The following is a 55,661-nucleotide window of genomic DNA, read 5'->3' as shown; positions in this document are numbered from 1 at the left end:
ATGCGGTCTTCATCGCATCGGGAGAACCCGCCCCGTTCGGAATGCTGAGTTCCTGACCGATGCGGATCGAACCGGCGCCGAGGTTGTTGGCGGCCTTGAGTTCATCGATGCTGCTGCCCGTCGCCTTGGCAATCTTGGCAAGGGAGTCACCGGGCTTGACGACGTAGGTGCCACCGGCGCCCTTCGGGCCCTTGCCGGCAGTCATTTTGCCGGTCGGATCGGCGCTCGCGACCGACTTGTCACGAGCGGAATTGGCGCCCGGCATGACCGCGACGTTCTGCTCCTGCGACTTGCCAGGCTGCGGCGCCTGACCGCCCTTGGAGAGATCTGCCGCCTGAGCAGCGGCCTTCGCGGCGCCGCCATTGTAGGTCGGAATGAGAATGATCTGGCCGGGCTTTGCGGCAGATGCAGTCTTCAGGCCGTTGGCGCGCAGGATTTCCTTTTCCGGCACGCCGTAGCGCCTTGCCAGCGTCGCGACGTTCTCGCCGGGGCGAAGAGTGACGGATGGTGCGTTGGTCGCCGACCAACCGGAAACCTTCGGCGTGGTGCCGGTAACGATCGAATCCGTGTCGGCCTTCGGCGGAACGATTACCGGCGCCGACCTCTTCGGAGCGACGGCAGCGGGGAAAGGCTGAGCGAGAGCAACCTGCTTTTCGTGGGCAGGAGCGACGGCACCCGGCGCCGACAATTCGGACCGCTGGACGGAGACCGGAGCGGACGCCATGCGAGCGCTGGAGCCGTAAGCGGGCTGCGCGGCCGGGTATGGCTGGTTCATCGCCTGGTTTTGCGTGGAATAGTCGGGCTGCATCGCGCCACCCTGAAGGTCGGCACGCGGAACCGGATCACCCTGGAGGCCGCTCATATTTCTGCGCGGTATGGAATTGGTCGTCATCTGGTCCTGACCGGACGAAGAGAACAGACCGCCGAAACGTGTCACATCGGAACTACATCCCGTTGCGGCACTCGCCAGAAAAGCCGCCATCAGAACATTACCGGCAGACTTCCCGAACTTAGGCGAAAGACTGAAACGCATGACTCGACCCACACTGAATAACGCAACCATTTGTGGGTATGATTAAAGCGCGTTAGTATTACCACCCGGTTAAAGCGCCGGAATCAGTGCGAATTTTTTGAGAAATTGCTAACCATAGGACGCGCCGCCAGCTCAGAGCTGGGATGCGATGCGCGGCACGATCGGCAGATAGGGAGAGTTGAAAAGCTCTTCGCGCTCGAAACGACTGCCGGTCTTCGTCAACCGCACAAGGCGACATTCGGTCTCGGAAATAATCAGCGGCGCGATCATGGAACCGCCCGAGACCAGCTGGTCGGCATAGAAGCGCGGCATCGAATTGAAGGCTGCCGTAACGAGAATGCGGTCGAAAGTCCCCTCGCCCGGCAAGCCTGCGCTTCCGTCGGCCTGGCGGACGATGACATTGCGGATTCCAAGTGATTCAATCCGCTTCTGCGCGTTGGTCGTCAATGTCTTGTAGCGGTCTATCGTCAGCACCCGCTCAGCCAATCGCGCGATAACGGCTGTCATGAAGCCGCTGCCGGTTCCCACTTCCAGAACACGCTGGCCAGGCTTGACCCGCAGCGAATGCAGGGTTCGGACAGCGAGATCGATACCTTCGACGAAGGAGCCGCATTCAATCGGGATGGTGCGGCTGGAATAGGCCTGCTCCGCAAACTGCGGCGGCACGAACAACGAACGCGGCGTTTGCTCGACAGCGGTCAGCAGGTCGATATCGGACACGCCTTCTGCCCGCAGCCTCAAAACGAGCGCCGCAAAGCCTTCCTTCTCCACCAGACGTGCCGTCAAAGCGATTTACTCCGTACCCGAAAGCGCCCGCGCCACGCGGTCCTGTACGGAATAATCAGTCAGATCCAGTTTCAAAGGCGTTACCGAAATCTTGCGATGCTTGAGAGCGTGAATATCCGTTCCCTCTTCAAAGGCGCCGGCACGCTCACCGAACTTCAGCCAGTAGTAGGGAAAACCGCGGCCATCGGCGCGGGCGTCCACCTGCAGGTTGAAGGCGAGCTTGCCCTGTGCGGTCACCTCGACACCCTCGACCTGTTCAGGCTGGCAATTCGGAAAATTAAGATTGAGGAACGTTCCCTCTGGGAGCTCGAGCGATATCAGCCGATCGAGCAAGGCGGGCGCATGCGCTTCACAGACGTCCCACGGAACCGTGCGTACCCCATCGGCGTGCATATAGGCCTGGCTGAGCGCGAAGGAACGGACGCCCTGCATCGTGCCCTCGATCGCACCCGCGATGGTGCCCGAATAAGTCACGTCGTCGGCAACGTTCGAGCCGGAGTTGACGCCGGAGAGCACGAGGTCCGGCTTGATATCCATGACCTGCTTGATGCCCATGATGACACAATCGGTCGGCGTGCCGCGCAGTGCGAAATGCTTGTCCGAGATCTTGCGCAAGCGCAAAGGCTCAGAGAGGCTCAGCGAATGCGCAAGCCCGCTCTGATCCGTTTCGGGCGCAACGATCCAGACGTCGTCGGAGAGTGTTCGCGCAATCCGCTCCAGCGCCGCAAGGCCTTCTGCGTGAATGCCGTCGTCGTTGGTGAGCAGAATGCGCATGAACTCAGGCCGCCCGTTCGATCTTCGTAAGACCACCCATGTAGGGCACCAGAACGTCAGGAACAGTCACCGAACCGTCCTCGTTCAGGTAGTTTTCGAGCACGGCGATCAGGCAGCGCCCAACGGCAGTGCCGGAACCGTTCAGCGTGTGGACAAACTTCGTCGCCTTGTCTTCCTTGCCACGGTAGCGAGCATTCATTCGGCGTGCCTGGAAATCACCACAGACCGAGCAGGAGGAGATTTCGCGATAGGTGTTCTGTCCCGGCAGCCAGACCTCTAGATCGTAGGTCTTGCGCGATCCGAAGCCCATGTCGCCGGTGCAGAGTGTCAGCGTCCGGAAATGCAGGCCGAGGCGCTTCAGCACCTCTTCGGCGCAGGCCGTCATACGCTCATGTTCGGCAATCGAGCTCTCCGCGTCGGTGATCGAAACGAGCTCGCACTTCCAGAACTGATGCTGACGCAGCATCCCGCGCGTATCGCGCCCTGCCGAACCCGCTTCCGAGCGGAACGACGGCGTCAATGCCGTGAAGCGAAGCGGCAGTTTCTCCTGGTCGAGAATTTCCTCGCGCACCAGATTGGTCAGCGTCACCTCTGCCGTCGGGATCATGTAGCGATCGTCGGTCGTCTTGAAGAGGTCTTCTTCAAACTTCGGCAGGTTGCCGGTACCGAACAGGGCTTCGGCGCGCACCAGCAACGGCGAACTGACTTCCGTATAGCCGTGCTCGCGGGTGTGCAGGTCGATCATGAACAAACCAAGCGCGCGCTCCAGGCGAGCGAGCGGTCCGGTCAGGACCGTGAAGCGCGATCCGGACAGTTTGGTGGCGCGCTCGAAATCCATGTAGCCGAGCTCTTCGCCTATTTCGAAGTGCTCCTTGGCAGGATGGTTCCAACGCGGCTTCTCGCCGGTGACGCGGGCAACCACGTTGTCGTGCTCGTCCTTGCCGACTGGCACATCGTCATGCGGGACGTTCGGAATACGCGACAGGGCGTCGTTCAACTCGTCGGAGAAGCGGCGGTCATCCTCTTCGGCTGCCGGAAGCAGGACCTTGAGGTCGGCGACTTCAGCCTTCAGCTTTTCCGCGAGCTCGTTGTTCTTCTGCGCCATGGCCGCGCCGATCTCCTTGGAGGCGGCATTGCGGCGGGACTGCATGTCCTGCACCTTCTGGACCGCGGAGCGGCGCTTCTCGTCAAGTGCGATCAGGCTTTGCGCAAGTGGCTCTGCCCCACGCTTGGCCAGTGCTGCGTCGAGCGCTTCGGGATTCTCACGGATCCATTTGATATCGAGCATCGTCGTTCCAGGTCGTTGCAAAAGGGATAACCCGGCCAAAGCCTGACCGGGCTTCGACCGGATGTTCGGAAGCGCTCATTGAGAGTGTTCGGTGATCGCTCAGACGTTGTCCGTCTTGGCAACGTCCGCAGATCCGTCAGACTCTTCGACCGCCTCGCGGGCACGCTGGCGTTCCACGAGTCGCGCCGCGTAGATGGAAATCTCGTAGAGAATGATGGTCGGCAGTGCAAGGCCGATCTGGGACATCGGATCCGGCGGCGTCAGCACCGCGGCCACGACAAAGGCGAGCACGATCGCAAACTTACGCTTCTCGCGAAGCCATTCCGAGGTCAGCAGCCCGACGCGAGCCAGCAGCGTCGTGATGACCGGCAGCTGGAACACCAGGCCGAACGAGAAGACCAGCGTCATGATGAGGCTAAGATACTCGGAGACCTTCGGCAGCAGCGAAATTGCAACATCACCTTCCCCAGGCGCCTGCTGCATGGTCAGGAAGAACCACATAACCATCGGCGTGAAGAAGAAATAGACGAGCGACGCGCCCATCAGGAACAGCAGCGGCGACGCGATCAGAAACGGCAGAAACGCCGCGCGTTCGTTCTTGTAGAGGCCAGGCGCCACGAACTTGTAGATCTGCGCGGCGATGATCGGGAATGCGATCACGAGGCCGCCGAACATGGCTACCTTCACCTGGGTGAAGAAGAACTCCTGCGGCGCCGTATAGATCAGCTGGGCTTTGGACACATCGAGATGCGCCCAGATCACAGCCCACTTGTAGGGAAAGACCAGAGCATTGAAGAGGTGCTTGGCAAAGATGAAGCAGATGATGAACGCAACGAAGAACGCGCCGATCGACCAGATCAGCCGCGTCCGCAGCTCCATCAGGTGTTCGATCAACGGCTGCGGCTTGTCTTCGATATCACCGCTCATGCATCACCCTTCTTTTTCCTTGTTGCCGTCTTCTTCGGAGCGGCTGTGGTATCAGCGGCGACCACCGCAGGCTTCTTCGCGGTAGCAGTCTTTGCCGCGGCAGGTTTGGCCGCAGCAGCCTTCGCCGGTGCCCGCTTGGGCTTTTCAGCAGGCGCGACTGCGACGGGTGCGACCGCGATGGCAGCAACGGCATCCGCCTTGTCCGCGACCTTGGCGCGCGGCTTGCGAACAGCCTTCGGCTTTGCTGCTTCAGCAACGCTGGGCATCTCGGCCGAGGCAGCGGGCTGCGGCGTCGGTGCTGGCATGACTGGCGGCGTTTCCGGCAGACTCATCGCCGGCTCCGGAGTGGCCATCACGCTCGGAGGCACTTCGGTCTTGTTGTCGACCGTCGTTGCCTTCTGCAGGTCGGCCTTGATCTCGTTGCCCATCTGCCGAAGCGGGTTCATGGCTTCGCGCAGGCTGTTGACGGGGTTGAGCTTCTGAGCGTCGCTCAGCGTCTTTCGCACGTCATCGAGATCGGCTTCGCGCAGCGCTTCGTCGAACTGGGCGCGAAACTCACCGGCGACCTTTCGGGCTTTCTGCGTCATTTTGCCGAACGCACGAAGCATCGGCGGCAGATCCTTGGGACCAACCACCACAATCAGTACGACCGCGATGACAAGCAGCTCGGTCCAGCCAATATCGAACATTCAAGGCTCCTGGGCGGGAAACGCGGGGGCGGCGTTTGCCCGGACGTGATTACTTCGTTTCGTCGGCCTTGTGATCGACTGTCTTGCCAGTCGTTTCCGGCGTCTCGTCGTCGTTCATGCCCTTCTTGAAGCTCTTGATGCCCTTGGCAACATCGCCCATCAGTTCGGGAATCTTGCCACGACCGAACAACAACAGCACGATGACCAGAACGATCAGCCAGTGCCACATGCTAAAAGAACCCATTACTCTAACTCCCTGTTGCGATGTCTGTTGATGTAAGAATTTCCAACACCAAAACCAACATCAAAATTCCCCTAGGATGACGCTTAATGTCACGGGATCGCCCTTGGTGACAAGCCATCTGTCATTCGAAAAGTTTTGATAAGCATTGTTTTCGCCATGCGTGGCAAAACAAAGACGGACCGAACTATTCCTCAGATGAGCCCCCGGGTGCCAGGAGGCCGAGCTCCTCAAGATCCAGCTGCGTAATCGGATCTTCATCTTCAGTCAGTTCATCACTCATGGAAGGAGACGGTATATTAAAGTTCGCGGGGATGCGGCCTGAAAGCAGCCCGGCCCCCTTCAACTCTTCGAGACCGGGAAGATCGCGCAGTTCCTCAAGACCGAAGTGATCGAGAAACTCCCGCGTCGTGCCGAGCGTGACCGGCCTGCCCGGCGTACGTCGCCGACCACGGAAGCGAACCCAGCCCGCCTCCATCAGAACGTCAAGCGTGCCTCGCGACGTCTGAACGCCTCTGATATCTTCGATTTCAGCGCGCGTCACCGGCTGGTGATATCCAATAATCGCAAGCACTTCCAGCGCTGCACGCGAGAGCTTCTTGACCTCATTGTCGTCGCGACGAATGACGAAGGACAGATCCGCTGCCGTGCGAAAGGCCCAGGCATCGTCCACCTGCACAAGATTGACGCCGCGGTGCGCATATTGCTCCTTGAGCTTCAGCATGATGCTGCGAACATTCAGGGCGCGCGGCAGGCGGTCGGCGATGAAACCCTCCGAGACCGGCTGCGCCGAAGCAAAAACCAATGCCTCGGCTATGCGCTCAGCTTCCGCGTAGGCGCGGTCATCGCTTTCCGAGCCACGGCTGTCTTCACTCTCGATTTCCTGGTCTTCCAGATCGGTCAAGCCGGTCGCTCCTGTTCAACGACCTGCAGTGTCGCATGTTTCGGTCCGCGTCGCATGTAGATCGGCTCGAAAGCGCCCTCCTGGCGGATTTCGAGCTTGCCTTCGCGTACGAGTTCGAGCGAGGCCGCGAAGGCGCTGGCGATGGCTGTTACCCTGTCTTCCGGCGACACCATGTATCGCAGCAGGTGCTGTTCCAGTGCGGTCCAATCGACGACTTCGCCAATCAGGCGGGTCAGCAACTCACGGGCGTCGGTCAGTGACCAGACGTTGCGGCGTGCGATCGTAACCTGTGTCACGGCCTGTCGCTGACGCAACGACGCATAGGCCGTCAGAAGGTCATAGAGGCTCGCGTCGTAAGCGGACTGCTGGCGATCCGGAATATGCTCCGGCGCCCCGCGCGCGAAGAAGTCACGGCCAAGGCGATTGCGGTTGATGAGACCGCTTGCGGCCTCTCGCATCGCTTCCAAACGCTTGAGGCGAAAGGCGAGCGCTGCGGCCATCTCCTCGCCGGAGGGCCCCTCGTCCTTCACTTGCTGCGGGATCAGCAAGCGGGACTTCAGGTAAGCCAGCCACGCCGCCATGACCAGGTAATCCGCAGCCAGTTCGATGCGGATGCGCCGGGCGCTCTCGATGAACTGCAGGTACTGTTCGGCGAGCGCCAGGACCGAGATGCGCGACAGATCGACTTTCTGGTTGCGGGCCAGATAAAGCAGGAGGTCTAGCGGACCTTCGAAGCCGGCGACGTCGATCAGCAGCGCGGGATCGTTGGACGCACGCTCGGCGCCGTTGTCCTGCCACAGCTTGTCCATCGGCGTTGCCGCTGCGCTCGGCCGTTCAGGCCCCTTTGTCGCGTTCACCCCGCCCTGCTCCTTTCGCGATCAGACTGTCGCAAACATGGCATCGAATTCGGCTCGGATAGCAGCTTCATCGGCAGCTTCCGCTATCGGGAACCCTTTCTCCACCGCCTGGGCACGCGCCAGCGGCTTGCCTTGCAGCGGCGGCACGTTTGCGACCACCTGCTGCATCTCGTCCATGTGACCGTTGCAATGCAGCACGATATCGCATCCGCCTGCAATGATATTCGCCGCTCGCTCGCCGATCGTGCCGGCAAGCGCGTTCATCGACGTATCATCGGAAAGCAACAGCCCGTTGAAACCGATGCGCTCGCGAATGACGCCGTCGATGACTTTCTTAGAGGTCGTCGCCGGATTGTCGGCGTCGATCGCGGCGAAGACGACGTGGCAGGTCATCGCCATCAGCTCGTCCTTCATGGCGATGAAGGGCGGAAAGTCGTGTGCTTCGAGCTCGTCACGCGAAACGTCAACGACCGGCAATTCGTGGTGGGAGTCTGCAAAACCGCGACCATGGCCCGGCATATGCTTCATCACCGGCAACAACCCGCCGGCCTTCATGCCGTTGGCTGCCGCCATACCCATCTCGGTCACAGTTGTCGGATCGTCACCATAGGCACGGTTGCCGATGACGTTGCTGCTGCCTTCGACGGGAACGTCGAGGACAGGCAAGCAATCGACATTGATGCCGAATTTCGAAAGATCAAAGGCATGCAGGCGCGACATCAACCAGGCGGCGCGCTTCCCCTTTTCCTTGTCCTTGCGATAGAGATCGCCGAGCTGCTGCCCGGAAGGATAATGCTGCAGGATCGGCGGACGGATGCGCTGCACGCGGCCACCTTCCTGATCGATCAGGACCGGCGCGTGCCAGCCGACGCTATCCCGCATTTCGGCGACAAGGTCGCTGATCTGGTTCGGTTCGGAGATATTCCGTCCGAAGAGGATGAAGCCCCAGGGGCGCTCGGCCTTGTAGAAGGCCTTCTCATCTTGAGTGAGGGAAAGGCCGCTGCAGCCCAGGATCATTGCTTTTGATTCGGTCATACCCGAATCATAAAGCTGCCCGCAGGAATTGCGAGCAGCGTCAACCGTCATTCACAAAAAAAGCGGCGGACAATTGCCCGCCGCTTTTTACTGGGTCTCTTCGAACGTTACTTCGAGATCAGGCAGGAGCCGCCTGCGGCACGATACTTTTCGCAGATCGCTGCGGCTTCGTCCTTCGAGCTTGCCGGGATGCGAACGCGATAGAATGTGCCCTTGCCTGCAATCTCAGCCTTGCGGATTTCGTAGCTGCGACCGCTAAGCACGCTCGCGAACTTCTTCGACAGGCTGGCATAGGACTTCTTTGCCTCTTCCTCGGAAGGAAGCGACGCGATCTGCACACCGTAGGCGCCAGACGCTGTTGCGGCCGGCTTCGGTTGGGTTGCCGCAGGAGAAACCGCGGCGACATCCTTTGGCTTCTCAGCAGCGGGAGCGGCCTCGGCTACAGGAGCAGCGGCAACAGGAGCTGCCGGTGCCGCTGCGGCAGCGACGGGACGTGCTGCCGGAACCGGTGCCGTGTCGGTAGCCGGCTTGCTCGTGACGGCGCGGACCGGTGGGTCAACGTTCTCAGGCGTGGCAGCGGCAGCCTTTGCCAATACGTTTTCAGAAGGCGCCTGCGCCGCGGACGGCGTGGTCTTCTCTACCGGCGTCGAGCGAATGTCAGCCGATGCGAGCTGGCTCGATGCAGGGAAGTCTGCAGCCGTACCGCTGGCGGAATTGCCTGCCGGAATCTTCTGCGTCTGCACTGTCGTTGGCTTCGGCAGAGCCGGTTCCGTCGGCGCAGGAGCAGGCTCATCGCGGGCAACAAGCGTACCGTCAGGCTTGACGATCATTGTGCGGACCTTGCGCGCGGAAACAGCAGGCGCCTTGTCGGCATCTGAGTCGTCGACAGCCGCGGTATCCGTCGCGTCATGCGTCGGCAGCAAGCGTGGATCCTGCGTTTCGCCGACTGGCGTCGCCATCGGCGGCAGAGCCGTGTCGCTGTCATTGTCTTCAGGCAACGTTTCTGGTGTCAGCGTACGCTGGACCACATCGACCGGCTGTTCATCGCTGGAGACGAGCGCCTTCTGCTTCGGGGCTTCCGCCGCCGCACCGCCAACGCTGTCGTAGACTGCCTTGTCCTGGTTCGGAACGGTCTTGCCGCCCGGGTTCTCAGGCACGACCTTTACCGGTTCCTTGTCCGCCGCAATAACGCGCGGTTCGCCGGAAGAAATGCCGAGGGCGCCATCGCGTGCCAGGAACGAATAGCCGGCATAGGCAGCACCACCGAAGACGACGATGACGGCAGCGGCCGCCAGCATGCGCTTCATGGAGCGTGCACGGGTCATATCCTCGGCGTCACTTGCCGACTGGATCTGAACCTCGGAGATATTCTCGCGACGCTGCTGCACCGGCTCGTTGACGCTGCGGCGGAAGTCTTCTTCCAGCGCCCGCTCGAATTCGTCGAAGCCCTGCATTTGAGCCGGCTGACCGGAGGCCGGTGCGGCTGCAGGCGCAACCGAAACATTGGCGCGGGGACGCCATTCCGGCGCAGCCGCTTTCACCGGCATTTCGGCGTGCTTTGCAGGAGCGAGCAGGTTGGCGATTTCGGCATCGACGTCAAAATCGAAATCGGAAGTAGTGGCCACCGGCTCATGTTTTTCGACAGGCGGCAGTGCCGGAACGTGCATCTCTTCGACGGTTTCCGGATGATACTCGGCATCGGCGATCATCGAAGGATCGAACGGCAGTTCATCGGCCGCGTCGGAAGAGAAGGCGGGGGCAACCGGCGTGACCGGAGCGGGCGCAGGTGCGCGATAAGCGGGCGCAGGCGCCTGATAGGCTGGCGCGGGTGCCTGATAGGCCGCTGGCGCCTGATAGGCGGGCGCCGGCATCGCGACAGCAGGCGTCGGAATCGGTGCCGGTCGCGGCTCGAATGCAGCTATCGGCGCAACGGGTTGCGGCTTAGGCTGCTCGACTTCGCGTGCGACAACAGGCTCGACGAAATCGAGGTCGGCCAGTTCGAGTTCGATACCTTCGAGGTCGAGCTCGAAGTCATGACCGGCAAAAGGATCTTCCGCTTCTGGTTCAGCCTTGGCAGCAACGACTTCTAGCTCAGGCATCCGAGCAGGCGGCGTCGGCAGCGTGATGGCGGCCGGCGGCGGCACAAAGGCGGGAGCAACGGCTTGCTGCTGCTCAGCCGCAACCTGGCGCTCGGGAACCGGATAGTGAGATACATCCGCAAGGAGATCATCGATATCGAAGACGATGTCATCGACTTCGACCGGTTCCGCTTCCGTCAGAGCGGCGTCCGCCTGAACTTCGCCGTCACGAGCGGCGGCAGCCAGATCGAAAGCGGCATGATCCACGACCGGTTCTTCAACCGGTGCTTCGACAACAGCCTCAATGACTTCGTGAGCCTCAAAGGCTTCGTGGCGATCGATCTCGGCAGGAAAGCCTGCAGCGGCCGGGATTTCGAATTCGGCGGCCGGAGAAACAGCGACCGGCTCAGCAGCCGCAACAGGCGCCGGCGGAGCTACAGGCACGGCGACCGGAGCGGCCTGCTCTTCGCGGCGTGCCGGATGGAAGTTGGCAAGCGGCAAGCGAATGCTGGCAGCTGACCACTGCGGAGCCTTGGCGGGCTGAACCGGCGAAGGCGCAGCGCCAATCGACAGTTCCAGCTCTTCGATCAGATCCCGAGCACCACCGGAAATGGGTTCGGCCCGCGGCACGCCCGACGTCCAATCGGCGGACGAAAGAACGGAGCGCGCCTCAGGCTGCGCATAAACCGCGTGTTCCACTTCCTCGGACGCAACCGGGACTTCGAACGCTGGCTCAACATGGGACACAACCTCTGCGAATTCGACCTCAGCAGGGGTATCGATTACCGCGGGCGCATGGGGAGCGTCATAACGCTCGAATTCGCGCAGCAATTCGTCCTCTAGGTTGAAGGCAGGCTCCAACCTAGGCTCGTCGGCGACAGTATTGGCCGCCACTCGAGGCTCGAAGCCGACGATACGGGCAAGTTCTGCCAAGGGATCGTCGTCGGCAAAGAGGTCCGTATTCTTACGCGTGTCATACGCCCGCTGTTTATCTGCCATACTCATCCACTCGCAAATGCAAAGGTTTCGTGCCAGCGCATTGTGGGTAAATGGTGACGCTACCGCATCTCTTCCGGCGCAGCGGTCCCTGCGATTGCAAGTCCCGACTTCAAAACCGACGCAACGGCGTACACCAGTCCAAGTCTGGCTATACTCGATTCTCGGCTCTTATCGTTAATAAATCGTAAGTCTACCTGATCCTTGCCTTTGTTCCAATGCGCATGGAAAGAACTGGCGAGATCATAGAGGTAGAATACGACGCGATGCGGCTCCTGCGACTGGGCCGCGGACTCGACCAATCTCGGGAACTCCGCAATCTTCGCAACCAGCTGCAATTCCGCGGGATCAGAGATACCGGACACGGCTTTTGCCAGCACTTCCGGAGACGTGTCGAGATCAGGAAATGCCTCCTTCGCCTGCCGGAAGACCGACATGCAGCGAGCATGCGCATACTGTACGTAAAAGACCGGATTATCTTTCGACTGCTCCGTTACTTTGGCGAAATCGAAGTCTAACGGCTCGGAACTCTTCCGGTACAGCATCATGAAGCGCACCGAATCGCGACCGACTTCTTCCACCACGTCGCGCAGTGTCACGAAGTCGCCAGAGCGCTTCGACATCTTTACAGGCTCTCCATCGCGGAACAGCTTGACCAGCTGGCACAGCAACACCGTGAGCTTGGCCTTGCCTTCCGAGACGCCCCGAGCAACCGCTTCCAGGCGCTTGACGTAGCCGCCATGGTCGGCGCCGAGAACGTAGATCATCTCGTTGAAGCCACGGTCGAACTTGTTCTTGAAATAAGCAACGTCCGCCGCGAAGTACGTATAGGAACCGTCCGACTTGATGAGCGGGCGATCCATGTCATCCCCCACCTCCGTCGAACGGAACAGTGTCTGCTCGCGATCTTCCCAATCCTCCGGCAGCTGGCCCTTCGGCGGCGGCAGCGTGCCCTTGTAGACATGCCCCTTGAACGTCAGGTCGTTGATCGCGGTACGAATCGCGGCTGCGCCGTGGGCGTGCAGCGTGCGTTCGGAGAAGAAGACGTCATGGTGGACATTGAGCGCCGCCAGATCTTCACGGATCATCACCATCATCGCGTCGATCGTGCGATCCTTGACGATCGGCATCCATTGATCTTCGGGCATGTTGTGCAGCTTTACGCCGTAGTCACGCGCCAGTGACTCGCCGACCGGCACCAGATAGTCGCCCGGATAGAGGCCAGACGGGATCTCGCCGATCTTCTCGCCAAGTGCTTCGCGATACCGCAGGAAGACCGACCGCGCCAGCACGTCGATCTGCGAGCCCGCGTCGTTGATGTAATACTCCTTCACGACGTCAAAGCCGGCGAAGGAGAGCAGATTTGCCAGCGCGTCGCCGACAACGGCGCCACGGCAATGGCCCACATGCATCGGCCCTGTCGGGTTGGCGGAGACGTATTCGACGTTGACGCTCCTCCCGGCGCCGAGCGTCGAACGGCCATAATCGGTACCTGCCTCGATCATCGACGCCAGCAGCCGCTGCCAGTAGCCGACGGCAAGCTTGATGTTGATGAAACCAGGGCCTGCAACCGAAACGTCGGCGACGTCGGCGTCTTCCTTCAACTTGGCGGTGATGATTTCCGCCAGAGCGCGCGGATTGCTGCCCAGCGGCTTTGCCAGGACCATCGCGGCATTGGTTGCGACGTCGCCGTGGCTCGCGTCGCGAGGCGGCTCGACGGTGATACGGCCGAAATCCAGCTCGGATCGCTTTTCCTTGACCAGATCGATCTGTTCAAGGGCGGTTTTAATCCTGGCTTCGAAATCGGTAAAAAGGTTCATCGCACTCTTCCATGCATAGGCTGAGCCACAAGGCATTTGCCCGACTTTTGCCGGGCGACCGCTGCCTATCGCAAATCCGGAGTATGGTCAAACAATCGCCTGTGGGCACTGATGGCATAAGTATCTGTCATCCCCGCCAGATAGTCGCCGACATGGCGCGCCTTCGGCGCTTCCGCAAGACCGGCGATGTGATCGACCCAGTAGTGGCTCTGCATCTCCTTGGGATTGGCCATGTAGGCACCGAAGAGGTCGGTCACGATCTGCGCCGCACCGGCGCGAATGCGCATGATCTCCGGGTGCCGGTAGATGCGCTTGAACAGCATCGCCTTGATCTGTTTGTCCGTTTCAGCCATCCCGACCGAGAATGTCGCGATCACCTGGCTTGCCTGGCGGACATCGTCGGCGCTCTGCGGGTTCACTTCGACAAGGCGCTGCTGGGCGACCGAGATCACATCCTCGACCATGCGGGTGATCTGGCGGCGCATGATCTCGTGCGTGAATCGATTGGGCTCCAGATTGGGATAGCGGTCCCTCACCTCGGCCATGAGGCCTGCGAGGAAGGGAATCTCTTCCAGCATCTCGAACGTCAGATAGCCGGAGCGCAGACCATCGTCGATGTCGTGGGTGTTATAGGCAATATCGTCGGCAATCGCGGCGGCCTGCGCCTCGAGGCTGGCAAAGGTAGCGAGCTCGAGATCGTGGATCTCGCAATAGTCCAGGATCGGCTGCGGCACCGGCCCGCGCGTTCCCACACCATCCTTGGTCAGGAGCGGACCATTGTGCTTGACGAGCCCTTCGAGGCTTTCCCAAGTCAGATTGATGCCGTCGAAATCGGCGTAGCGGCGCTCGAGCTTGGTGACGATCCGCAACGACTGCGCGTTGTGATCGAAGCCTCCGTACGGCAACAGCACCTCGTGCAAGGCATCCTCGCCAGTGTGGCCAAATGGCGTGTGGCCGAAGTCGTGGACGAGCGCCACGCCCTCGGCCAGATCCTCGTCCAGTTTCAGCGCCCGCGCCAATGCACGCGCGATCTGCGCGACTTCAATCGTGTGTGTAAGACGGGTCCTGTAGTGATCGCCATCCTGGGCAATGAAGACCTGTGTCTTGTGCTTCAGGCGGCGAAAAGCCGTCGTGTGGACGATGCGGTCGCGGTCGCGCTGGAAGTCGGATCGGGTGGGGCTCGAACTCTCCGGATAAAGTCGCCCGCGCGTCTTCCATGGGTCGGCCGCAAAGACTGCCCTGTCGCTACCGCCGAAACCTAAAGCACCCCTGTCGATCGTCATTCTTCACCGTCACTCGTCATCTTGCAGCACCCGCCCATTGACGCCGCTTTCCGCCCTTCATACCTATAGAGAGCATAAACGGCAAAGAGGCCCTTTCTTCGCCGCTTTGCCGGAAGCGGCACTTTCGTGATATAAAGCGCAAGTGCCTTTGAAAACAGCCATTTGAACGTTGGCTGAAACGCTATTCTCTCCGGATCTTGACCCCGGCAGGAGCAGATATGACTGATGCAAGTGTAACGCTTTCCGAAGCGGCGGCAAAACGAATCGCAGCGATCGTCGGCACAGAGCCCGGCAAGAGCGCATTGCGGGTTTCTGTCGAAGGCGGCGGTTGTTCGGGCTTTTCCTACAAGTTCGATCTGGCCGACAACGTCCAGGACGACGATATCATCGTCGAAAGAAACAACGCCAAGGTGCTGATCGACAGCCTTTCGCTCGTCTATATGGCGGGATCGGAGATCGATTTCGTCGACAACCTGCTTGGCCAATCCTTCCAGATCAAGAACCCGAATGCTGTCGCCAGCTGCGGCTGCGGGACCAGCTTCTCCATCTGATCCATTGCTCTATCCACATCGAACCGGCCGAAGAACGCCTTCCGGCCGGTTTATCATGTTGTGGTTTGTCCAAGGAGCGCGATAGAAGAAAGCCTCAACGCTGAACAGGACACCCCATGAAGATCGCGACCTGGAACATCAACGGCGTCAAGGCGCGCATCGACAATCTCACGCAGTGGCTGCGGGATTCTAATCCCGATATCGTTTGCCTGCAGGAGATAAAGACGATCGACGAAGGATTTCCGAGGCTTGAGATCGAGGCCCTGGGCTACCACGTCGAGACGCACGGCCAGAAAGGCTTCAACGGCGTCGCCATTCTTTCCAAATCAAAGCCCGACGAAGTGAGCCGGGGTCTTCCCGGCGATCCGCTGGATGAGCAATCGCGCTTTATCGAGGCCGTATTCTCGCTTCCCGGCAACCGCGTGGCACGCGTCTGCTGCCTGTATCTGCCGAACGGCAATCCTGTAGAGACCGAGAAATACACCTACAAGCTGGCGTGGATGGAGCGGTTGCACAAATTTGCCAGCGAACGCCTCGCCTATGAAGAGATCCTGATTTTCGCTGGCGACTATAACGTCATCCCCGAGCCGCACGACTGCTTCGACCCGAAAGTGTGGGAGAACGACGCCTTGTTCCTGCCCCAGACGCGGGAAGCGTTCCGCAAATTCCAAGGCCTCGGTCTGGTCGACGCCGTGCGCGCGACCACGGACGCTGTTCCCGCCTATACTTTCTGGGATTATCAGGCTGGCGCCTGGCAGAAGAACAACGGCATCCGCATCGACCATCTGATGCTGTCGCCCGAAGCGGCGGACCGGATGACGTCGACGGCTATCGAGAAGCACGTACGCGCCTGGGAGAAACCCTCGGATCACGTGCCCGTCGCCGCTTATTTCGATTTCGCTGATTAAGCTATCTTTCAGCAGCGCTGTACGCGCGCTGAGCTATTCTGTCGTTGTCGCGATCTTGTGCGACAACGAGATGGCTGTACGGCGATCGCTTTCGGTTGCCACCGAGAAGGCCTGCTCCTGCAGCGATTCCATCCAGCCGCAATCCTTGGGCTTGCAGCGATCGAGCGCCGCCGTCATCAGGGCGAGGCCATTGGCGGTCTGGCCTTCCTGGAAGAGAATGTTGCCGAAGACCGACATGGCGCCGGGGTGACCGCTCTTGCGCGCCTGGTTGAGCCATTTCTTGGCCTGCTGGGTGCTGGTGCTGCCGCCCTCGCCCGCAAGCATCATCTGCGCGAGCTGGAACTGCGCCTCAGGCACGCCGAACGTCGAGGCGACCTGGAAATAGAGCTGACGCGCCTGGCTCAGATCCGTCTTGACGGGGCTTCCCGGAATACCGTGCTTGTAGTAGCCGGCGAGCGAGAGCAAGGCGTTGACGAAGAAGCCTGTGTCCTCGGAACCGGGTTCGACGCCCTGCTGCGCGATTTCGCTGTAGATCTTGAAGGCCTCGAAATCGTTCTGCGCCACACCATCGCCGTCGGCATACATGTTGGCGAGCGCCCAGCGCGAGCCGGTATGTCCTTTTTCGGCGGCGTATTTGTACGCTTCTACCGCCTCTTCCTTCTGACCATTCTTATAGGCCTTGAAGCCGAACTTGAAGAGATCGAAGGGACCGGATTCTTTCGTGACACCCGACTTGATGTCGAATGCACTCGCCGGACAGGCCACCGCCGCGAAACAGGCGACGGAAAGCCCCGCAAGCACCACTCTGAGAGATCTGAACTCAAACGTCAGCATGTCACTCGGTTTCTTTCGCTTCCATTCCGCAGGCTCGTCGAGCCACGGACGTATTCCTCCCGGCGAGCGATCCCGCGGCGGGTTCGAAGACCCCTTTGCCCGCGTCGCATCCAGCCCTGCTCCATTGCTGGAGCCGCAATTTTCTGCGCATCGCCCTCATCCGTCCGTTCCCCGGCGCGGCATTCTTGCGATGCCAACAAGCTCATTTTCGTGGCGTCGCTGTGCGACCTGCCGCCTTCAAAACATAGGTAGTCACCAATTGTGACAAAACCTGAGTCGTTGTTACCGGAAGCCGATTCCGGCGCCGGCAACATCCCGGAAAATGGATAGGAGGAAAGACTGGAACGCGGTGCGCACGAGCGAAGTTTTTTGGCCGGATTGTCCTGCCGCAAAAGCAATGCGACAGCGGCGGCATCAACTTTACCGCACTTCCCGCCTGCCTTGCCTGCACTGAATGAAAACCGACCCATCTTACTCTTTACGCGCACCTTATGCCTGTCATTCCCTCGCCCGAGCTTACCGCTGCGCCTCGTTTGTGGCGGGAAATGGACAATTTGCCCCGAAGCGCATCTTACGCGAATGGTGGTAAAAAACTGTTGCTGAATCGTCACAAAATGAGACGCGGAAACACCATGCTTAACAGTCCATACACAAAGAAAAAGCCCGGCGATTTGCCGGGCTGATCTTGAGGTCATCTTCGAGGTTCAGAACTTGACCTTGATGCTGGTCGAGACAGCAGCAATCAAATCGTTGCCGAAGGAGTAAGACACGTCATCACCATAGGTGATCCCGTTCTGGGTGATGGCGCCCGACGAGCCGCTGGTGAGGATACCAAGCGCACCGGCGAACCGCCACTCGATGTTCTCCGTGGGGCTGTAGGCCGCTCCGACGCCGACAGTCCAGCTGTCGGTTTGCGCGCCGTAACCATGACTGGTCCCGCGATCCCACGTCAGGCTTACCGCACCGCTCCACTGATCATTGAATTTATGACCAACACCGCCTGTGACTGTCCATCCGTCGCGATAGAGGAGGTCGAGCGAGGTGAGCTCGGTTGCGCCTCCGGGCGTGCACTTGATGCTTCTGGTCGAGGTCGGGCACAACGCGATCGACTGAAGCACGCTCCAGTTTGTCCACTTGACCGAGCCAAAGGCTAGCCAGTCAGGCGCGATACCGCTTTGCAGCTTCAGTTCGAGCGAATCCGGCGCCTCGGCGGCCCCAAACACATTCGTTACCGTGCCATAAGGCGCCGTGTTGTATGGTGCTACCGCTCCGGTGACCTGTGTCAGATCAACCGTACCAGTCAGGTTGTCGTATTTGACGCGGCTGTTATAGACCAAGCTGGCGCGAAGCGCATATTCCGGAATTTCGTATGCTACGCCTGCGCGCCAGCCCCAGCCCTGATCCTCCAGATCTAGTCGACCGATACCTGTACCAGTGCCACCCAGCAAAGCGGGATTGACGACGTAGCGCTCCTTGAAACCTTCAACTTCCTGATAGAAGGTGCCGCCGATGACCCGCAGCTGGCCCGGACCGACATCAAATTTATACGAACAGGTCGCAGCGTAGTTGCGTGTCTTTATTTCTGTTTCGATATTGTTCTGGGCGCCGACCCAATTTGCACCTGGATTGGTGTGCGCTCCAAACGGTTCCGAATAGTCGAGCAAGCAATCGACGTCGCCATAACCGCCCTTGATCCCGCCGTACGGAATGGCAAAGTTCTCGGTATCATCAGCAGTGGTCGATCCGGCACCGAACCCATTACTGCCTGATCCGTCCGCCGGGTTGGTATCCTTCGCATCCTTCAGCTTGCGCTGCGGCATGATATAGATCACGCCCGACTGAATCGAGAACTGCGACGCATCGAACAATTGATCGATATTGTAGCCACCACGATCCAGTCCGCCCGCGAAGGACGGCTGAACCAGAGTTGAAAATAGAGCAAGCGACAGAACGCTTGCTGAAGCCATACGCGATGCCAATGTGTCTCCCCCACTGAGGCAATTTTTGATGGCAGACTGTGCAAGCGATTGCCGAAGATGGCAACTTCGTGATCGGACGCGATTGGAAAGTGAGCTAATGGATCATTTACGTAATCAATTGACGGGCACGTCAAATATTTGATCATTTAGAAAAAAAATCTACCAATGTTCAAAATTGCACACAATCGGCGGACAAACGTTCCACGCTGGGGCATATCTGTAACCTGCAAACAACACTCAGATTTTTCGCCGGCGGACCGTGGAAAACGCACAAAATCAAGCAAAAATGGCGCTTTGAGCCCCTGATCCCCACCAGGTGACATGCAGAACCAGTCCAGCGAAACAAAAAGGCGCCCGATTCTGTATCGGGCGCCTTAGAATTTCATACTACCGTGCGTTGACTTTACGATGCCTCAGCTACACGTGAGAGTGCAGTCCGCAGGCTGGCCACCTGGCCCTGCAACTCCTCCAGACGATCGCGCTCGGCGGCAACGACTTCGGGATTGGCATTGGCCACAAACTTCTCATTCGAGAGCTTGCCGTTGATGCGTGCCATCTCTCCGTCGGCCTTGGCGATTGCCTTCTCCAACCGCGCCTTCTCGGCGCCGAGATCGATCAGCGTACCGAGAGGCAGGCAGACCGTCGCTTCGCCAACGATGATCTGTGCAGCACCCTTCGGTGCTTCGTGGGTGAGCGAGATGCCATCGACGCGGGCCAGCCGCTTGATCGCAGCGTCGTGTCGAGCCAGGCGTTCGCGGGTCAGACTGTTGGCGTTGACAACCACCAGTGGCGCAATCGCCGAAGGCGGCACGTTCATTTCCGCGCGAACAGAACGGAGACCGGACACTAGGTCGATCAACCAGTTGATATCGTCGGCTGCCGCATCATCCGCGTAGGACGGCGCCGGCCACTCGGTTTGGCAGATCAAGTTGTCACGCTCGACACCCTCGCCCGCCGTGTGGGCCCAAAGCTCCTCGGTCATGAACGGCATGAAGGGATGCAGCAGCTTGTAGATCTCTTCGAGAATGTAAGCGCTGCACGCCTGTGCTTCCTTCTTGGCGCCTTCGTCCGTGCCGCTGAAAACCGGCTTCAGCAGTTCAAGGTACCAGTCACAAACCTGGTTCCAGACGAAGCGATAGAGCGCGCCAGCCGCATCATTGAAGCGGTAGGCCTCCAGCGCTTCTGTCACATCGCGCTCTGTGCGGGCCAGTTCCGTTAGTATCCAGCGGTTGATCGTCAGCTCCGCCGCCTCGGGAACGAAGTGCGGATCGCTCTTGGCGCCGTTCATCTCGGCAAAGCGGGTGGCGTTCCAGAGTTTGGTGCCGAAGTTGCGGTATCCGGCGATGCGGGCCGGATCGAGCTTCACGTCGCGCCCCTGGGCGGCCATGATCGCCAGCGTGAAGCGCAGCGCGTCGGCGCCGTACTCGTCGATCAGTTCCAGCGGATCGATGACGTTGCCCTTCGACTTCGACATCTTCTGACCGTTCTTGTCGCGAACCAGCGCGTGAACGTAGACGGTGTTGAAAGGCTCGACCGGAACGCCGTCCTCATCCTTCATGAAGTGAAGGCCCATCATCATCATGCGGGCGACCCAGAAGAAGATGATGTCGAAGCCGGTGACAAGGACGTTGGTCGGGTAGTAACGCGCCAGTTCCGGCGTCTGCTCGGGCCAGCCGAGCGTCGAGAATGGCCAAAGCGCCGACGAGAACCAAGTGTCGAGCACATCTTCGTCGCGCGTCAGGATTTCGCCGGGCTTGAAGTTTTCAAGCAGGTCCTCGACGTAGGCCTTCATCGGACCTTCGTGCGAGAGATAGTGCTGGATCGCGGCCTGCAAGGCTTCTTCTTCGGTCTTCTCGACGAAGACCTGTCCGTCGGGACCATACCACGCCGGGATCTGATGTCCCCACCAGAGCTGGCGGGAGATGCACCACGGCTGAATGTTTTCCATCCACTCGTAGTAGGTCTTGTCCCAGTTCTTCGGCACGAAGTTGGTGCGGCCATCGCGGACGGAGGCGATCGCAGGCTCCGCCAGCGTTTGGGCGTCGACATACCACTGCTCGGTCAGCCGCGGCTCGATCGGCACGCCGCCACGGTCGCCATGAGGGACCATGTGCTTGTGCGGCTCGATCTTGTCCAGCAGGCCCGCTTCCTCGAAGATCTCGACGATGAACTTGCGCGCCGTAAAGCGATCCTGACCTTCCAGTCGATCCCACGCACCGTGCAGCGCCGCCGGATTGTCGAGGCCTTCCAGGAAGTCCTCGTTTTCCTTGATCGTGATGGTGCCATCGATGTTCAGGATATTGATGGCGCGCAGCCCCGCACGCTTGCCGACGTCGAAGTCATTGAAGTCGTGGGCGGGCGTGAGCTTGACCGCGCCCGTGCCGGTCGTCGGATCTGCATAAGCGTCGGCGACGATCGGTATCCTGCGGCCAACGATCGGCAGGATGACGTGCTTGCCGATGATGCCCTTGTAGCGCTCATCCTCGGGATTGACGGCAACACCGGTGTCGCCGAGCATCGTTTCAGGACGCGTTGTGGCGACAACCAGATAGTCGCGGGTTTCCCATTCGGTCGGCTGACCGTCTTCGTTGAAGGCGACCGGATGCTCGTAGGTGACGCCGGGTTCAAGCGGATAGCGCAGGTGCCAGAGGTTTCCCTTCACCTCGACCTGCTCGACCTCGAGATCGGAGATGGCCGTCAGCAGCTTCGGATCCCAGTTGACGAGACGCTTGTCCTTGTAGATCAGACCCTGCTTGTAGAGCGTGACGAAGACTTCCAAAACAGCCTCTGAGAGGCCCTCGTCCATGGTGAAGCGTTCGCGGGACCAGTCACACGAGGCGCCAAGGCGCTTCAACTGATTGAAGATCAGACCGCCCGACTCGTTCTTCCACTCCCAAACCTTTTCGATGAAAGCTTCGCGGCCCATTTCGCGGCGGCTGGGAAGCTGCTGCTCCATCAGCTTGCGCTCGACGACCATCTGCGTGGCGATGCCGGCGTGGTCCATGCCAGGCTGCCACAGCACGTCCTTGCCGCGCATGCGCTCGAAACGGACCATGATGTCCTGCAGCGTATTGTTCAGCGCATGGCCCATGTGCAGCGAACCGGTAACGTTCGGCGGGGGGATGACGATCGTGAAGGTATCAGCGCCCGGCTTGGCATTCGCGCCCGCGCGGAAAGCGTCCGCTTCATCCCATTTCGCAGCGATTTTGGGTTCAACGGCGGCGGAATCGTAGGTCTTATCGAGCATTTGGGGACCAGATCTGGAGAGGTTCTATGATGCGGGTTGTAAATAGGATGGTTGCGGGCAAGTCAATAAAAAAGCCGCCCCGGTTACCGGAGCGGCTCTTCAGAGAAAGACTGGTCCGCTCAGCGGCGGGGACCGCGCGCCACCCGCTCGATTTCTTCGCGCACGAGGCGTTCGACCAAGGTCGGCAGATTGTCGTCCAGCCAGTCGCGCAGCATGGGACGCAGCATGTCCTCGGCGATCTCATCAAGCGAACGGCGCTCTGCGCCATCGATAGCGGCTGCAAGCTCTTCAAACGAACGGGCGATCTGCAAACCGGCATCCTGTGAAAGCAGCGACTGCTGCGTCTCTTCGACGATGCTGGGAAGCAGGCGTTCCGACATCGGAGCTGCAATAGAAACGGCCGGCGTCGGCTCGACAGCTTCGGCGAATGCCGGCTGCGGGGAAACGACCGGGGCCGGCACTTCAGCAGGCGCCTCCACGATCTGCGGCAATGGCGCCGGTTCGATAACAGCCTCAACAGGACGGTTCGTTTCGACGGCAGCCTGGGGCGGCTCGAACATATGCACAGGCGCCTCGGCCCGCACTTCAGGCTGGCGGAATGCCGGCGGCACTTCGCGAAGCTGCGCGGCGTTTCGCTCGGAAGCAGCGCGGACACGTGCGGCAACATCGGCAAGCGACATTGCGCGTGCCGGTGCGTCAGGAACCGGCGCCGATCCCGCGGAATTCGCAGCGACGAAGCGCGGGTCAGGCTGCGGCACGGTTTCGGGGAACTCGACGCCCGCGTATGCCTGGTCGACCGTCAGATGGATGTCAGAGTCGCGCTCGTCATCGTTGCCGTAAACCGGCGGCAGCGAAGCCGAAAGTGCCCGACCGGCACCCGGCTCATTGCTCTCGATGATCTGGCGGATCGACGCCAGAATCTCTTCCATGGACGGTTCACGCGCTACGCTTGGCTGAGCCATATCTATCCCCGTTATTCAGAAACAACGACCGGATTGCGTGGAGTGGGCATCCGAATCACCCAGACTGTAGGATAGCCGAATGGGGAAAAAAATCATCGCGAATCAAATGAATGCCGCAATGCACAGTTTTCTCCGCCGTTACAGATCAATGCGCACCGGCGGCAGAAATAAAAACGGGCACCCAAGGTGCCCGCGTTCAATTGCCTGCTTCAATCAAGCTCAGAATACGAATTCGCGAGCCTTGGCGAAACCGGGGAGCGGCTTCACGGAAGCATTGAAAAAGACGTTCTCGGACACCGCGCCGCGTTCGCTGGTGAAAACCTTGGCGCGTGCCGAACCGCCGTATCCCTGAACGGTCACGAGACGACCGCCGTCGCGAAGCTGCGAGAGCAACGTGGCCGGAACCTCTTCGACCGAACCGTTGACGAAGATCAGATCATAGGGGGCGCCAGAGGTGTTGCCCTTGGCGAGGGGGCCCGCAACCACGGAGACGTTCGCATAGGAAGCAAGGTTTGCCTTGGCGGCTTCGGCTAGCGCCTCATCCTCTTCAACGGCAACGACCGATCCAGCGAGCAGAGCCAGAAGAGCCGAAACATACCCCGTGCCACAGCCGACATCGAGAACGACATCGTCCTTGCCGATTGCGGCAAGCTGCAGGAGCTTGGCAAGCGGCGATGGCTGCATCAGAAAGCGAGCAGGCTGGCCGCCTGCTGCCGGACAGATTTCAACATCGTTGTCGAGATAGGCAAGCGCCTTCGACTTTTCCGGTACGAATGCTTCGCGCGGCACCGCGAGAAAAGCCGTCAGCACGGAATGCGAGGTGACGTCCGTCGTACGGATCTGGTTGTCGACCATGTTTGCGCGTGCCGTTTCGAAATTCATCATGCCCTCTCGCCCAGTGAAAAGCGGTTTTGTCTGCTCGTCTCTTAATCTCAGGGGAACAGGCTTTCAAGGCTTCCTGACCGGCTGCGGCAAGAATTCGGGTAATAGGTCTCTTCCGCGCAACGGCGAAGGCGTAACCGATGGAACAAAGGCCCGCGATGTGGTATTATTGCAACCGGAGGAACTAGGAGGAGAATACCATGTCAACCGTCGTTGAATATTTCTCATTGTTCGATTTCTTCATCTTGGCAACGCTCATCGCCATTGTTTTTGGCGGGCTTTGGGGTCGCGAGCACGGCTGAACAGCCGGAGTGACAGCTCGATACCCTTCCACAAGCGACCGACGCCGCTAGGCGCGCGGTCGCCATGCGCGCATATTTTCCTTCGGGCAATCCAGAGGCGTCCATTCAGGCGCTTGTCAGCATTTAAGGCGATGATTCAGGCTCATTGATAAAGTGATCGGTGGTCATAATTGAACAGAGCTAATGTGTTGGGCGGTTTTTTCATTTTCGCGCTGCTGGTGATCGTGCTCCTGATTCCATTGGTGAGCATTGGAGCGCCGAATGTCGTGATGAACGGCATTTCGCCAATGGGACTGGTGCGAACAGCCAACTAAAGGCCACCGAGCGGCCCCTTCCCGGGCATTTTGCTTTGTGGAGCCTGCCTCCAATCCAAAATCCTTGGCGGAATTTCAACAACCCTCTTGCACTCGATTTCTATTCATTCTAAATGCCCGCCAACGCTTGAACAAACCAAGTGTCGTGAGGCCTCGTGGCGGAGTGGTGACGCAGAGGACTGCAAATCCTTGTACCCCGGTTCAATTCCGGGCGAGGCCTCCAACAACTTTCACCAATTAAATCAATGATTTGCCTGCGGATCACTTTGACTGCCAGGCAATTGCGTATCGCATCTTTCCTGCACGCGCTTTGATTTTCAAAGGCATGCGGCGACGCCGTCAAACACGGAACGCAGGACGCAAGAGGATTTCGGACATGATTGAACTGACCCCATCCCAGATTGCTGGACTGAAACTCGCTCGGGATGGAGATTTGTATCCTCAGCCTGCAAGCAAGTGGACACACGAGAACGCGACGGTGACCTACGCCAAGTCCGATCGCTGGAAAGAGCGTCCGCAAAAGATCAAGACCGTCACCGCGAAAACCCTGGTCGAACTTGTAGAACCAGGTCTGCTGGAACGGCGGCATGTGAGCGACGACGGCCTGACTGATGTTTACGGGATATCGATGGCTGGAAAGATCTGGCTGCTTCAGAACAAGTGACCTGAAGCGAGCCTTCCGCAATGGGAAGCGCCGATGCTGTGGCATCTGCCCAGCCTGCCCTTGCCGCCAGCGCCGATCGTAGCTGGCGGCCAAACCGCCCAAGAACTCAGCCAACGGGCCTGAAATGAATCCTGTCTTTCCCCAGGATTGAGAGTACACTACCGATATCGGCCCCAATGCGAATGGTAGAGGCCGCTTGGGAGTTGCTAAGTGCTCTTGCCGTCGAACGGAGGAGCAGCCAAATGTTGCAATCCCTTATTTCCCTATCCGACCAAAAAATCGAACTCGTGATTGACGCTGTCCGCGAATGGTGTGCGAAACATGGATTCGATATCGACAGCGGCCAAGGTCGCCGCGCGCTGACCGTTGCGATCGATCTCGTGCAGTCCCGGCGACGCGACACGTCGATCGCGAGCGAGATGGAGCAAAACCTCGCTGATTGCCTTGAATGAGGGTTCGGCACTCTGAAGCGAGGTCTTCGTTCGACAGAAAACGCTCGGGGATTAGTGATATGCGGGGTAGCGATTTCCGCGGCGGTCCAACGGTCGCCGCCTTCCGGCCGGCTTTTTGGAATCTGGTGGAACAAGCACCCTCCCTAACAGTTGAGGTTATGATCGCTGGGTCAGCCACCTGCGGTCAACTCCTGGGATAGCGGCGGACGAACGCACGCACATCCTTCGTTCGCCGTGCTCCAAAGTGCCGGCGTCCCTGCCGGGCCTGCACCCAGAACACAGGTTCGGCGGGGCGTTCTAGGATCCCAGCGCAACAAAGGCCCGTTTAGATGTGGCTCGCAGACGCAATGATGAACAGGATGTCGGAGCAACTGGCGTGGGCCGATATTCTGCTACGGATCCTGCTGACCGTGATTGCGGCATCCCTCATCGGAATCAATCGAGAACAGGGCGGCCATGCGGCCGGCTTTAGAACGACTGTCCTCGTTGGACTGGCCGCGTGTTTGGCCATGCTCCAGGCCAATGCCTAGCTGATCGTCGAGGGAACGGAGCATTCCGGCTTTCGCGCGCATGGAGGTCTTGCGTTTCGCTCTGGGCGTTCTGACCGGTGTTGGTTTCATCGGCGGCGGTGCGGTTCTTCACCGCGGCAATCTGGTCACCGGCGTCACCACCGCGGCGACTATCTGGGCCATGACAGCGATTGGCCTTTGCTTCGGTGGAGGACAGATCGACATCGTAGGCACGGCGGTCGCGTTCGTTTTCCTATCCCCATTGAAAGCGCTGGAAGATTGGTTGCCGAGGCGACATCGGGCGAAAGTCGAAGTTCTGACAGCGACAGATCTTGCTGCGGATAGCCTTGCGAAGGCGCTGGCTCAATACAATTGCGAGGTTCGGTTTACAGCGACCAGACAGGGAGCGGACGATCGCAGGATTTTCACATTCGATTTGCGATGGCGAAGTCACAGACCGGTGATGACGGAAGCGCTAGCCGGAAACTTACGAGAAAGCTTCGATGTGCTTCGTTTCGTTCTGTACGAGCACGACGTGTGAGGCCGGCCACGCAGGCTCAAATTCGGTCGCCTGCGCGCCCATGCCTCCAATCACGGCGACACACACTGGCGACGCGGGCCGTAATACGGCTGATAGGTGTTATCGTAAGCCCGATACGAGCGATAGCGGCTGTAGCACCAGTCGACGTGCGGGTTCCCGCTCGAACGAGCGTAAGGCTGCGAAGCGATCAGGCCACCGAGCAGTGCGCCGGCAGCGAGGCCGCCGATGATCGCGCCAGTATTGTCGTAGTCATGGTTGTAATGCCGACCGTAGTAGCGGTTGCCATAGTATCGGTTGTTATAGTACCGATTGTTGTAGCCGTGCCGATATCGTCCACCGCACCGATAAATGTTGCAGCCATTCGAACGATGATTGTCGACGCCTGAATCGCCAAATGTGCCGCGGCTCTGCACCGACTGCTCGTCCCGGGAGTTCTCAGCGAATGCCGGCGAGACGCCTGAAAAGGCCGTCGCCATAGCCAAAACGATTGTCGCAAGCCGTTTCATTTTCCTAGCCTTTCAACGCGATGCGAAACGATAGCGCTGTTGCGCCTATCATTTCAACGCGTTGCGGCTCTGCATGTTCCATGTCGGATCCCGCTTGTGGCTTGAAAGCAACCGCAGGCAACAAACAGAAAAAGAATCGCTCTGGTCCAATTGTGACACTTTTATTGCATGTCACGCTATTTTATGACGGGCCTCTAAAAATTAGCACACGGATGGATAGTATGCTCAGCTGGTTTCGTAAACTTCTGCCGCGAGAGGACCGGTTTTTCGACCTCTTCGCCCAACACTCGCGCACGATTGTTGGCGCGGCCGAAGCATTGAACGAATTGCTGTCGGGCAAAGACACGGAGCGTCACTGCGAACGCATCGTCGCGCTCGAGAACGAGGCAGACGACATTACCCGCGAAGTCCTGCAGGCAGTCCGCCGCAGCTTCATCACGCCGTTCGACCGGGTCGACATCAAGGATCTGATCCAGTCGATGGACGACGCCATCGACATGATGCACAAGACCGTCAAGACGATACGCCTGTTCGAGCAGAAGGAGTTCGACCCGCGCATGCAGGAAATGGGAAGCGCCATCGTCAAGGCTGCGCACCTCGTTGCCGAAGCGATCCCGCTTCTCGACCGGATCAACGCCAATGCGCCGCGCCTCACGGCGATCGCCGAAGAGGTCACGCGGGTCGAAGGTCATTCCGATGATCTGCACGACCGCGGGCTGAAGGAGCTTTTCCTCCGCCACGGCAGCTCCAATCCCATGGCCTACATCATCGGCAGCGAGATTTACGGCGAACTGGAGAAGGTCGTCGACCGGTTCGAAGACGTTGCCAACGAAATCAGCGGCATCGTGATCGAGAACGTCTGATGGATGCCACCCTCGCCTTCCCGCTGCTCGCCGGCCTGATCGCGGTTGCGTTGTTCTTCGATTTCCTGAACGGTCTTCACGACGCGGCAAACTCGATCGCCACGATCGTTTCGACGCGGGTGCTTCGCCCGCAATACGCGGTCCTGTGGGCAGCCTTCTTCAATTTCATCGCATTCCTGTTCTTCGGGCTGCATGTCGCCGAGACGCTGGGCACCGGCATCATCGACCCGGCCATTGTCTCGCCGCTCGTGATCTTTGCCGCGCTGATGGGTGCGATCGTGTGGAACATCGTCACCTGGGTCTTCGGCATCCCGTCCAGTTCCTCGCATGCGTTGGTCGGCGGCCTTGTCGGTGCAGGACTTGCCAAGGTCGGCTTCAGCTCCATCGTGTGGAGCGGCCTGCTGAAAACCGCCGGCGCGATCGTCATGTCGCCGATGATCGGTTTCCTGCTGGCGCTCTTCCTGGTGCTTGTAGTTTCCTGGATCTTTGTTCGACAGACGCCATTCGCCGTCGACCGAACCTTCCGCATCCTTCAGTTCGTGTCCGCGTCGCTCTATTCGCTCGGACACGGCGGCAACGATGCGCAGAAGACGATGGGTATCATCGCCATCCTGCTCTATTCGCAAGGATATCTTGGCGGCAGCTTCCATGTGCCTCTCTGGGTCGTGCTCTCCTGCCAGTCGGCAATGGCGCTCGGCACGCTCTTCGGAGGGTGGCGAATCGTCCATACGATGGGTTCCAAGATCACCCGGCTCAATCCGATGCAGGGCTTTTGCGCTGAAACGGGCGGCGCGCTGACGCTGTTTGGTGCGACGTGGCTCGGTATCCCCGTCTCGACCACCCATACCATCACCGGTGCGATCATCGGCGTGGGTGCTGCACGGCGCGTGTCGGCCGTACGCTGGGGCCTGGCGGGCAACATCGTGGTCGCCTGGGTCGTGACCCTTCCTGCTGCAGCGCTCATTGCTGCGGCCTTCTATTGGGCTGCGGGCCTCTTTGCCTGATCAGAGGCGGGACTTCCGCCTCTTTTCCCACCACACGGAGAAGCGCCGCCTCATCCGACGGGCGGCGTGCAGGTCGTGCGACAAGACGACGAATCCAAGTGGAATCATCCAGAAGCCGAGAATCGGCAAAAACCCCAGACATCCCCCAATAACGAGCAAACCGCCGATCGACATGCGGGCAGCGCGCGATCGTGGCAGCGGGATGCGTGTTGGACCCATAACGATGTGGCCGGTGGAATGATCGATGCCAAAGCGCCTGGCGCCTTGTTTTCCGGGGTTCGTGCGTTGGTCAGTCATCCACAGGAGATGGGGATAACCAAACTGAATACAAGCGAATGTCATTTTTTTGAAAAAACTGCTTGGCAAATCGGCCAAGCATTTGTATTAGCCCACTCACACCGCGGCGAGCGGTGATCCCTGGTAGCTCAGCGGTAGAGCATTCGACTGTTAATCGACAGGTCGCCGGTTCGAATCCGGCCCGGGGAGCCAGTTTCAAAAGGTCTGCATTGAAAAATGCAGACCTTTTTTATTTCCTGAAATCAAATGGATACGAAAGCGCGCCATCGGCGGCGCGCCCATCCTCAGTTCAGCGCAGTCGGCTCAGTCATCGCTTTTGCGATCACCGAAGCGAGCTGTGCCTGGGTGAATGGCTTTGCCAACCGCAGCAGCTTCTCGTCTCCGCCAGGGGGCAATTCCGCATAACCGGTGGCGAGCACCATTTTCATATCTGGCTGCAGCTTCCTGATTTCGGCTGCCAGCTGCGATCCGGTCATGCCGGGCATCGCGTGGTCGGTGATGATGAGATCGAACGGACCGCTGCTCTGGAAAACGTCGAGCGCCTTGCGCGCCGAGTGGGCCTCGACCACGGTGTATCCTAGGTCCTCCAGCATGAGTACGGTGTTCATCAGCACCAGAGCATCGTCGTCGACCGCAAGCACCGTCAGGGCTTGGTCTACGCTCGTCGTCGGGGCGTCACTTGGTGCTGGCTCCTTCTCCTGGCCGTCCTCGGCCACTGGAAGCCACAGCTCTGCGACCGTCCCCCTCCCAACAAAGGACCGCAGGACGAGTTTGCCGCCGGATTGTCCCATCAGGCCCTGCACCATGGAGAGGCCGAGCCCCGTCCCCTTGCCCACGCCCTTCGTCGTAAAGAATGGCGTGGTGGAGTTCTGAAGCGTCTCAGCGTCCATTCCCTGCCCCGAGTCCTCTATCGACAGGCAGACATACCCTCCGGGATTCAGCTGGGAGGCATCATTTGGACCCACCTTGACCGGGCGCGCGGATAGAACAAGGGCACCTCCATCTGGCATCGCGTCGCGCGCGTTCACGACAAGATTCAGGATGGCACTCTCAAGCTGGTTGGGGTCGGACGTTACCAACGGCAGCGCGGCGGCGAATCGGCTCTCGATCGAGATCGTGGGGCCGATCGAGCGCTGTAGCATGTCCATCATGCCCTGAATGAGATCGATGACGTCTACGGCGACCAGCTTGAGCTCCTGCCGCCGTGAGAAGGCCAGCATCCGCTGCGTGAGGCTGGCGCCGCGCTGCGCGCCCTGGATCGCATTGTCGAGCAGCGGCGTGATGTCCTGGCCGTCGGCGGCACGCTTGCGGGCGATCTCCAGGCTCCCCAGCACTGCGGTCAGCAAGTTGTTGAAGTCGTGCGCGATACCGCCGGTGAGCTGACCCACCGCTTCCATCTTCTGGGCGTGAAAAAGTTCCTCGCGCGCGCGCTCCAGCGCATTCTGCGCATTCAGCTTTTCCGTGATGTCGCGCGTTATCTTGGCGTAGCCCAGAAGGCGCCCGTCGCCGTCGCGAATGGCGTCGATGACGACACTGGCCCAGAACCGCGAGCCATCCTTGCGGACCCGCCACCCTTCCTTCTCAAACCGGCCGACGTCGGACGCTGTCTGCAGGGCCTTGCCAGGCATGTTAGCGGCCCGATCCTCTTCCGTGTAGAAGGTCGAAAAGTGTTTTCCGACGATCTCGCAGTCGGTGTAACCCTTGATGCGTTCGGCTCCCGAGTTCCAGCTCGAAACATGGCCACCGGGATCGAGCATATAGATTGCGTAGTCGGTGACGCCTTGGACCAGCAGCTGAAATTGCTTCTCGCTCTGCTGAAGCTCCGATTGAGCCGTCTTGCGTTCCGAGAGATCCTGGGTGAGGACCGCGAAACCGAGGATATCGCCCGACGCGCCCCAGACGGCGTCAATAATCGCACTCGCCCAATAGCGCGTGCCGTCCTGCCTCAGACGCCAGCCTTCGCTTTGCGAGCGACCATCGAGCCGGGCGGTGGCCAGCGCCCGCTCAGGGAGCCCCACAGCACGGTCTTCGGGTGAGTAAAAGCACAGGAAACTGCGGCCGATGATTTCGCTCTTGGAATATCCGTTCGCCCGTTCAGCGGCGGCATCCCAGCTGCTGACGCTGCCTGCGGCATCCAGGAAATAGATCGTATAGTCCGCCAGTCCCCCTACGTTATGGCGATATCGCTCATCGTAGGCGGACGCGATCGTCGCAGTCGAAGCCGTCGCTGACATGTTTCCCTCAAGGTGTTTAGCCGGTGATAACTCGGCGCTTGAAGAAAAGTTCCGCGCACCCGAAAACAAATGTGCCGCAAGGCAGGCGGAAAGCCACCTTCTGCTTGGCCAGCGAGGCTTCGGATTAGCCTTGCAATGTCTTGACCTTACGAAGATCGGGGAACAGTCTCGCCCACAAGAGCACCACAACGATTGTGCCGACGCCGCCGATCACACCGGCTGCAACCGGACCCATGATGCCCGCGAGCATGCCGGATTCGAATTCACCAAGCTGGTTGGACGTCCCGATGAAGAGCGAATTGACGGCATTGACACGGCCGCGCATCTCGTCCGGGGTCAGCAGCTGCACAAGGGAGCTGCGCACGACAACGCTGACCGTGTCGGACGCACCGACCACCAGCAAGGCGGCGATCGACAGCGCGATATTCGTCGACAGCGCGAAAACCACCGTCGCGACGCCAAACACCGCGACGGCCGAGAGCATCTTGGCACCGACCTTGCTGGTCAGCGGACGCCGCGCCAGAACGATGGACATGCCCAGCGCCCCAATCGCAGGCGCGGCACGCAGCAGCCCAAGCCCCCACGGTCCGGCATGGAGAATGTCACGGGCAAACATCGGCAGCAGCGCGGTCGCCCCGCCGAGGAGAACGGCAAAGAGATCGAGCGAGATGGTCCCCAGCATGACCGGTCGGCTCTTGATGAAGGATACACCGGCGAAGATCGATGTAAGGGTCACCGGTTCGCGCTTGGCCGGTGTCCATTCCATTCTGATGGAGATGACGTTGATGCTTGCGATCGCAAAGAGCACGCTTGCGACCACGAAGGGCGCAACGGGGTCGATACCATAGAGCAGTCCGCCCAGCGACGGGCCGACAATCAGCGCTGTCTGCATCATCGAGGTCGAGGTTGCGATCGCCCGCTGCAGCATCGACGACGGCATGATGCTTGGAAGCAGCGCCGCCATGGTTGGTCGCTCGAAGGCGACTGTCGCTCCAAGGATCGTGACAGCCGAGAGTATTCCAGCTGGCGCCAGCCAGTTCTGCCAGCAACCAACCGCCAGCAACGCCGAGACGACCGCCTGGATCAACTGACACGCCAGGCCGATGCGCCGCCGGTCGAAACGGTCGGCGACGTGGCCCACGACAAAGGTCAGCAAGACCATGGGCAGGAACTGGCAGAGGCCGACAAGGGCCAACGCGAAGGCACTATGGGTCTGATCGTAGATCATCCAGCCCATCGCGATGGCGACGCATTGGAATGACAGGGAGGAAAAGACACGGGAAGCGGCGAAATTCAGATAGCCGGGATGGCGCAGAACGCTGTCCTGCCGGGCTTGAAGTGTATCCATTGAACGACTGTCCGGCGCGAGATCAATAGCGCCCTAATGAGTGTTGTCTGACGCGCCCTTTCTACCTCAATAGACCGCTTGTCAACGGTAACAACGGGTTTCGCCGCCGGCCTCGCGTGATTGTGTTTGCCCGCGCAAAAGCATGGCTTCGCGGGCGCGCATCATAAAATTTGAGGATCGCTCGGATATCAGGAAAGGTCCCGCAGGATTTGCCGAAGGCCCGGCTGGGCGACTTCACGGGCTGCGACATCTATCGAAACCCACTGCGTCCGGCGTATGCCCTTCTCCGGGAAATCCCGCAAGACCTCGGCTACAGCCAACATGTGAACCTCGACGCGATAGGTCAGGACGCTGCTGTCCTTCGTATAGGTGAAGGATCCAACGATCTTCTTCGCCACTTTCCCCCGGATACCGGCTTCCTCGAAAGCTTCGCGGGTGGCTGTCTCGCGGGTGGTTTCGCCGGGTTCGATGTGCCCCTTCGGTATGCCCCATCGTCCGTTGCGACGACTGCCGACCAGCAGGACCTCAAGCGGCTGCTTCGCCTTCTTCCTGAAACAGATCGCGCCGGCTTGAGCGATTTCCCTTTGGGCGACCTCCTGGGCACGAGGTGACGCACTACCGACATCGGTTGGCGTTTCGACCAAGGGCCGCTCATCTGCCATGGTTGCTCCTGCTTGCGTGCCGCAAGGCGATCAATGGCCATTCTTGCCGAGCGCCGCATCGCATTGCGATGCTCACGTCTGTCTGTGACAGGTGGATGACAGGCGGCGCCGTTGCCGGAAGAAGGTTCGCCACTTTTCCGCCACGCTCGCGACATCTGCCCGTTGCAACCGTCAGGTAGGTTCTCCCCATCAAGGGAGTAGACACAATGCAGGACATGACGATATCCGAGATCTTGCGGGACCCGCTCATCAGGCAGGTGCTCCACGCAGACGGTACCAGCCTCACTTCGTTCGCCCGGTTGCTGAAGACCGCAGCCCGCGAACGCCGCGCAAGGCAGGCCCATGAGAATTCGGGCGACGACGCCATGCAATTCTTGCCGACAACGTCCCTCTCGACACATTAAGCAAATTGCGCGTGCCTACCGGCAACGGTCGAGCACGTGCCGCTCAGGCACGTCGGCGGGGCGCCTTTGCACGTTCTTTCAGATTGCCCAACAAAGCGTAGCCACCAGCCCATCGGCCAAAACCGCTGGCAATGTTGATATGGCCGGCGAGCCCAATGTTTTTCAGCTCGGTCTTCCACAGGCGGGCATAGAGCGTCAGCCGATCGAGTTCCATGTAGTGATCATTCAGGCTGCCAACCGTGATGCTGGGGAACGGCAGCGCGCGCGTGGGCATCGTGCCGAAGCGTATTGCGCCGGGATGCCGCTTTTCCGTCGCTGGCAGATCGCAGGGGGCGACGAGCAGCGCGCCCTTGATGCGGTAGGATGATGGCCTGTCGGCAAGCTTCGCAGTCAGGATGCAGCCGAGGCTGTGAGCGACAATGAAGGCCTCTCCCTGCTCGACAAGAGCCGCCTCGAGCCGGTCTACCCATTGGTCGACGATGGGGGCGTGCCAGTTGTCCTGCTCAACGATAAAGCTGTCTGGATCATCTTCGACCCAGAAGCGCTGCCAGTGGCCTGCATCCGATCCGTCCAGTCCAGGGACGACGAGAGTCGCGGTCATTTTGCGTGCCTAAAGGTCGAAATAGCGCGGACGATGTTCGAGGGCGGAGATTTCCTCCCTCACCTCAAGAATACGTTCCCGCAGATCCCGTTCCGTGCCGTCATCAATATCCTCGCCGCCGAGACAAAAGCGTGCTTCATGGAGGTCAAGCCTCGCTTCCAATTGGTCGCGTATGGCGCAAAGGCGGTCAAACTGTCGAACAATGCTCATGCTTTCTCCTGTCGGTCCGCACCGGCTTCGATACTGGCATGATTATTGTCTATGTTTTTAATGGACTAAAGAAACAACGCTCCACGCCCGGGCCGAAGCTTAGAAAATCCATGTCGAACGACAGACCGCGCATTTCCCGGTTGCCGGCATCGCTTGTGCCCCGCTAACAACAGCCAGATAGACGGCGGAATTCTCTCCGCATCAGACTGAAACCTTTGATCCAGATCCTTCGTCGATCCGTAACAGGATGAAACTGAAAAAACGGGAATGGCATCATTGGCAGACGACACGGAAAAACCGGTAATAGTTTGGTTCCGCAAGGATTTGCGCCTCGACGACAATCATGCGCTCAACGCAGCATGCCAATCGGGGCGACCGGTCATCGGGCTCTACATCAGGGAGCCGGAAACTGCGGGGACGGGCCCGCTCGGCGCCGCGCAAGCCTGGTGGCTTCATCATTCGCTGGAGCGGCTCGACTCATCGATCACCGCCCTCGGCGGCAGGCTTGTGTTGACCTCGGGGAATGCGTTTGAGGTCTTGAGCAATCTCATCGAATCCACAGGAGCACGGATGGTCGTGTGGAATCGCCGCTACGAGCCGGCGGGCATGGCGATCGACCTTCGCATCCTGCGCGAATTGCAAAGACGCCAGGTTGATGCCAGAGATTTCGGCGGCCAGCTTCTGCATGAACCATCGAAACTGCTGACCAAGGCGGGGCAGCCTTATCGGGTCTACACACCGTTCTGGCGCGCCTTCGAGAGTGCCCCCGAACCTCATCGTCCGCTCGATGCGCCCTCTTCGATCAAGTTTGCCGCGCATCAGCCCCGATCGGAACACCTGTCGTCGTGGAAGCTTCTTCCGGTGAAACCGGATTGGGCAGGCGAATTCGCGGAGGTCTGGGAACCCGGCGAGGAAGCGGCGCGGGCGAAACTGGACGATTTCCTGGACGGCGCCATGCAAGGCTACAAGGAGCAACGGGACTTTCCTGCAAAGCAGGCAACGTCGATGCTCTCCCCATACCTTGCGCTGGGGCTCATCTCGCCTGCTCGTATATGGGAGGCGACGCGCGGTCTGCCGCTATCGCCGGACGACATCATCCATTTCCGCAAGGAACTGGTTTGGAGAGAGTTTTCCTACCACCTGCTCTATCACTTCCCGAAGCTTCCCTACTGCAACTGGAATGATCGCTTCGATGGATTCAGCTGGCAGAACGATGCGAAGCAATTCAGGCTCTGGACGCGTGGTCAGACCGGTTACCCGATCGTCGACGCCGGCATGCGCCAGCTTTGGCGGCATGGCTTCATGCACAATCGGGTGCGCATGATCGTGGCGTCCTTTCTCGTCAAGGATCTGCTGATAGACTGGCGCCGCGGCGAAGGGTGGTTTCGCGATACCTTGATCGATGCCGATCCTGCAAGCAATGCGGCGAGCTGGCAGTGGGTAGCGGGTTCAGGGGCAGATGCCGCGCCATTCTTCCGGATCTTCAATCCCGTTCTCCAGGGCGAAAAATTCGATCCCGACGGCGCCTACGTGCGCGAATTCGTGCCGGAACTGGCAAAACTCGAGAGCAAATACATTCACCGGCCATTCGAAGCGCCGGCAAGCGTGCTGGAGAAGGCTGGCGTTAGACTCGGCGAGACATATCCGGAACCCATGGTTGACCACGCCACCGCCCGAGACGGAGCGCTGAAGGCGTACAACGCCACTAAGGCTGCCGCATGAACGCACATTTTCAGCAACCTCAGCGACGCCTGAGGATCGCCGTGATCGGCTCCGGCATCTCAGGCGCGTCCGCTGCCTGGGCTCTCAATCCGCTGCACGAAGTCACGCTCTATGAGAAGAGCCCGCGCGCAGGTGGTCACACGGCCACGGTCGACGTGGACTATGATGGCGTGCGCATCCCGGTCGATACGGGGTTTATCGTCTACAACGAACCCAACTATCCGAACCTGACAGCGCTGTTTGCCTGGCTTGGCGTGCACACCCATGCCAGCGACATGAGCTTTTCGCTCTCGCTCGATCACGGCAAGCTCGAGTGGAGCGGCGGCGGCCTCTCATCGATATTCGCGCAGAAACGCAATCTGTTGCGGCCGACCTTCCTCTTGATGATCCGCGAAATTCTCCGGTTCAACCGGATGTGCCTTCGGGATCGCGCCGAGGGGCACCTGGCTACCCGGTCTCTTGGCGACTATCTCGACTGGCGCGGGTTTTCGCCGGGTTTCACGAACAACTATCTCGTCCCGATGGCGGCCGCCATCTGGTCGAGCCCTGCGGAAAAGATGCTGCAGTTTCCTGCGGAGCAATTCGTCAACTTCTTCGACAATCACAGGCTCATCTACAGCAAGCAGCACCAATGGCGTACCGTTACCGGTGGCAGCCGCAACTATCTGGAAAAATTACTGACACCGCTCGGTGACAAACTGCGGCTCGGCGTGGGCGTCCGTGGCGTCATGCGCGATCAGGCGGGCGTGACTGTCATCGACGAAAGCGGCGCGGAGGAGAGGTTCGACAAGGTCATCTTCGCCACCCACAGCGATCAAACGAGCTGGATGCTGATCGACGCCAACGACCAGGAAAGAAAATTGCTGGCTGCGATCCCCTATCAACCGAACAGGGTGGTGCTGCATCGGGATATCGGCCTGATGCCTCAACGCCAGAAAGTGTGGGCGTCCTGGAATTATCTGCGCTCAAGCAAGGCGAGCGGGGAAGCAGGCGTTGCCGTCACCTACTGGATGAACAGGCTACAGGGAATCGACCCGAGGTACCCGTTGTTCGTAACGCTCAATCCCGAGCGTGAGCCGGATTCCCGAAAGGTGTTCGCGGAGTTCAGCAATGAGCATCCGCAATTCTCGGCGGACAGCATTGCCGCGCAAAAAGCCCTTGCCGGCATCCAGGGAAAGAACCACAGCTATTTTGCCGGCGCCTGGACCGGCCACGGATTTCACGAAGACGGCCTTGTCTCCGGGCTGGCGGCAGCCGCCGCACTGGGGGCAACGGCGCCGTGGAAAGCGAGCGATCAACATTCGCTCCAGACGCAACTGGACGACGTCGTATGACTGCTAGAACGGCAAGCCTTGGGGTATGCATGGAGGGTAACGGTCCACCGCCGGCTGCCCCTGCATGCCTTTATGTCGGCGATGTCATGCACCAGCGGATGAAGCCCTTTGGTCACCGATTCCGCTACAGGGTCTTTTCCCTCTGCATCGACCTAGACCGCCTCGTAGAGGCAGATCGCGTATCGCGCCTCTTCTCCGTCAATGGTCGAAATCTCGTTTCGTTTCATGAAAGCGACCATTCCGGCGAGCAGCCGATAAGGGCATACACGGACGAACTTCTTGCGAGGGTCGGCTTGCACGCCACGCGTATATTCCTGGTCTGCTACCCCCGCATTGTCGGGCACGTCTTCAACCCATTGTCGGTCTACTACGTTTACGACGATCGCGATGTGCTAACGGCGATGATCTACGAGGTGCGCAATACCTTCGGCGAGCGTCACACCTATCTGTGCCCTGTCGGTGAGACACAGCTGTCCGAAGCAGGCGTACGCCAGAGCTGTGACAAGCTTTTCCACGTCTCCCCCTTCATCGGCATGGATATGCGGTATCATTTCCGCATGTTGCCGCCTGGCAAGGAGATCCGCTGGCGTATTCTGGAAACGGACTCGGATGGCCCCTTGCTTGCGGCGACATTCTCGGGCCGTCAGTTTCCGCTCACGACACATACGCTGGGAAGGCTTGTGGGGCGCATTCCCTTCCTGACACTCAAGATCCTCGGTGGCATTCATTGGGAAGCGTTGAAGCTCTGGTTGAAAGGCGCGCGCTACATTTCACGTCCCCCACCGCCCCCGCCTGTCAGCATCACGCCTTTTTATGAGGTTGCGAAGGCAGCAGAATGACATTAGCGTTCTGATATATCGCCGGGGGGCGGGGTATTCCAACGGATCGTCGTCCTTAGCCGGCAAAAAGAATAATGCCGGAGGAGAAAATTATGACGGATGCACAGGATCGGGATTCTTTCGCGCGGGACGCGATATTGCTGTCGCCCGCAAACATCGCAAGAGTTTCCAGAGGCGTACCGCTAAGGGGCAAGCTTGCGTTGCGCGCACTCCTGCAGCTGAAGCACGGCTCGCTGACAATTACCTTTCCGGACGGTCGCACCGTGCTCATCAAGGGGAGCGCAGCGGGACCGGACGCGGCCATCCGTCTCGCGAACTGGAAGCTTGCCTATCGTGCGCTGGCAAGCGGCACGATCGGCATCGCGGAAACCTATATGGACGGCGACTGGGACAGTCCCGATATCTCGGCTTTCCTTGAGCTTTTCCTGATCAACGAGGACACCGCTCAAAACTACGCGAACGGCAAGGGCGGCATCGTCCGGTTCGCAGAGCGGGTACGTCATTGGATGAACGCGAACACCAAGGCCGGTTCGAAGCGAAACATTTCGGCCCACTACGATCTGGGCAACGACTTCTACAAGCAGTGGCTTGATCCGACGATGACCTATTCGTCCGCGCTCTACTCGACCGGCGCCAACGATCTGCAATCCGCCCAGCATGCAAAATACAGGGCGTTGGCGGAAGCGACCGGCATTCGCCCGGGTGATCACGTCCTGGAGATCGGCTGCGGCTGGGGCGGCTTCGCGGAGTTCGCGGCGACGGAACTGAACTGCCGCGTGACCGGGCTTACCATCAGCCGTGAGCAGCTTGCCTTTGCCGAAGACCGGATCCGCAAGGCCGGGCTCAGCGACAGGGTGGAGTTTCGCTTTCAGGACTATCGGGATGAAACCGGCCTTTACGACCGCATTGTCTCCATCGAGATGTTCGAGGCCGTCGGAGAGAAATACTGGCCGGCGTATTTCTCGAAGTTGCAGCAATGCCTGAGACCCGGTGGCAAGGCTGGTCTGCAGATCATCACGATCCGCCAGGAATCGTTTGAGCAGTACCGCAGCAATCCGGATTTCATCCAGAAATATGTCTTCCCCGGCGGCATGCTTCCGACCCGCGATCACCTTGCAGAACTTGGTCGAAAAGTGAATTTGTCACTGGTAAGGGACTTTGGTTTCGGGTTAGACTACGCCCGAACTCTTGCCGAATGGCGGGAGCGTTTCTGGTCGGTTTGGGAGCGCGTTCGGCCGTTAGGTTTCGATGAGCGTTTCAAACGGCTCTGGGAATTTTATTTGTTTTATTGCGAAGCAGGCTTCCGCGCCCGAAACATAGACGTCCGTCAGGTCGTCTTTTCGCGGAGCTGACGAGAGCGGATGGTGGGCCGTCGGCAGATGACCTCCTGTCTGGCCCCCATCCGCCTCGTTTATGCTTCACTCCGAAATCAAATCGCACGGAAATTCGATGATCGCCTCGCTGCGGAAGCGGTCAGTCTTGGCCATCTGGCGGCCTGTTGGGCTGGCTGGCGGTGCTATTCTGCGGGATGCGTCATCACCGGTCGGTGACGCTTGGTGGGAGACCGTTCATCCCAGCCGGTGAAGCGGTTGACCAAGCGGAAATAGAGGCCGTAGGGCAAGAGCCTCAACAGCTTCATCATCAGTGTGAAACGCTTCGGGAAGGTGATCTCGAACGCCTGCGACTTCAGGCCTGCCGAGATCTGATGTGCGGGCTCCTCGGCCGATACCAGCGAGGGCATGGGGAATTCATTCTTCCTGGTCGCCGGCGTGTCGACGAAGCCCGGATTGATGAGCTGAATCCGGATCCCCATCTTGTCGAGATCGAACTTCAGACTTTCGGCCAGGTTGATCAAGGCGGCTTTCGTTGCGCCATAGGCAGCACTTGTCGGAAGGCCGCCATAACCTGTTACCGACGAGACGATGGCGATCTGCCCCTGCCCCTTCGCCTTCATGTGCCGTACCGCCAGTACGAGGCAGTTCACCACGCCATTCAGGTTGACGGCAAAGCTGCGCTCGAAATCATCCCGGCGCAGTTCCTCCGCCCTCACGGGCAGGTAGACGCCCGCGTTGAAGATCGCCAGCGCCATCGCGCCATGCTCGTATTCAATGGAAGCGAGCACATGCTCCATGTCTTCGGCATTGGTGACATCACCATCGAGAACGATAATGCTGCCCGATAGGGGGCTCGCCTCCGTCTGGAGCTCGACCAGCTTTTCATGGTCGCGAGCAGTTACGGCGACCTTGTACCCCTCGCCCGCAAGCTTCAACGCCAATGCCCGTCCAATCCCGGAACTCGCACCGGAAATCCAGACAATTCCGTGTTCGGGGCGGGCGACGAAATCTTGCATGGCAATCTCCTCCGGGCTGCATTGCGAAACGCAGAAGCAGGTCAGGGAGTTCCGTAGTGCCCCCCGGATTCATGCCTTTATCATGGCATTGTGGCTGCTTTCAGCCGATGAGGTCGCCGATCAACTGACGGAACGATCCGGTCAACTTCACCGGCGCATCCAAAACGGAAAACGCAATGCAGGGGCGATCCGTTTCGGCGATCGGCCGATGATCGACCGTCTCGTCGGCGACAGAGATGTCACCGGGACCAAACCGTCCCCGGCTGTCGGTGAACGCGCCATCCAATATGAGCGTGAGCTCCATTCCCTTGTGCGTATGGGCGGGCAGCGCGCGACCGGCGCGGATCCACATCAGGCTCACTTCACAGCCGTCGATGTCGACCGAATACTCCCTGAAACCCGGAAGCTTCCGCTTCCACGGAACCTTATCGACGTCGAAACCGACGAGGTTGCGCAACGATGTCGGGAAAAAACTCTTGTCGAGTCTGTCGCCACGGCTGCCGCGCGGAGCGGCGGAGGCAAAGATCGAGGATAGCTGCGCATCCCTGTCACCGATCGGGGACGCGGAAATATCCTCCAGCGCCTCGCCCGCAAGGAACTCGAGACCCGTCACCAGGCCGCGATTGTCAGGCTTCATTTCCAGATGTGATTCCACCAGCACGCGCGCAGGTTCAGGAAGAGAACCGGCCACATAGTGCGCCATCAATGCATCGATCGTGTCTATATGCTCGTGAACCATGACCGTTTCGGTCGTTTCCGCTTTTCAGTGACTGCTTTGTCGTCATCCATACGCCGAAAGTCAATCTGCGGATCACAACCGGACCGCTCGATCCGGGATCCACCATGCCAGCGGGGCATAAGGAGTAATTTTATCGCGCTTGCCGCAGGCGTGGAATAGCATTTCTTGCCAACCTAGCCTTGTGAAGGGAAAAGACCGTTCTTAAACTAAGAGTCCCAAAGAGGCAGATTCCATGACCTTCCATCCCTCCGTGCTCGAAGCAATCGGCAATACCCCCCTGATCAAGCTCAAGGGCGCATCGGATGCAACAGGCTGCACCATTCTCGGGAAGGCCGAATTCCTCAATCCGGGCCAGTCGGTCAAGGATCGCGCGGCGCTCTACATCATCCGTGATGCCGAGAAAAAGGGACTGCTGAGACCGGGCGGCGTCATCGTCGAGGGCACAGCCGGCAATACCGGCATTGGCCTGACGCTTGTCGCCAAGGCGCTCGGCTACCGCACGGTCATCGTCATTCCCGAAACCCAGAGCCAGGAAAAGAAGGATGCGCTGAAACTGCTCGGCGCCGAACTGGTCGAAGTGCCGGCCGTTCCCTACAAGAACCCCAACAACTACGTGAAGGTTTCCGGGCGTCTTGCGGAGCAACTCGCCAAGAGCGAGCCAAACGGCGCGATCTGGGCGAACCAGTTCGACAACGTCGCCAATCGCCAGGCTCACATCGAAACAACGGCGAAAGAGATCTGGAACGACACGAACGGCAAGGTCGACGGCTTTATCTGCTCTGTCGGCTCCGGTGGCACGCTTGCCGGCGTCGCAGCCGGCCTCCGAGGTTTCAGCAAGGACATCAAGATCGGCATCGCCGACCCTGATGGCGCGGCCCTTTACGAGTTCTACAAGAACGGCGAGCTCAAGTCTGCGGGCTCCTCGATCACGGAAGGCATCGGCCAAGGCCGCATCACGGCCAACCTCGAAGGCTTTACGCCTGACTTTGCCTACAGCATCTCGGACGCAGAAGCCCTGCCCTTCGTGTTCGACCTCGTCGAGCATGAGGGACTTTGCCTTGGCGGCTCGACGGCAATCAACATCGCTGGCGCCGTTCGCCTTGCCAAGGACCTCGGCCCCGGCCACACCGTCGTGACGATCCTTTGCGACTACGGCAACCGCTACCAATCCAAGCTTTTCAATCCTGATTTCCTGACGTCGAAGGGCTTGCCTGTTCCGGCATGGCTGACGGCGTCGGCGGATCTGAAGATCCCCTACGAACCAGCAGCGTGAGACCCCATGCCCGTCAATGCCCTCTATCGTGACGACTTCTATCTTTCGACATGCGGGGCGGTCGTAACCGCCATTCACGAAGACGGGGGCATCGAGCTGGATCAGACCTGCTTTTATGCCACATCAGGCGGGCAGCCGGGGGATACCGGCTTTCTCGAACGAACAGACGGCAGCAAGATCACCCTTGGCCAGACGCGTCACGGAGCGAGCAAGGATATCATCGTCCATGTCCCGCTCGAAGGAGAAGCGCGACCGAGCGTCGGCGAGGCCCTGGTCCTGCATGTCGACTGGCCGCGGCGCTACAAGCTGATGCGAATGCATACGGCCTGCCATCTGCTTTCGGTCGTCTGCTCTTACCCGATCACCGGTGCAGCTGTTGGCGAAGAGGAAAGCCGCGTCGATTTCGACATGACCGACACCATCGACAAGGACGAGGTGACCGCCAAGCTGATGGAACTCGTCGGCCAGAACCATCCTGTCTATCTGCAGTGGATCACCGATGAGGAGCTGGCGGCCAACCCCGGCATCGTGAAGTCCAAGAACGTGCGCCCGCCGATGGGCCTCGGGCGGGTCAGTCTCGTCTGCATCGGCGAAAACTCGGCGATTGACAGCCAGCCGTGCGGCGGCACACATGTGTCGGAAACGCAGGAAGTCGGCCAGATTCACATCGCCAAGATCGAGAAAAAAGGCAAGGAGAACCGGCGCTTTCGCATCCGCTTCGGCGCCCCCGGTGACGAAGCCTGATTATAAGGGAGAGTGGAATGAGCGAAGAGACGAGCCGTTTTGTCGTGTCCGCCGACTGGCTGCAGGCAGAACTCGGAAAGCCTGATCTGCGCGTACTGGATGCCTCCTTTTATCTTCCAGCCCAGAAGCGCGATGCCGACGCCGAATATACAGCTGGCCACATCCCCGGCGCCATCCGTTTCGATCAGGACAAGATCGCCGATCATTCCGTACCGTTGCCGCACACGATCCCCACGCCCGAGCAGTTCGCCGCCGAAGTCGGCAAGCTCGGCATTGGAGAAAATGACCGGATCGTCGTCTATGACGGCATCGGCCTCTTTGCCTCGCCGCGCGTCTGGTGGCTGTTTCGCGTGATGGGCGCGAAGAACGTCTTCGTGCTCGATGGCGGGCTCGATGGCTGGAAGGCCGAGGGTCGCCCGCTCGAAACGGTCGCGCCGCGCTATGAGCCCAAGACGTTTACCCCCGCGTACGACGACAAACGTGTCGTCAAGCTGGACGCCATGAAGGCAATTGTCTCCGGCGGCACTCTGCAGATCGCCGACGCCCGCAGCGCGGGCCGCTTCGCCGCAACGGAGTCGGAGCCACGCGCCGGCATGCGATCTGGCCACATGCCGGGCGCACGCAGCCTTCCATCGGGTGTTTTCGCCAACCAGGGCCGCTTCAAGTCCCTGCCCGAGCTGAAGCAGACGATCGAGAGCGCCGGCATAGATCTGTCGAAGCCGGTGGTAACGTCGTGCGGTTCCGGGATTACGGCGGCCATCATTACACTGGCGCTGGAATCGCTCGGCCATACCGACAACAAGCTTTATGACGGGTCTTGGAGCGAGTGGGGTAGCCGCGAGGATACACCCGTGGTCACCGGGCCGCCCGAAACGGTCAAAGCCTGATCGCCATGGGAAAAACACCTTCGTCACTGAAAGCCCACGTCACGCGTCTCGAGATGACGGCACCGCCGAAGACAAGCCTGCCGGTGCCCGTCAACATCCAGACAGCGATCATGCGCGCGCCGGGAATCCCGCCGGCGTTCTACCGCCACCTCTACCGCCAGGTCGGTGCCCGCTGGCAGTGGGTCGACCGGTTGCGGATGAGCGAGGAAGACCTTGCCGCGGTCCTGCACGACAAGCGCAATACAATCAGCGTGCTATACGTGAATGGTGCTCCGGCCGGCTTCTACGAGTATCTCGTTGAGGATGAAGACACGATCGAGCTTAGCCATTTCGGCCTGATCGAGCATGCGCTCGGTCTTGGTATCGGCAAATGGTTCCTGTTGCAGGCGCTCTATGCGATCTGGACGCACAATCCGAGGCGGGTGATCACCACGACCAACAGCCTCGACCATCCGAGGGCGCTGCAGCTCTACCAGATGTTCGGCTTCTCGCCCGTCTCCACCGGCACGGCGATCGTGCGGCCGCTGAGCGACAAGGAACTGCTCGAGATCGTGAAAAAGGGCTGACCGGCAAGGATCGGGTGGCTGGCGACCGTCACCGGAGTCATTGATGGCGAAACTCGAAAGGAGATTTGCCATGCCTGCCGTCCACTTTTCCGCAATGCCGACGACCGATGCCGAACACATCTGGAACGGTGGCCGCGACGCCTACGATAACCTGCCGGAAACAATGGTCTCCGACGGCCCCGGCCATCCCTGCCGCCACTGCCTCCGTAACATCGATTCGGGCGACGAGGTCCTCGTCTTTGCCTATCGGCCTTTCCCTGACCTTCAACCCTATGCCGAAACCGGTCCGGTCTTCCTGCACAAACAGCGTTGTGAGCGTTACGCCGCAGACGAAGTGCTGCCACCGGTCCTGTCGACGAGCCGCGACTTCATTGTTCGCGGCTATGGCGCCAATAACAGGATTGTCTACGGCACCGGTGCCGTTACGCCGATCGCAGACATTCCGGCCTACGCTGCAACGCTGCTCGATCGGACCGATATCGCCTATGTCCACGTGCGCTCGGCACGCAACAACTGCTACCAGTGCCGGATCGATAGATAGCAAGAAGCCGGCTGTAGCGATGCAGCCGGCTTCCCTTCCAGTGCGCCCCTAACTTACGCTACGTTAAGTACACTTTCCGCTGCGTAAGGTTCATAGCCAAGGGCCTCGGCTACCGGCTTGTTGGTGACACGGCCGCGGTGAACATTGAGGCCATTCCTCAGGTGCTTGTCTTCGGCGATGGCACGGAGCCCACGATCGGCCAAGGCCAGCCCATAAACCAGCGTTGCGTTGTTGAGCGCATGTGCCGACGTGACCGGGACGGCGCCAGGCATGTTGGCGACACAGTAATGAACGATGCCATCGACCTCATAGGTCGGATCCGAATGCGTCGTCGCGTGGGAAGTTTCGAAGCAACCGCCCTGATCGATCGCGACATCGACAATGACTGCGCCCTTCTTCATTCCGGAGAGCATCTCGCGGGTGACGAGCTTCGGCGCGGCCGCGCCCGGGATCAGGACTGCCCCGATCACCAGGTCGGCAGAGAATACCTCTTCTTCCAGCGACTGAATGCTCGAATAGCGCGTGTGGATGCGTCCGCCGAAGATATCGTCGAGCTGGCGCAGGCGCGGCAGCGACTTGTCGAGGATACTGACATCGGCGCCAAGGCCGGCCGCCATCCTGGCCGCGTGCAGCCCCACGACACCACCGCCGATGATCGCGACCTTCGCAGGCAACACCCCAGGTACACCGCCGAGAAGGATACCAAGCCCGCCGTTGGCTTTCTGCAGCGCCGTTGCACCGGCCTGTATCGAAAGGCGACCGGCGACTTCCGACATCGGCGCCAGTAGCGGCAGGCCGCCGCGTTCGTCAGTGACCGTCTCATAGGCGACAGCGGTTACGCCCGCGGCCAAAAGCCCTTTTGTCTGCTCCGGATCCGGCGCAAGATGAAGATAGGTGTAGAGAATTTGTCCTTCGCGAAGCTGAGCCCATTCCGATGGCTGCGGCTCCTTGACCTTAACGATCATGTCGCATTTCGCGAAGATATCCTTGGCTGAGGCAGCGATTTTCGCGCCCGCGGCGATATAGGCATTGTCATCGGCTCCGATACCGGCGCCTGCCTTTGTCTCCACCCAGACGTCATGACCATGTGCAACGTATTCTCGAACTGACGCGGGTGTCAGACCGACACGATATTCATGGTTCTTGATTTCCTTCGGGCAACCGACACGCATTGGCGTTCCTCTCATTTTATGTCCGCTTTGCGGAAGTGTTTTGACAGGGAAATCCAATCACCGTGGCTGTGAAATGTCCTTGCAAAGAGGATTTGCGCGAACGTGATTTTTCGAAGAATATTGCAGATATCGGGAAAAAATCGAAAGTTCTTCGAATGTCAGAACTCGACGCCATTGATCTTGCGATTCTGAAAACGCTTCAGGCGAACGCGCGCATCACCAATGCCGATCTCGCCGCCAAGATCGGGCTTTCAGCATCGGCCTGCTCGCGAAGGCTCGACATACTCGAGCGAAGCGATGTCATTCGCGGCTATCATGCGCACGTGTCGCACAAGGCTCTGGACTATAAGATGATCGCCATCGTGCACATCTCGCTGTCGGGCCAGTTCGCAAAGACGCTGGCCGAATTCGAGGCAGCGGTGAAGCGCTGTCCGAATGTCCTTGTCTGCTACCTCATGTCGGGAGAATACGACTACATCCTGCGAATCGCCGCTCGCGATCTCGAGGACTACGAGCGCATCCATCGCGACTGGCTGTCAGCCCTGCCCCATGTCGTGAAGATCAACTCCAGCTTCGCGCTGCGCGAGATCATCGACCGTCCGAATGTCGGCCTTTAGTCTCGTGGTGATCGAGAAGTTTCGATGAACCCGCCGATACCGCAGTCATAGAACAGACCCATGAAATCGAAGACGCAAGGCTATATTTTCGTCCTTCTGGCGATCACCATCTTCTCGCTGCAGGACGGCATCTCGAAACACCTGGCAAGCACATATCCGCCTGTCTTCGTCACGATGATCCGCTATTGGGCCTTTGCGCTTTTCACAATCGTGCTGGCGTCGAAGGTGCGTGGAGGAATCCAAGCGACGGCTCGCACCAAACGACCGGTGCTGCAGATTATCCGCGGTGTTCTTCTCGCCGCGCAGGTTGTTGTTGCGATCAGCTGCTTCGCAATTATCGGCCTCGCCCACTCGCAGGCGATCTTCGCAGGTACGCCGATCCTGATAGCCCTGCTTTCCATGCCGCTGCTTGGCGAGCGCGTCGGCTGGCGGCGCTGGACGGCGATCGGCGCAGGCCTTGTCGGCGTGCTCCTGATCCTCAAGCCCGAAGGCGGCTTCTTCGATTTCAAACTGCTGCTCGCGATCTTCTCGTGCTTTCTCTTCGCCTTCTACGTTATCGCGACGCGCCTCGTGAGCCGGGACGATCCGGCGATGACCAGCTTCTTCTACACCGGCGTCGTCGGCGGTATCGCCATGACGCTGGTCGGACCCTTCTACTGGACCTGGATGTCGGGCTGGGATTGGGGCTGGATGGCGCTTGTATGCATGACCAGCATCTCCAGCCACTACTTCCTGATCCGCGCCTATGACATGCTCGACGCCGCGGCTGTACAGCCGCTGACTTACCTGCAGCTCGTCTACGCCTCGATCATCGGTGTCATGGTCTACAACGAGACGCTCAATCTCAACACGATCGTTGGTTCGGTGATCGTCGTGGCATCGGGCATATTCACGATCTGGCGTGAGCACGTTGTGGCGGCCAGAGGCACTGCCAGGACGTAAATTCAATGCGTGCAATTTTATGCACGCTAATAAAGCGATATCAATCTGTCGTTGCTATCATGCTTCCACATTTGAGGGAGAACCGCATGATGCGCAATCTGAATATCATTACTCGCAAGGCCGAACGAAAGCCGTGCCGTGTATTCGGCAAGGTGCGTTATCTCAACAAGGAAGTCGACGCCCGCATCCTAAACCTCTCGACGAGCGGTGTTGCACTCGAGATCAGATCTCCACTGCACGCAGCCTCCGGGAGCCGTGTACAGTTGCTGGCGGACGATCTTGGCATATTGCATGGCGTCATCCGCTGGACCCACAACGGCCGGCTCGGCATTCAGTTCGACACAAACTCCAACGCGCGAGCCCAGGTTTCGTCCTACTTCCGGTTCTTCCACCGCGAAGTAAAGCCGGTGCTGGCCCGATAACAACCGGAAGACCTCTCGCCTATTCGGCTGCGAGAGGTATCTCCGACGTGCGAATTTCGCTGAGTGACGCGGTGAAATCCGCATGGTTGGGACATGCCGACAGGCGCGAGCGAAACGCCTCGATCATCCATGTCGCGGCCGGCCCTGGCGGGTTGGCGATCCGCCGCATCGCATAGATCGGATACTCGCCCTGTTCGTAGGCGCGAAGATCGAGATGGACCAGCGCGCCGCTGACCAGATCCTCGCGGATGATCGACGCTGGCAAGCCTCCCCAACCGAGACCGCCGCGGATCAGCGCATGCTTCGTTGCAATGTCGCTTACGCGCCAGGTCTTGTAGGAAAGCACATTGAAATCCCGCCCCTTGGTCAGGCCAGATGCATCGGTGACGACAAGCTGCACTTCTTCGCGAACATCGCTCAGCGTAAGCGGACGATCGATCTGGGCCAGCGGGTGATTGGCCGCCACGACGGGGATCATGAAGGAATGGCCGATCTTGTCGATCAGGATCGAATCATCCTGCTTGAGAACAGCCCCGCCGATCCCGATGGTGGCCTTGCCGCTTTGAACGGCGTCCATGACCATGCCAAGTTCGCCGGCGGTCAAATTGAGCGCGACGGATGGAAACCGATCGCGAAACTCGCGCAACACGTCGACCATCGCCTGCGATGGAACCATGACGCTGATGGCGACCGAAACCTCGGCCTCCAGGCCTTCCTTCAGGCTTTTCACGCGGGCACGCATGACATGCAGATCCGTCATCAGCCGGCGTGCATCCTCGAGCATCGCCCTGCCCGCCTCCGTCAGTTTCGGCTGACGCGCTCCTGACCTCTCGAAAAGCGGCATCTCAAGCTGTGCTTCGAGATTCGCGATCGTATAGCTGATCACCGACTGGGCACGGTTGAGCACGCGCGACGCAGCCGAGAAGCTGCCGCTTTCGGCAACCGTCAGGAACACCTGCAATTGATCAAGAGTGGGATTGGGAAGCATCATCCATCCAATTCATAGATAGTTTCGATCGACATTATCACAGTTTTTTCGATAGCCCACCAGACATATTTCTCATCGCGAACCAGTGGTCATGACCTCCCAAGCGGACCACCAAAGCCCAAGACGAGAGGAATAACAGTCATGTCGTCCATCCTGCTCCTGACCTCCAGCCCGCGCGCTGAGTCTCTTTCGACCACCATCGCCGTCGACCTGGCGAACAAGCTGCAGGCCCAGCAGTCGGGCAGCGTCGTCGTTCGCCGTGATCTCGCAGCGAACCCGCTTCCGCACATCGATGACCTGTTCACGGCCGCTATCCGCAAGCCGGCTGAAGAACGCACCGCCGCAGAAGCGGAAGCAGCAAAGACCTCCGACGCGCTGGTCGACGAACTGCTCGCCGCCGACACGATCGTCATCGGCACCGGCCTGATCAACTTCAGCATCTACTCCTCGCTGAAGACCTGGATCGACAACGTCGCTCGCGCCGGCCGCACGTTCAAGTACACGGAAAGCGGTCCGGTTGGCCTCGCGACCGGCAAGAAGGTCTATGTCGTACTGGCATCCGGCGGCGTCTACTCGCAGGGTCCGGCAGTCGGCATGAACCATGCAGTGCCGTATCTGAAGTCGGTTCTCGGCTTCCTCGGCATCACCGACATCGAAACCATCTATGTCGAAGGCCTCGCATTCGGTCCGGAAGCCGCCGAGAAGGCAATCAGCGCTGCCAAGGCTCGCGCTGAAGAGATTGCCCTCGCCGCCTGATCGGCTGCCCGCGATAGAAAATCTGGAGAAGACGGTCGGTTTGCCGGCCGTCTTTTTTGTTGGCGTCTCAGCCGACGTCTGCCAGTCGGGAGCCACCGATGACGCAGTTTCGGCCGTTCTTCTTCGCCTGATAGAGCCTTTCATCAGCGACTGAAAGCACCGTCGTGAAGCTGACGCCGTCCTCGTCGGCGGAAGCAAGGCCGATGCTGACGGTGACCGGGCGGCCATCTGGGGTGCTGACGCTGTTGGCAATCGTCCAGCGCAAGCGCTCCGCCAGACGCGCCCCTTCTGCATGATCGGTGAGCGGGCACACGGCCACGAACTCCTCACCGCCGAAACGGAACATCCGGTCGCTGGCGCGCAGGATCGTGCCGAGACGCGCCGCTATGGCCTTGAGAACCTCGTCGCCCTGCAAGTGACCGAACTGGTCGTTGACGTCCTTGAAATGGTCGACGTCCAGGATAAGGACGGTGGCAGACTGACCCTGCTTGAGAGAATCCCAGATCATCGTCGGAGCTTCCATCTCCATGCGCGCACGGTCATAAAGACCCGTCAGAACGTCCCTGCCCGTTCGGCTCAAGAGATCGTTGTATCGCTCGCGGAAGGTCAGATCGTGGAAAATATCGCCGACCGGGCGCGCGCTCATTGTGCTGACGCCACGGCGGATCCAGCGCTCGTAGATGGCGAACAGCACGGTGTATATGCACACCGCGAACATCTTCGCCTTCCAGCCGCCCCAGAAGGCCGCGGCTGGCACGCCGACGAAGTAATACAAAGCGCCAAAGAAGCCGACCTGATCGAACGTCAGCATGACGAAACCGCAGATCATGAAGCGCAGCACGATCTTGCGTTTGAAAACGCGGCCCAGACGCTCATAGAGCAGAATGATCCCGATGGAATCGAGGTACAGCAGCGCCGTCCCCCACATCATCAGTCCGCCCATCTCGTTGAGGAAATCGAAGTTGGGCGCCTTTCCGGCGGAGATCTCGATAATCGAATGCCACTGCAGCAACCACGCGATCGCCGCGGTCAGCAGGTTGCCGAGGAACAATCCGTAGATCGGCTGGCGGACAACGGCGGCATCCTCATGCAGATAGAGCATAAGGATCATCATCAGCTTGCCAGCGAAGAAGACCGATGAGCCGGGTGAAACGATGCCAAAGGGCACCGGCACATAAAATACGGCTGCCAGATATGTTTCCATGAAGTGCATGACGCCGAGCGCCGTCAGGAACATGCCCAGGCCGAGACGGTGGCGGAAATGCAGCAGCGTCACCATTAGCGCGAAGTAACCGACGGCTTCGATTGCAAAAAGAAGGAGGTTGAGGGTTTCCATCAGGTCCCCCGTTCCGCTTCGTTCAACCGAAGCGCGGTCGCCGATCGGTCAGCATGGCGGCGGGTCGCGCCGCACCTTCCCTGAGCGGCAAGAATGACGATCGGTCTTCTTGTATCCTGATGCACAACACGGTCCTGCAAAGCCTGCTGCCAACAAGATTCGCTGCAATACTTTAAGATTGGATGAGCAACAGCGCGCGGCCGACACGGACGCGTCAGTTTATCTCTCAAAAGAGCAGAATAATCAGACCTGACGTGTCTTCGCACCATCGGCGAAGAGCGATGGCCCGTTCTGATCGATGATCTGCTGCGCCTTGCGCACCGTGCATTCGATCGCATCATCGGAAGAGGAGAACATGTCGGCGCGAATGAAATTGCGCACGAGGACATCCTCGCCAACAACCTTCTCGATACGCCCTGCCAGCCTGTACTGGCTGCCTTCCTTTTGCGGCTCGGCATAGATCGTGCAATCGCCGTACAGCTGCGGATCGGATGCGACGCCGGACGCCGACGTCGTCGGCTTCGCGCCGCCGGAAAACATCGAGAGAATGCTGGAAAATATCGAAGCCATGGTTCGCCTTTATCACGCCGGTTCGTGTCGTCAAAGTTAAATGATGAGGTTTGCCAGGATCTCGTTTTCGGTGATGTCTTCGAACCCCATGCCCGCATTCTCGAAGTTCGCAATCAATTGCGCGAAATTCTCCGGCGCCTTGGTTTCGATACCGATCAGGATCGAGCCGAAGTTGCGCGCCGTCTTCTTCAGATATTCGAAGCGGGCGATATCGTCCTCAGGCCCCAGAAGGTTGAGGAAATCGCGCAGGGCGCCGGGGCGCTGCGGCAGGCGCAGAATGAAGTATTTCTTCAGTCCCGCATAACGCATCGCGCGTTCCTTGACGTCGGGCAACCGCTCGAAATCGAAGTTGCCGCCGGAGACGATGGCGACGACCGTCTTGCCACGGATCGCTGCCGGATCCATTGCGGCGATGGCCGTCAGCGACAGTGCGCCGGCAGGCTCGAGCACGACGCCTTCGACGTTCAGCATTTCGCTGATCGTCACGCAGATCGCGTTCTCCGGCATCAGCATGACCTGATCGGTGGAGAAGTCCTTGAGGGCCGCGAAATTCAAATCGCCGATCCGTGCAACGGCGGCACCGTCAACGAAATTGTCGACCTTGGGAAGCGTGACGACCTCGCCGGCATCGATGCTGCGCTTCAGGCTCGGCGCACCGGCCGGCTCGACAAAGACGAACCCCGATTTCGGAACAACGCCCTGAAAATATCCGCTGGTTCCGGCCGCAAGGCCGCCGCCGCCCACCGGCATGACGATCAGGTCAGGAACAGTGCCCTCCGGCAACTGCTGCTCGATCTCCGCGGCAACCGTCGCCTGCCCCTCGATGATATCGACATGGTCGAAAGGCGGTACCATGACGCCACCGATCGCATCGACATGGTCACGCGCGGCCTTGTAGCACTGGTCGAAGAAGTCGCCTGTCAGCTTGATGGTGATGAACTCGGCGCCGAACATACGCGTCTTGTCGATCTTCTGTTGCGGCGTGGTCACCGGCATGAACACAACGCCGGGAACGCCGAAATGGCGGCAGACGAATGCAAAGCCCTGCGCGTGGTTGCCGGCGGAGGCACACACGAAGGTCTTGTCGGACGCGCCCTCAGCGATCGCCTTGCGGAAGAAATTGAACGCACCACGAATCTTGTAGGAGCGCACCGGCGACAGGTCCTCGCGCTTCAGCCAGATATCGGCGCCGTAGCGAGCAGAAAGATGCTCGTTGAGTTGCAGCGGCGTCGCCGGAAAAAGGCTGCGCATCGCTTCCTCGGCAGCTTCGACATCCTGTCTGTCCACGGTCACTATCCTTTGCTGTTGGCGCCGTTCGCTATCGCATAGGAGCAGAGCCGAATGAAGTCCGTTTTCGGCCGCAACCGTTCGGTCGCGCAAAAGCAGCCACCGGCACGCGCAAAAACCGCGTCTGATAACGCATTTGTGCGGTTCCAACGCAGTGCAACATGGCTAGAATAGAGCAATGATAACATACAAGTTCGCCAGACCGGTCGCCTGGTTCCTCCTCGCCGGCATCATTTTCGTCACTGTTTCACCCATCGGGCTGCGTCCTCACACGATCACGTCGGTCAATCTCGATCGTGCACTCGCCTACCTGGTTGTCGGTCTCGCGTTTGCGCTGGCCTATCCACGTCATTGGGTCGCAGTAGCTGTGCTCTTGATCTTTGGTGCGGTCGCCATCGAATACTTGCAGTATCTGTCCCCGACCCGACATGCGCGCCTGCACGACGCAGCGGTAAAGGCGGTCGGAGCGTCCTTCGGGGTCCTCGCCGGGACTTTTCTCAACCGGTATCGCCCAATGAAACCGGACCAACAGGGCGCGTAGCAAGAGCCAACGCCAACGATATGAAATCGGAGATTGCAGGCTGGTTTGCCTGCGTCTCCGACAGCATCAGTAGCTGCAGGAACGATTGTCGCTAGGCCTGAAGCCTTGCGCGCAGGCGATGTTCATGGAATCACCGGGCGTATAGCCCGAGGCAGACCCCATTGAATTTTGCGGGGTCGAGCAGGCCGACGCCATCGCAGCAAGAGTGACCAGCGCTCCAGCCGCCAAAAGTGCCCGAAATCTGCTCATCTTGTTCTCCTTTATAGATATTCTGGCCTCAGACTATCACGCATGAACGCTCGCGTGCCAGCCTGTGACGCAGATTTAGCCGGCGTCAATCGTGTCCGTCGAAGGCGACGGTGCGTATGAAAACGCCGATCCCGAGAACGACAACTGAAGACATCTTGCGCGACGGATTTGTGGTGTGCAGCCCTTTCCAAAACGGGCCGGCCAAGCTATTGCGATCATGCACGCGGGCGTGGCGAAACTGGTAGACGCAAGGGACTTAAAATCCCTCGGCCTTGGCTGTGCGGGTTCGATCCCCGCCGCCCGCACCATTGCCAGCACAATCTCCAGGGAAATGCTGCGCCTCAGGGCGCCCAGAATTGGTTGTGACCAACCAGAACGTTTGCGACGAGCCCCCTTTATTGCAATGTTAGAATGTGTTTTTATGCCAGCGCCTTCAAAGCTGAGGCTTTTGGCGTGTAATTTGTAAAGCTTGTCTTGTGGGAGTAAGGCGATGGTTTACGATTGGGATGGCGCGAAAACACGGCGCCTCCGGCTGTTTCGAGCAGGCACGGCATTCTTGATCGCATTTGCGGTGCTGATACCGCTCTTCTTCTACGCAGCGAAATTTCATGGGTTCGGTGGCTGAGCGCCATCGATGAGATAGCACCGGCGATCTCGCACGACATTCACGCAACAGGCGCGACGATCGCTTCCAGACAGTCATGACCTCCACCAGAGGTGGAGGTTTGAAACGCTGCGCTTGAACCGCTAGAAGCGGTTTTGCTATAGGTTAGTAGCTAGTGTTAAACAGGTCGGCAAAGT

At 59.6% G+C, this 55,661-nt stretch carries 56 protein-coding genes and 3 tRNA genes (1 of these 59 running past the window's edge); 26 read left to right on the top strand and 33 right to left on the bottom strand.

Going from position 1 to position 55,661, the window contains the following annotated elements:
* From QTL94_RS17855 to QTL94_RS17795, 13 genes are all read right to left on the bottom strand, one after another.
* A protein-coding gene (locus QTL94_RS17855; RefSeq protein WP_289802720.1) for a peptidoglycan DD-metalloendopeptidase family protein crosses the window boundary here: on the bottom strand, positions 1-1,033 show its 5' portion. It extends 536 nt beyond the left edge of the window; the window shows 1,033 of its 1,569 coding nt (coding positions 1-1,033); the start codon lies at positions 1,031-1,033; its stop codon lies off the left edge, out of view.
* 132 nt (positions 1,034-1,165) lie between these two features.
* Positions 1,166-1,819, bottom strand: a complete 654-nt coding sequence (locus tag QTL94_RS17850) for a protein-L-isoaspartate(D-aspartate) O-methyltransferase (protein WP_289802719.1) — start codon at positions 1,817-1,819, stop codon at positions 1,166-1,168.
* A 6-nt stretch (positions 1,820-1,825) separates the two neighbouring features.
* The gene (surE, locus tag QTL94_RS17845) at positions 1,826-2,593 is read right to left on the bottom strand and encodes a 5'/3'-nucleotidase SurE (protein WP_065694241.1); all 768 of its coding nucleotides are present in this window, start codon (positions 2,591-2,593) and stop codon (positions 1,826-1,828) included.
* A gap of 4 nt (positions 2,594-2,597) precedes the next feature.
* Positions 2,598-3,881, bottom strand: coding sequence for a serine--tRNA ligase (serS, locus tag QTL94_RS17840; RefSeq protein ID WP_289802718.1), 1,284 nt, complete (start codon positions 3,879-3,881; stop codon positions 2,598-2,600).
* 99 nt (positions 3,882-3,980) lie between these two features.
* Positions 3,981-4,808 (bottom strand): twin-arginine translocase subunit TatC, encoded by an 828-nt coding sequence (gene tatC / locus QTL94_RS17835; RefSeq protein WP_065694239.1) that lies wholly within the window; start codon positions 4,806-4,808, stop codon positions 3,981-3,983.
* On the bottom strand, positions 4,805-5,497 hold the full coding sequence (gene tatB, locus QTL94_RS17830) for a Sec-independent protein translocase protein TatB (protein ID WP_065694238.1): 693 nt from the start codon (positions 5,495-5,497) through the stop codon (positions 4,805-4,807). Before tatB ends, tatC begins: the two co-directional genes overlap by 4 nt.
* A 49-nt stretch (positions 5,498-5,546) precedes the next feature.
* On the bottom strand, positions 5,547-5,741 hold the full coding sequence (locus QTL94_RS17825) for a twin-arginine translocase TatA/TatE family subunit (protein ID WP_065694237.1): 195 nt from the start codon (positions 5,739-5,741) through the stop codon (positions 5,547-5,549).
* A gap of 184 nt (positions 5,742-5,925) precedes the next feature.
* Positions 5,926-6,633 (bottom strand): SMC-Scp complex subunit ScpB, encoded by a 708-nt coding sequence (gene scpB / locus QTL94_RS17820; protein WP_502944154.1) that lies wholly within the window; start codon positions 6,631-6,633, stop codon positions 5,926-5,928.
* Positions 6,634-6,638: 5 nt separating this feature from the next.
* Positions 6,639-7,499 (bottom strand): segregation and condensation protein A, encoded by an 861-nt coding sequence (locus tag QTL94_RS17815; protein ID WP_141684051.1) that lies wholly within the window; start codon positions 7,497-7,499, stop codon positions 6,639-6,641.
* Positions 7,500-7,520: 21 nt separating this feature from the next.
* On the bottom strand, positions 7,521-8,534 hold the full coding sequence (gene nagZ, locus QTL94_RS17810; RefSeq protein ID WP_289802717.1) for a beta-N-acetylhexosaminidase: 1,014 nt from the start codon (positions 8,532-8,534) through the stop codon (positions 7,521-7,523).
* 107 nt (positions 8,535-8,641) lie between these two features.
* A complete protein-coding gene (locus QTL94_RS17805) occupies positions 8,642-11,611 on the bottom strand; it encodes an SPOR domain-containing protein (RefSeq protein ID WP_289802716.1) in 2,970 nt (989 codons plus the stop codon).
* A gap of 59 nt (positions 11,612-11,670) precedes the next feature.
* On the bottom strand, positions 11,671-13,428 hold the full coding sequence (argS, locus tag QTL94_RS17800) for an arginine--tRNA ligase (protein ID WP_065694233.1): 1,758 nt from the start codon (positions 13,426-13,428) through the stop codon (positions 11,671-11,673).
* A 65-nt stretch (positions 13,429-13,493) separates the two neighbouring features.
* Positions 13,494-14,711 (bottom strand): deoxyguanosinetriphosphate triphosphohydrolase, encoded by a 1,218-nt coding sequence (locus QTL94_RS17795; RefSeq protein ID WP_065694232.1) that lies wholly within the window; start codon positions 14,709-14,711, stop codon positions 13,494-13,496.
* A gap of 218 nt (positions 14,712-14,929) precedes the next feature.
* Between QTL94_RS17795 and erpA the strand changes: the two genes are divergently transcribed.
* Complete coding sequence (erpA, locus tag QTL94_RS17790; protein WP_065694231.1) at positions 14,930-15,262, top strand: iron-sulfur cluster insertion protein ErpA; 333 nt, start codon at positions 14,930-14,932, stop codon at positions 15,260-15,262.
* Between the two features lie 116 nt (positions 15,263-15,378).
* The gene (gene xth / locus QTL94_RS17785; protein ID WP_289802715.1) at positions 15,379-16,170 is read left to right on the top strand and encodes an exodeoxyribonuclease III; all 792 of its coding nucleotides are present in this window, start codon (positions 15,379-15,381) and stop codon (positions 16,168-16,170) included.
* Between the two features lie 33 nt (positions 16,171-16,203).
* On the opposite strand, the gene exoR is transcribed toward xth, so the two are convergent.
* The 5 genes from exoR to QTL94_RS17760 form a co-directional block, all read right to left on the bottom strand.
* Positions 16,204-17,004 (bottom strand): exopolysaccharide production regulator ExoR, encoded by an 801-nt coding sequence (exoR, locus tag QTL94_RS17780; protein WP_113521743.1) that lies wholly within the window; start codon positions 17,002-17,004, stop codon positions 16,204-16,206.
* A 704-nt stretch (positions 17,005-17,708) separates the two neighbouring features.
* Positions 17,709-18,983, bottom strand: a complete 1,275-nt coding sequence (locus QTL94_RS17775) for an OmpP1/FadL family transporter (RefSeq protein ID WP_289802714.1) — start codon at positions 18,981-18,983, stop codon at positions 17,709-17,711.
* A gap of 403 nt (positions 18,984-19,386) precedes the next feature.
* The gene (locus tag QTL94_RS17770) at positions 19,387-22,230 is read right to left on the bottom strand and encodes a valine--tRNA ligase (RefSeq protein WP_289802713.1); all 2,844 of its coding nucleotides are present in this window, start codon (positions 22,228-22,230) and stop codon (positions 19,387-19,389) included.
* Positions 22,231-22,349: 119 nt separating this feature from the next.
* Positions 22,350-23,192 carry a DUF2497 domain-containing protein gene (locus tag QTL94_RS17765; protein WP_065694226.1) on the bottom strand — a complete coding sequence of 281 codons (843 nt, stop codon included), beginning with the start codon at positions 23,190-23,192 and terminating at the stop codon, positions 22,350-22,352.
* A 219-nt stretch (positions 23,193-23,411) separates the two neighbouring features.
* Complete coding sequence (locus tag QTL94_RS17760; protein WP_065694225.1) at positions 23,412-24,077, bottom strand: protein-L-isoaspartate O-methyltransferase family protein; 666 nt, start codon at positions 24,075-24,077, stop codon at positions 23,412-23,414.
* A gap of 762 nt (positions 24,078-24,839) precedes the next feature.
* Between QTL94_RS17760 and QTL94_RS17755 the strand changes: the two genes are divergently transcribed.
* The 5 genes from QTL94_RS17755 (at position 24,840) to QTL94_RS28475 (ending at position 26,856) form a co-directional block, all read left to right on the top strand.
* Positions 24,840-24,913 (top strand) — tRNA-Cys (locus tag QTL94_RS17755).
* A 153-nt stretch (positions 24,914-25,066) separates the two neighbouring features.
* Entirely contained in the window at positions 25,067-25,354 is a 288-nt protein-coding gene (locus QTL94_RS17750; RefSeq protein ID WP_065694224.1) for a hypothetical protein, read from the top strand.
* 242 nt (positions 25,355-25,596) lie between these two features.
* On the top strand, positions 25,597-25,806 hold the full coding sequence (locus QTL94_RS17745) for a hypothetical protein (protein ID WP_289802712.1): 210 nt from the start codon (positions 25,597-25,599) through the stop codon (positions 25,804-25,806).
* A 329-nt stretch (positions 25,807-26,135) separates the two neighbouring features.
* A complete protein-coding gene (locus tag QTL94_RS28480) occupies positions 26,136-26,336 on the top strand; it encodes an MgtC/SapB family protein (protein WP_502944150.1) in 201 nt (66 codons plus the stop codon).
* Between the two features lie 49 nt (positions 26,337-26,385).
* The gene (locus QTL94_RS28475) at positions 26,386-26,856 is read left to right on the top strand and encodes an MgtC/SapB family protein (RefSeq protein ID WP_502944148.1); all 471 of its coding nucleotides are present in this window, start codon (positions 26,386-26,388) and stop codon (positions 26,854-26,856) included.
* A 50-nt stretch (positions 26,857-26,906) separates the two neighbouring features.
* On the opposite strand, the gene QTL94_RS17735 is transcribed toward QTL94_RS28475, so the two are convergent.
* Entirely contained in the window at positions 26,907-27,362 is a 456-nt protein-coding gene (locus QTL94_RS17735) for a BA14K family protein (RefSeq protein ID WP_289802711.1), read from the bottom strand.
* A gap of 221 nt (positions 27,363-27,583) precedes the next feature.
* Between QTL94_RS17735 and QTL94_RS17730 the strand changes: the two genes are divergently transcribed.
* Together QTL94_RS17730 and QTL94_RS17725 are read left to right on the top strand one after the other, a co-directional pair.
* Positions 27,584-28,225: a DUF47 domain-containing protein gene (locus QTL94_RS17730; protein ID WP_289802710.1), complete on the top strand. Its 642-nt coding sequence runs from the start codon at positions 27,584-27,586 to the stop codon at positions 28,223-28,225.
* The gene (locus tag QTL94_RS17725) at positions 28,225-29,229 is read left to right on the top strand and encodes an inorganic phosphate transporter (protein ID WP_289802709.1); all 1,005 of its coding nucleotides are present in this window, start codon (positions 28,225-28,227) and stop codon (positions 29,227-29,229) included. The genes QTL94_RS17730 and QTL94_RS17725 overlap by 1 nt, the downstream gene beginning before the upstream one ends.
* Here the strand turns inward: QTL94_RS17725 and QTL94_RS17720 are convergent, their stop codons facing one another.
* A complete protein-coding gene (locus QTL94_RS17720) occupies positions 29,230-29,526 on the bottom strand; it encodes a hypothetical protein (RefSeq protein WP_289802868.1) in 297 nt (98 codons plus the stop codon).
* 117 nt (positions 29,527-29,643) lie between these two features.
* Here QTL94_RS17720 and QTL94_RS17715 point away from each other — a divergent pair.
* Positions 29,644-29,718: transfer RNA gene (locus QTL94_RS17715), tRNA-Asn, on the top strand.
* Positions 29,719-29,810: 92 nt separating this feature from the next.
* Here QTL94_RS17715 and QTL94_RS17710 read toward each other — a convergent pair.
* The 3 genes from QTL94_RS17710 to QTL94_RS17700 all read right to left on the bottom strand — a co-directional run bounded on the left by QTL94_RS17710 (position 29,811) and on the right by QTL94_RS17700 (position 33,770).
* Positions 29,811-31,760 carry a hybrid sensor histidine kinase/response regulator gene (locus QTL94_RS17710; protein WP_289802708.1) on the bottom strand — a complete coding sequence of 650 codons (1,950 nt, stop codon included), beginning with the start codon at positions 31,758-31,760 and terminating at the stop codon, positions 29,811-29,813.
* Positions 31,761-31,884: 124 nt separating this feature from the next.
* Entirely contained in the window at positions 31,885-33,108 is a 1,224-nt protein-coding gene (locus QTL94_RS17705) for an MFS transporter (RefSeq protein ID WP_289802707.1), read from the bottom strand.
* Positions 33,109-33,296: 188 nt separating this feature from the next.
* Entirely contained in the window at positions 33,297-33,770 is a 474-nt protein-coding gene (locus QTL94_RS17700; protein WP_289802706.1) for an NUDIX hydrolase, read from the bottom strand.
* A 206-nt stretch (positions 33,771-33,976) separates the two neighbouring features.
* Between QTL94_RS17700 and QTL94_RS17695 the strand changes: the two genes are divergently transcribed.
* Positions 33,977-34,174: a hypothetical protein gene (locus QTL94_RS17695; protein ID WP_289802705.1), complete on the top strand. Its 198-nt coding sequence runs from the start codon at positions 33,977-33,979 to the stop codon at positions 34,172-34,174.
* Positions 34,175-34,217: 43 nt separating this feature from the next.
* On the opposite strand, the gene QTL94_RS17690 is transcribed toward QTL94_RS17695, so the two are convergent.
* The gene (locus tag QTL94_RS17690; protein ID WP_289802704.1) at positions 34,218-34,775 is read right to left on the bottom strand and encodes an RBBP9/YdeN family alpha/beta hydrolase; all 558 of its coding nucleotides are present in this window, start codon (positions 34,773-34,775) and stop codon (positions 34,218-34,220) included.
* A gap of 9 nt (positions 34,776-34,784) precedes the next feature.
* Complete coding sequence (locus QTL94_RS17685) at positions 34,785-34,985, bottom strand: hypothetical protein (protein WP_083199680.1); 201 nt, start codon at positions 34,983-34,985, stop codon at positions 34,785-34,787.
* Between the two features lie 276 nt (positions 34,986-35,261).
* On the opposite strand from QTL94_RS17685, the gene QTL94_RS17680 reads away from it, so the two are divergent.
* The 4 genes from QTL94_RS17680 to QTL94_RS17665 all read left to right on the top strand — a co-directional run bounded on the left by QTL94_RS17680 (position 35,262) and on the right by QTL94_RS17665 (position 40,232).
* Positions 35,262-36,707: a cryptochrome/photolyase family protein gene (locus QTL94_RS17680; RefSeq protein WP_289802867.1), complete on the top strand. Its 1,446-nt coding sequence runs from the start codon at positions 35,262-35,264 to the stop codon at positions 36,705-36,707.
* A complete protein-coding gene (locus tag QTL94_RS17675) occupies positions 36,704-38,041 on the top strand; it encodes an NAD(P)/FAD-dependent oxidoreductase (RefSeq protein WP_289802703.1) in 1,338 nt (445 codons plus the stop codon). The genes QTL94_RS17680 and QTL94_RS17675 overlap by 4 nt, the downstream gene beginning before the upstream one ends.
* Positions 38,038-38,880, top strand: a complete 843-nt coding sequence (locus QTL94_RS17670; protein ID WP_289802702.1) for a DUF1365 domain-containing protein — start codon at positions 38,038-38,040, stop codon at positions 38,878-38,880. The genes QTL94_RS17675 and QTL94_RS17670 overlap by 4 nt, the downstream gene beginning before the upstream one ends.
* Positions 38,881-38,972: 92 nt before the next feature.
* Complete coding sequence (locus QTL94_RS17665) at positions 38,973-40,232, top strand: SAM-dependent methyltransferase (protein WP_289802701.1); 1,260 nt, start codon at positions 38,973-38,975, stop codon at positions 40,230-40,232.
* Positions 40,233-40,396: 164 nt separating this feature from the next.
* On the opposite strand, the gene QTL94_RS17660 is transcribed toward QTL94_RS17665, so the two are convergent.
* Positions 40,397-41,230, bottom strand: a complete 834-nt coding sequence (locus QTL94_RS17660) for an SDR family NAD(P)-dependent oxidoreductase (protein ID WP_289802700.1) — start codon at positions 41,228-41,230, stop codon at positions 40,397-40,399.
* Positions 41,231-41,330: 100 nt separating this feature from the next.
* Positions 41,331-41,969 carry a ChrR family anti-sigma-E factor gene (locus QTL94_RS17655; RefSeq protein ID WP_289802699.1) on the bottom strand — a complete coding sequence of 213 codons (639 nt, stop codon included), beginning with the start codon at positions 41,967-41,969 and terminating at the stop codon, positions 41,331-41,333.
* A 232-nt stretch (positions 41,970-42,201) separates the two neighbouring features.
* On the opposite strand from QTL94_RS17655, the gene QTL94_RS17650 reads away from it, so the two are divergent.
* The 5 genes from QTL94_RS17650 (at position 42,202) to QTL94_RS17630 (ending at position 45,980) form a co-directional block, all read left to right on the top strand.
* Positions 42,202-43,242, top strand: a complete 1,041-nt coding sequence (locus QTL94_RS17650; protein ID WP_289802698.1) for a cysteine synthase A — start codon at positions 42,202-42,204, stop codon at positions 43,240-43,242.
* 6 nt (positions 43,243-43,248) lie between these two features.
* Positions 43,249-43,986 carry an alanyl-tRNA editing protein gene (locus tag QTL94_RS17645; protein WP_289802697.1) on the top strand — a complete coding sequence of 246 codons (738 nt, stop codon included), beginning with the start codon at positions 43,249-43,251 and terminating at the stop codon, positions 43,984-43,986.
* Between the two features lie 17 nt (positions 43,987-44,003).
* A complete protein-coding gene (gene sseA / locus QTL94_RS17640; protein ID WP_289802696.1) occupies positions 44,004-44,873 on the top strand; it encodes a 3-mercaptopyruvate sulfurtransferase in 870 nt (289 codons plus the stop codon).
* A gap of 5 nt (positions 44,874-44,878) precedes the next feature.
* Complete coding sequence (locus QTL94_RS17635; protein WP_065694206.1) at positions 44,879-45,439, top strand: GNAT family N-acetyltransferase; 561 nt, start codon at positions 44,879-44,881, stop codon at positions 45,437-45,439.
* A 70-nt stretch (positions 45,440-45,509) separates the two neighbouring features.
* Positions 45,510-45,980, top strand: coding sequence for a DUF1203 domain-containing protein (locus QTL94_RS17630; RefSeq protein WP_289802866.1), 471 nt, complete (start codon positions 45,510-45,512; stop codon positions 45,978-45,980).
* A gap of 53 nt (positions 45,981-46,033) precedes the next feature.
* On the opposite strand, the gene ald is transcribed toward QTL94_RS17630, so the two are convergent.
* Positions 46,034-47,152 carry an alanine dehydrogenase gene (gene ald, locus QTL94_RS17625; protein ID WP_289802695.1) on the bottom strand — a complete coding sequence of 373 codons (1,119 nt, stop codon included), beginning with the start codon at positions 47,150-47,152 and terminating at the stop codon, positions 46,034-46,036.
* A gap of 155 nt (positions 47,153-47,307) precedes the next feature.
* Between ald and QTL94_RS17620 the strand changes: the two genes are divergently transcribed.
* The 3 genes from QTL94_RS17620 (at position 47,308) to QTL94_RS17610 (ending at position 49,133) form a co-directional block, all read left to right on the top strand.
* Positions 47,308-47,769 (top strand): Lrp/AsnC family transcriptional regulator, encoded by a 462-nt coding sequence (locus QTL94_RS17620; protein WP_113521761.1) that lies wholly within the window; start codon positions 47,308-47,310, stop codon positions 47,767-47,769.
* A 60-nt stretch (positions 47,770-47,829) separates the two neighbouring features.
* Entirely contained in the window at positions 47,830-48,711 is an 882-nt protein-coding gene (locus tag QTL94_RS17615; protein ID WP_289802694.1) for a DMT family transporter, read from the top strand.
* 86 nt (positions 48,712-48,797) lie between these two features.
* Positions 48,798-49,133: a PilZ domain-containing protein gene (locus QTL94_RS17610; protein WP_065694201.1), complete on the top strand. Its 336-nt coding sequence runs from the start codon at positions 48,798-48,800 to the stop codon at positions 49,131-49,133.
* A 19-nt stretch (positions 49,134-49,152) separates the two neighbouring features.
* Here the strand turns inward: QTL94_RS17610 and QTL94_RS17605 are convergent, their stop codons facing one another.
* On the bottom strand, positions 49,153-50,121 hold the full coding sequence (locus QTL94_RS17605) for a LysR family transcriptional regulator (RefSeq protein ID WP_289802865.1): 969 nt from the start codon (positions 50,119-50,121) through the stop codon (positions 49,153-49,155).
* Positions 50,122-50,262: 141 nt separating this feature from the next.
* Between QTL94_RS17605 and QTL94_RS17600 the strand changes: the two genes are divergently transcribed.
* A complete protein-coding gene (locus QTL94_RS17600; protein WP_289802693.1) occupies positions 50,263-50,877 on the top strand; it encodes an FMN-dependent NADH-azoreductase in 615 nt (204 codons plus the stop codon).
* A 67-nt stretch (positions 50,878-50,944) separates the two neighbouring features.
* Here QTL94_RS17600 and QTL94_RS17595 read toward each other — a convergent pair whose 3' ends face one another.
* The 3 genes from QTL94_RS17595 to ilvA all read right to left on the bottom strand — a co-directional run bounded on the left by QTL94_RS17595 (position 50,945) and on the right by ilvA (position 54,070).
* Positions 50,945-52,216 carry a GGDEF domain-containing protein gene (locus QTL94_RS17595; RefSeq protein ID WP_289802864.1) on the bottom strand — a complete coding sequence of 424 codons (1,272 nt, stop codon included), beginning with the start codon at positions 52,214-52,216 and terminating at the stop codon, positions 50,945-50,947.
* Positions 52,217-52,456: 240 nt separating this feature from the next.
* Positions 52,457-52,783, bottom strand: coding sequence for an HlyU family transcriptional regulator (locus QTL94_RS17590; protein WP_113521763.1), 327 nt, complete (start codon positions 52,781-52,783; stop codon positions 52,457-52,459).
* Between the two features lie 36 nt (positions 52,784-52,819).
* A complete protein-coding gene (gene ilvA / locus QTL94_RS17585) occupies positions 52,820-54,070 on the bottom strand; it encodes a threonine ammonia-lyase (protein WP_289802692.1) in 1,251 nt (416 codons plus the stop codon).
* A gap of 178 nt (positions 54,071-54,248) precedes the next feature.
* Here ilvA and QTL94_RS17580 point away from each other — a divergent pair, with 178 nt between their 5' ends.
* Positions 54,249-54,611: a VanZ family protein gene (locus QTL94_RS17580; RefSeq protein WP_289802691.1), complete on the top strand. Its 363-nt coding sequence runs from the start codon at positions 54,249-54,251 to the stop codon at positions 54,609-54,611.
* Between the two features lie 66 nt (positions 54,612-54,677).
* Here the strand turns inward: QTL94_RS17580 and QTL94_RS17575 are convergent, their stop codons facing one another.
* Positions 54,678-54,860 (bottom strand): hypothetical protein, encoded by a 183-nt coding sequence (locus QTL94_RS17575; protein ID WP_083199679.1) that lies wholly within the window; start codon positions 54,858-54,860, stop codon positions 54,678-54,680.
* A gap of 223 nt (positions 54,861-55,083) precedes the next feature.
* On the opposite strand from QTL94_RS17575, the gene QTL94_RS17570 reads away from it, so the two are divergent.
* Positions 55,084-55,168, top strand: a tRNA-Leu gene (locus tag QTL94_RS17570).
* The last annotated feature ends 493 nt before the right edge of the window (positions 55,169-55,661 follow it).

It is taken from the genome of Rhizobium sp. S96 (assembly GCF_030382195.1).
Lineage (GTDB): Bacteria > Pseudomonadota > Alphaproteobacteria > Rhizobiales > Rhizobiaceae > Rhizobium.
The sequence above is the reverse complement of the archived record's forward strand: the minus strand, read 5'-3'. Positions and strand labels throughout refer to the sequence as shown.

What these genes read in the sequence shown, in the direction of transcription:
- QTL94_RS17645 (WP_289802697.1), top strand. Translation starts at nt 43,249, where the DNA reads ATGCCCGTCAATGCCCTCTATCGTGACGACTTCTATCTTTCGACATGC.
- xth (WP_289802715.1), top strand. Translation starts at nt 15,379, where the DNA reads ATGAAGATCGCGACCTGGAACATCAACGGCGTCAAGGCGCGCATCGAC.
- QTL94_RS17630 (WP_289802866.1), top strand. Translation starts at nt 45,510, where the DNA reads ATGCCTGCCGTCCACTTTTCCGCAATGCCGACGACCGATGCCGAACAC.
- QTL94_RS17575 (WP_083199679.1), bottom strand. Translation starts at nt 54,860, where the DNA reads ATGAGCAGATTTCGGGCACTTTTGGCGGCTGGAGCGCTGGTCACTCTT.
- QTL94_RS17720 (WP_289802868.1), bottom strand. Translation starts at nt 29,526, where the DNA reads ATGACTGACCAACGCACGAACCCCGGAAAACAAGGCGCCAGGCGCTTT.
- QTL94_RS17795 (WP_065694232.1), bottom strand. Translation starts at nt 14,711, where the DNA reads ATGACGATCGACAGGGGTGCTTTAGGTTTCGGCGGTAGCGACAGGGCA.
- QTL94_RS17690 (WP_289802704.1), bottom strand. Translation starts at nt 34,775, where the DNA reads ATGACCGCGACTCTCGTCGTCCCTGGACTGGACGGATCGGATGCAGGC.
- QTL94_RS17605 (WP_289802865.1), bottom strand. Translation starts at nt 50,121, where the DNA reads ATGCTTCCCAATCCCACTCTTGATCAATTGCAGGTGTTCCTGACGGTT.
- exoR (WP_113521743.1), bottom strand. Translation starts at nt 17,004, where the DNA reads ATGCTGACGTTTGAGTTCAGATCTCTCAGAGTGGTGCTTGCGGGGCTT.
- ald (WP_289802695.1), bottom strand. Translation starts at nt 47,152, where the DNA reads ATGCGTGTCGGTTGCCCGAAGGAAATCAAGAACCATGAATATCGTGTC.
- QTL94_RS17735 (WP_289802711.1), bottom strand. Translation starts at nt 27,362, where the DNA reads ATGAAACGGCTTGCGACAATCGTTTTGGCTATGGCGACGGCCTTTTCA.
- tatC (WP_065694239.1), bottom strand. Translation starts at nt 4,808, where the DNA reads ATGAGCGGTGATATCGAAGACAAGCCGCAGCCGTTGATCGAACACCTG.
- serS (WP_289802718.1), bottom strand. Translation starts at nt 3,881, where the DNA reads ATGCTCGATATCAAATGGATCCGTGAGAATCCCGAAGCGCTCGACGCA.
- QTL94_RS17825 (WP_065694237.1), bottom strand. Translation starts at nt 5,741, where the DNA reads ATGGGTTCTTTTAGCATGTGGCACTGGCTGATCGTTCTGGTCATCGTG.
- QTL94_RS17590 (WP_113521763.1), bottom strand. Translation starts at nt 52,783, where the DNA reads ATGGCTTCGATATTTTCCAGCATTCTCTCGATGTTTTCCGGCGGCGCG.
- QTL94_RS17685 (WP_083199680.1), bottom strand. Translation starts at nt 34,985, where the DNA reads ATGAGCATTGTTCGACAGTTTGACCGCCTTTGCGCCATACGCGACCAA.
- QTL94_RS28480 (WP_502944150.1), top strand. Translation starts at nt 26,136, where the DNA reads ATGTGGCTCGCAGACGCAATGATGAACAGGATGTCGGAGCAACTGGCG.
- QTL94_RS17770 (WP_289802713.1), bottom strand. Translation starts at nt 22,230, where the DNA reads ATGCTCGATAAGACCTACGATTCCGCCGCCGTTGAACCCAAAATCGCT.
- QTL94_RS17695 (WP_289802705.1), top strand. Translation starts at nt 33,977, where the DNA reads ATGCAGGACATGACGATATCCGAGATCTTGCGGGACCCGCTCATCAGG.
- tatB (WP_065694238.1), bottom strand. Translation starts at nt 5,497, where the DNA reads ATGTTCGATATTGGCTGGACCGAGCTGCTTGTCATCGCGGTCGTACTG.
- QTL94_RS17710 (WP_289802708.1), bottom strand. Translation starts at nt 31,760, where the DNA reads ATGTCAGCGACGGCTTCGACTGCGACGATCGCGTCCGCCTACGATGAG.
- QTL94_RS17750 (WP_065694224.1), top strand. Translation starts at nt 25,067, where the DNA reads ATGATTGAACTGACCCCATCCCAGATTGCTGGACTGAAACTCGCTCGG.
- QTL94_RS17620 (WP_113521761.1), top strand. Translation starts at nt 47,308, where the DNA reads ATGTCAGAACTCGACGCCATTGATCTTGCGATTCTGAAAACGCTTCAG.
- QTL94_RS17760 (WP_065694225.1), bottom strand. Translation starts at nt 24,077, where the DNA reads ATGATGAATTTCGAAACGGCACGCGCAAACATGGTCGACAACCAGATC.
- QTL94_RS17580 (WP_289802691.1), top strand. Translation starts at nt 54,249, where the DNA reads ATGATAACATACAAGTTCGCCAGACCGGTCGCCTGGTTCCTCCTCGCC.
- QTL94_RS17600 (WP_289802693.1), top strand. Translation starts at nt 50,263, where the DNA reads ATGTCGTCCATCCTGCTCCTGACCTCCAGCCCGCGCGCTGAGTCTCTT.
- QTL94_RS17670 (WP_289802702.1), top strand. Translation starts at nt 38,038, where the DNA reads ATGACTGCTAGAACGGCAAGCCTTGGGGTATGCATGGAGGGTAACGGT.
- nagZ (WP_289802717.1), bottom strand. Translation starts at nt 8,534, where the DNA reads ATGACCGAATCAAAAGCAATGATCCTGGGCTGCAGCGGCCTTTCCCTC.
- QTL94_RS17725 (WP_289802709.1), top strand. Translation starts at nt 28,225, where the DNA reads ATGGATGCCACCCTCGCCTTCCCGCTGCTCGCCGGCCTGATCGCGGTT.
- erpA (WP_065694231.1), top strand. Translation starts at nt 14,930, where the DNA reads ATGACTGATGCAAGTGTAACGCTTTCCGAAGCGGCGGCAAAACGAATC.
- surE (WP_065694241.1), bottom strand. Translation starts at nt 2,593, where the DNA reads ATGCGCATTCTGCTCACCAACGACGACGGCATTCACGCAGAAGGCCTT.
- QTL94_RS17635 (WP_065694206.1), top strand. Translation starts at nt 44,879, where the DNA reads ATGGGAAAAACACCTTCGTCACTGAAAGCCCACGTCACGCGTCTCGAG.
- QTL94_RS17665 (WP_289802701.1), top strand. Translation starts at nt 38,973, where the DNA reads ATGACGGATGCACAGGATCGGGATTCTTTCGCGCGGGACGCGATATTG.
- QTL94_RS17655 (WP_289802699.1), bottom strand. Translation starts at nt 41,969, where the DNA reads ATGGTTCACGAGCATATAGACACGATCGATGCATTGATGGCGCACTAT.
- QTL94_RS17730 (WP_289802710.1), top strand. Translation starts at nt 27,584, where the DNA reads ATGCTCAGCTGGTTTCGTAAACTTCTGCCGCGAGAGGACCGGTTTTTC.
- QTL94_RS17675 (WP_289802703.1), top strand. Translation starts at nt 36,704, where the DNA reads ATGAACGCACATTTTCAGCAACCTCAGCGACGCCTGAGGATCGCCGTG.
- QTL94_RS17805 (WP_289802716.1), bottom strand. Translation starts at nt 11,611, where the DNA reads ATGGCAGATAAACAGCGGGCGTATGACACGCGTAAGAATACGGACCTC.
- QTL94_RS17745 (WP_289802712.1), top strand. Translation starts at nt 25,597, where the DNA reads ATGTTGCAATCCCTTATTTCCCTATCCGACCAAAAAATCGAACTCGTG.
- QTL94_RS17615 (WP_289802694.1), top strand. Translation starts at nt 47,830, where the DNA reads ATGAAATCGAAGACGCAAGGCTATATTTTCGTCCTTCTGGCGATCACC.
- QTL94_RS17765 (WP_065694226.1), bottom strand. Translation starts at nt 23,192, where the DNA reads ATGGCTCAGCCAAGCGTAGCGCGTGAACCGTCCATGGAAGAGATTCTG.
- QTL94_RS17650 (WP_289802698.1), top strand. Translation starts at nt 42,202, where the DNA reads ATGACCTTCCATCCCTCCGTGCTCGAAGCAATCGGCAATACCCCCCTG.
- QTL94_RS17700 (WP_289802706.1), bottom strand. Translation starts at nt 33,770, where the DNA reads ATGGCAGATGAGCGGCCCTTGGTCGAAACGCCAACCGATGTCGGTAGT.
- QTL94_RS17705 (WP_289802707.1), bottom strand. Translation starts at nt 33,108, where the DNA reads ATGGATACACTTCAAGCCCGGCAGGACAGCGTTCTGCGCCATCCCGGC.
- argS (WP_065694233.1), bottom strand. Translation starts at nt 13,428, where the DNA reads ATGAACCTTTTTACCGATTTCGAAGCCAGGATTAAAACCGCCCTTGAA.
- QTL94_RS17610 (WP_065694201.1), top strand. Translation starts at nt 48,798, where the DNA reads ATGATGCGCAATCTGAATATCATTACTCGCAAGGCCGAACGAAAGCCG.
- sseA (WP_289802696.1), top strand. Translation starts at nt 44,004, where the DNA reads ATGAGCGAAGAGACGAGCCGTTTTGTCGTGTCCGCCGACTGGCTGCAG.
- QTL94_RS17660 (WP_289802700.1), bottom strand. Translation starts at nt 41,230, where the DNA reads ATGCAAGATTTCGTCGCCCGCCCCGAACACGGAATTGTCTGGATTTCC.